The organism is Crocosphaera sp. XPORK-15E (assembly GCF_034931425.1).
GTDB lineage: Bacteria > Cyanobacteriota > Cyanobacteriia > Cyanobacteriales > Microcystaceae > UHCC-0190.
In genome coordinates this window covers 57672-113893 of record NZ_JAYGHQ010000007.1, presented here as the reverse complement: position 1 = coordinate 113893, position 56222 = coordinate 57672, and the positions used below count along the sequence as shown (strand labels likewise).

The 56222-nt window shown below is 38.8% G+C and carries 66 protein-coding genes and 1 pseudogene (2 of these 67 cut by a window edge); 39 read left to right on the top strand and 28 right to left on the bottom strand.

Translation table 11 applies throughout. The annotated features are described in order from the left end of the window. The 4 genes from mdh to serA all read right to left on the bottom strand — a co-directional run. Nucleotides 1-216 carry the start of a malate dehydrogenase gene (gene mdh / locus VB691_RS08965; RefSeq protein ID WP_323291143.1) on the bottom strand. Its footprint begins 759 nt before the window's first position, so the window shows 216 of its 975 coding nt (coding positions 1-216); it begins with the start codon at nt 214-216; its stop codon lies off the left edge, out of view. Nucleotides 217-235: 19 nt separating this feature from the next. Continuing rightward, complete coding sequence (locus VB691_RS08960; RefSeq protein ID WP_323291142.1) at nt 236-454, bottom strand: NAD(P)H-quinone oxidoreductase subunit O; 219 nt, start codon at nt 452-454, stop codon at nt 236-238. Between the two features lie 575 nt (nt 455-1029). After that, complete coding sequence (gene prmA, locus VB691_RS08955) at nt 1030-1926, bottom strand: 50S ribosomal protein L11 methyltransferase (protein ID WP_323291141.1); 897 nt, start codon at nt 1924-1926, stop codon at nt 1030-1032. A gap of 60 nt (nt 1927-1986) precedes the next feature. Then, a complete protein-coding gene (serA, locus tag VB691_RS08950; RefSeq protein ID WP_323291140.1) occupies nt 1987-3564 on the bottom strand; it encodes a phosphoglycerate dehydrogenase in 1578 nt (525 codons plus the stop codon). A 426-nt stretch (nt 3565-3990) separates the two neighbouring features. Between serA and VB691_RS08945 the strand changes: the two genes are divergently transcribed. Further along, the gene (locus VB691_RS08945; RefSeq protein WP_323291139.1) at nt 3991-5241 is read left to right on the top strand and encodes an Mbeg1-like protein; all 1251 of its coding nucleotides are present in this window, start codon (nt 3991-3993) and stop codon (nt 5239-5241) included. Between the two features lie 94 nt (nt 5242-5335). On the opposite strand, the pseudogene VB691_RS08940 reads toward VB691_RS08945, so the two are convergent. Then, nucleotides 5336-5602: pseudogene (locus VB691_RS08940) on the bottom strand (DUF5615 family PIN-like protein); the annotation flags it as partial. Nucleotides 5603-5696: 94 nt separating this feature from the next. Beyond that, nucleotides 5697-5882 carry a type II toxin-antitoxin system HicA family toxin gene (locus VB691_RS08935; protein ID WP_323291086.1) on the bottom strand — a complete coding sequence of 62 codons (186 nt, stop codon included), beginning with the start codon at nt 5880-5882 and terminating at the stop codon, nt 5697-5699. A gap of 250 nt (nt 5883-6132) precedes the next feature. On the opposite strand from VB691_RS08935, the gene VB691_RS08930 reads away from it, so the two are divergent. Further along, nucleotides 6133-6267, top strand: a complete 135-nt coding sequence (locus tag VB691_RS08930) for a hypothetical protein (RefSeq protein WP_323291138.1) — start codon at nt 6133-6135, stop codon at nt 6265-6267. Nucleotides 6268-6378: 111 nt separating this feature from the next. Here VB691_RS08930 and VB691_RS08925 read toward each other — a convergent pair whose 3' ends face one another. From VB691_RS08925 to VB691_RS08915, 3 genes are read right to left on the bottom strand one after another with little or no spacing between them, the layout of a single operon-like run. Beyond that, nucleotides 6379-6606, bottom strand: coding sequence for a hypothetical protein (locus tag VB691_RS08925; RefSeq protein WP_323291137.1), 228 nt, complete (start codon nt 6604-6606; stop codon nt 6379-6381). Continuing rightward, nucleotides 6593-6844, bottom strand: coding sequence for a hypothetical protein (locus VB691_RS08920; protein ID WP_323291136.1), 252 nt, complete (start codon nt 6842-6844; stop codon nt 6593-6595). The genes VB691_RS08925 and VB691_RS08920 overlap by 14 nt, the downstream gene beginning before the upstream one ends. Nucleotides 6845-6887: 43 nt before the next feature. Further along, nucleotides 6888-8351 (bottom strand): RecQ family ATP-dependent DNA helicase, encoded by a 1464-nt coding sequence (locus VB691_RS08915; RefSeq protein ID WP_323291135.1) that lies wholly within the window; start codon nt 8349-8351, stop codon nt 6888-6890. A 153-nt stretch (nt 8352-8504) separates the two neighbouring features. On the opposite strand from VB691_RS08915, the gene VB691_RS08910 reads away from it, so the two are divergent. Together VB691_RS08910 and VB691_RS08905 are read left to right on the top strand one after the other, a co-directional pair. Further along, nucleotides 8505-8690 carry a PCP reductase family protein gene (locus tag VB691_RS08910; protein ID WP_323291134.1) on the top strand — a complete coding sequence of 62 codons (186 nt, stop codon included), beginning with the start codon at nt 8505-8507 and terminating at the stop codon, nt 8688-8690. 334 nt (nt 8691-9024) lie between these two features. Beyond that, entirely contained in the window at nt 9025-9639 is a 615-nt protein-coding gene (locus tag VB691_RS08905; RefSeq protein WP_323291133.1) for a transposase, read from the top strand. Nucleotides 9640-9683: 44 nt separating this feature from the next. Here VB691_RS08905 and VB691_RS08900 read toward each other — a convergent pair whose 3' ends face one another. The 3 genes from VB691_RS08900 to yidD form a co-directional block, all read right to left on the bottom strand. Then, a complete protein-coding gene (locus VB691_RS08900) occupies nt 9684-11468 on the bottom strand; it encodes an iron uptake porin (protein ID WP_323291132.1) in 1785 nt (594 codons plus the stop codon). 209 nt (nt 11469-11677) lie between these two features. Further along, nucleotides 11678-12184, bottom strand: a complete 507-nt coding sequence (locus VB691_RS08895) for a hypothetical protein (protein ID WP_323291131.1) — start codon at nt 12182-12184, stop codon at nt 11678-11680. Between the two features lie 62 nt (nt 12185-12246). After that, nucleotides 12247-12504: a membrane protein insertion efficiency factor YidD gene (gene yidD / locus VB691_RS08890; protein ID WP_323291244.1), complete on the bottom strand. Its 258-nt coding sequence runs from the start codon at nt 12502-12504 to the stop codon at nt 12247-12249. Nucleotides 12505-12758: 254 nt separating this feature from the next. Here yidD and VB691_RS08885 point away from each other — a divergent pair, with 254 nt between their 5' ends. The 3 genes from VB691_RS08885 to ychF all read left to right on the top strand — a co-directional run bounded on the left by VB691_RS08885 (nt 12759) and on the right by ychF (nt 15947). Beyond that, on the top strand, nt 12759-13676 hold the full coding sequence (locus VB691_RS08885; protein ID WP_323291130.1) for an alpha/beta hydrolase: 918 nt from the start codon (nt 12759-12761) through the stop codon (nt 13674-13676). Between the two features lie 377 nt (nt 13677-14053). Then, the gene (locus VB691_RS08880; protein ID WP_323291129.1) at nt 14054-14674 is read left to right on the top strand and encodes a Uma2 family endonuclease; all 621 of its coding nucleotides are present in this window, start codon (nt 14054-14056) and stop codon (nt 14672-14674) included. Nucleotides 14675-14855: 181 nt separating this feature from the next. Continuing rightward, entirely contained in the window at nt 14856-15947 is a 1092-nt protein-coding gene (gene ychF / locus VB691_RS08875) for a redox-regulated ATPase YchF (protein WP_323291128.1), read from the top strand. A gap of 104 nt (nt 15948-16051) precedes the next feature. Here ychF and VB691_RS08870 read toward each other — a convergent pair whose 3' ends face one another. Beyond that, entirely contained in the window at nt 16052-16501 is a 450-nt protein-coding gene (locus VB691_RS08870) for a Bdr protein (RefSeq protein ID WP_323291127.1), read from the bottom strand. Between the two features lie 9 nt (nt 16502-16510). Next, nucleotides 16511-17185: a pentapeptide repeat-containing protein gene (locus VB691_RS08865; RefSeq protein WP_323291126.1), complete on the bottom strand. Its 675-nt coding sequence runs from the start codon at nt 17183-17185 to the stop codon at nt 16511-16513. A 253-nt stretch (nt 17186-17438) separates the two neighbouring features. Here VB691_RS08865 and btpA point away from each other — a divergent pair, with 253 nt between their 5' ends. From btpA to VB691_RS08850, 3 genes are all read left to right on the top strand, one after another. Beyond that, a complete protein-coding gene (btpA, locus tag VB691_RS08860; protein WP_323291125.1) occupies nt 17439-18287 on the top strand; it encodes a photosystem I biogenesis protein BtpA in 849 nt (282 codons plus the stop codon). Between the two features lie 49 nt (nt 18288-18336). After that, nucleotides 18337-19314 carry a vitamin K epoxide reductase family protein gene (locus tag VB691_RS08855; protein ID WP_323291124.1) on the top strand — a complete coding sequence of 326 codons (978 nt, stop codon included), beginning with the start codon at nt 18337-18339 and terminating at the stop codon, nt 19312-19314. 396 nt (nt 19315-19710) lie between these two features. Next, on the top strand, nt 19711-19944 hold the full coding sequence (locus VB691_RS08850) for a DUF2283 domain-containing protein (RefSeq protein WP_323291123.1): 234 nt from the start codon (nt 19711-19713) through the stop codon (nt 19942-19944). Nucleotides 19945-19984: 40 nt separating this feature from the next. Here VB691_RS08850 and VB691_RS08845 read toward each other — a convergent pair whose 3' ends face one another. Continuing rightward, a complete protein-coding gene (locus VB691_RS08845; protein ID WP_323291122.1) occupies nt 19985-21457 on the bottom strand; it encodes a leucyl aminopeptidase in 1473 nt (490 codons plus the stop codon). 195 nt (nt 21458-21652) lie between these two features. Between VB691_RS08845 and VB691_RS08840 the strand changes: the two genes are divergently transcribed. The 4 genes from VB691_RS08840 (at nt 21653) to VB691_RS08825 (ending at nt 30448) form a co-directional block, all read left to right on the top strand. Continuing rightward, complete coding sequence (locus tag VB691_RS08840; RefSeq protein ID WP_323291121.1) at nt 21653-26398, top strand: PAS domain S-box protein; 4746 nt, start codon at nt 21653-21655, stop codon at nt 26396-26398. Between the two features lie 2 nt (nt 26399-26400). After that, nucleotides 26401-27891 carry a diguanylate cyclase domain-containing protein gene (locus VB691_RS08835; protein WP_323291120.1) on the top strand — a complete coding sequence of 497 codons (1491 nt, stop codon included), beginning with the start codon at nt 26401-26403 and terminating at the stop codon, nt 27889-27891. A gap of 880 nt (nt 27892-28771) precedes the next feature. Further along, the gene (locus tag VB691_RS08830; protein ID WP_323291119.1) at nt 28772-29137 is read left to right on the top strand and encodes a hypothetical protein; all 366 of its coding nucleotides are present in this window, start codon (nt 28772-28774) and stop codon (nt 29135-29137) included. A gap of 105 nt (nt 29138-29242) precedes the next feature. Beyond that, on the top strand, nt 29243-30448 hold the full coding sequence (locus tag VB691_RS08825) for a glycosyltransferase family 4 protein (RefSeq protein ID WP_323291118.1): 1206 nt from the start codon (nt 29243-29245) through the stop codon (nt 30446-30448). Nucleotides 30449-30491: 43 nt separating this feature from the next. On the opposite strand, the gene msrB is transcribed toward VB691_RS08825, so the two are convergent. After that, on the bottom strand, nt 30492-30908 hold the full coding sequence (gene msrB / locus VB691_RS08820) for a peptide-methionine (R)-S-oxide reductase MsrB (RefSeq protein WP_323291117.1): 417 nt from the start codon (nt 30906-30908) through the stop codon (nt 30492-30494). A 142-nt stretch (nt 30909-31050) separates the two neighbouring features. Next, nucleotides 31051-31842, bottom strand: coding sequence for a glutathione S-transferase family protein (locus tag VB691_RS08815; protein WP_323291116.1), 792 nt, complete (start codon nt 31840-31842; stop codon nt 31051-31053). A gap of 237 nt (nt 31843-32079) precedes the next feature. Here VB691_RS08815 and VB691_RS08810 point away from each other — a divergent pair, with 237 nt between their 5' ends. The 6 genes from VB691_RS08810 (at nt 32080) to rplI (ending at nt 37456) form a co-directional block, all read left to right on the top strand. Further along, entirely contained in the window at nt 32080-33417 is a 1338-nt protein-coding gene (locus VB691_RS08810; RefSeq protein ID WP_323291115.1) for a cyclic 2,3-diphosphoglycerate synthase, read from the top strand. A gap of 111 nt (nt 33418-33528) precedes the next feature. Further along, a complete protein-coding gene (locus VB691_RS08805; protein ID WP_323291243.1) occupies nt 33529-34173 on the top strand; it encodes a methyltransferase domain-containing protein in 645 nt (214 codons plus the stop codon). 355 nt (nt 34174-34528) lie between these two features. Continuing rightward, entirely contained in the window at nt 34529-34840 is a 312-nt protein-coding gene (locus tag VB691_RS08800; RefSeq protein WP_323291114.1) for a DUF1816 domain-containing protein, read from the top strand. Nucleotides 34841-34880: 40 nt separating this feature from the next. Further along, a complete protein-coding gene (gene purB, locus VB691_RS08795; protein WP_323291242.1) occupies nt 34881-36176 on the top strand; it encodes an adenylosuccinate lyase in 1296 nt (431 codons plus the stop codon). 109 nt (nt 36177-36285) lie between these two features. Continuing rightward, nucleotides 36286-36930 (top strand): Uma2 family endonuclease, encoded by a 645-nt coding sequence (locus VB691_RS08790; protein ID WP_323291113.1) that lies wholly within the window; start codon nt 36286-36288, stop codon nt 36928-36930. A gap of 67 nt (nt 36931-36997) precedes the next feature. After that, the gene (gene rplI / locus VB691_RS08785) at nt 36998-37456 is read left to right on the top strand and encodes a 50S ribosomal protein L9 (RefSeq protein ID WP_323291112.1); all 459 of its coding nucleotides are present in this window, start codon (nt 36998-37000) and stop codon (nt 37454-37456) included. A 136-nt stretch (nt 37457-37592) separates the two neighbouring features. On the opposite strand, the gene VB691_RS08780 is transcribed toward rplI, so the two are convergent. The 8 genes from VB691_RS08780 to VB691_RS08745 all read right to left on the bottom strand — a co-directional run bounded on the left by VB691_RS08780 (nt 37593) and on the right by VB691_RS08745 (nt 41157). Then, complete coding sequence (locus tag VB691_RS08780; RefSeq protein WP_323291111.1) at nt 37593-38516, bottom strand: ion channel; 924 nt, start codon at nt 38514-38516, stop codon at nt 37593-37595. 54 nt (nt 38517-38570) lie between these two features. Further along, nucleotides 38571-38825, bottom strand: a complete 255-nt coding sequence (locus VB691_RS08775) for a type II toxin-antitoxin system mRNA interferase toxin, RelE/StbE family (protein ID WP_323291110.1) — start codon at nt 38823-38825, stop codon at nt 38571-38573. Next, nucleotides 38825-39088 (bottom strand): type II toxin-antitoxin system Phd/YefM family antitoxin, encoded by a 264-nt coding sequence (locus VB691_RS08770; RefSeq protein ID WP_323291109.1) that lies wholly within the window; start codon nt 39086-39088, stop codon nt 38825-38827. Before VB691_RS08770 ends, VB691_RS08775 begins: the two co-directional genes overlap by 1 nt. Before the next feature lie 8 nt (nt 39089-39096). Continuing rightward, nucleotides 39097-39228, bottom strand: a complete 132-nt coding sequence (locus VB691_RS08765) for a hypothetical protein (RefSeq protein ID WP_323291108.1) — start codon at nt 39226-39228, stop codon at nt 39097-39099. 26 nt (nt 39229-39254) lie between these two features. Continuing rightward, nucleotides 39255-39497, bottom strand: coding sequence for a type II toxin-antitoxin system HicA family toxin (locus tag VB691_RS08760; protein ID WP_323291107.1), 243 nt, complete (start codon nt 39495-39497; stop codon nt 39255-39257). After that, nucleotides 39490-39756 carry a type II toxin-antitoxin system HicB family antitoxin gene (locus VB691_RS08755; RefSeq protein ID WP_323291106.1) on the bottom strand — a complete coding sequence of 89 codons (267 nt, stop codon included), beginning with the start codon at nt 39754-39756 and terminating at the stop codon, nt 39490-39492. Before VB691_RS08755 ends, VB691_RS08760 begins: the two co-directional genes overlap by 8 nt. Before the next feature lie 256 nt (nt 39757-40012). Further along, on the bottom strand, nt 40013-40840 hold the full coding sequence (locus VB691_RS08750) for a Uma2 family endonuclease (protein ID WP_323291105.1): 828 nt from the start codon (nt 40838-40840) through the stop codon (nt 40013-40015). A 158-nt stretch (nt 40841-40998) separates the two neighbouring features. Beyond that, nucleotides 40999-41157 (bottom strand): hypothetical protein, encoded by a 159-nt coding sequence (locus tag VB691_RS08745; RefSeq protein ID WP_323291104.1) that lies wholly within the window; start codon nt 41155-41157, stop codon nt 40999-41001. Between the two features lie 101 nt (nt 41158-41258). On the opposite strand from VB691_RS08745, the gene VB691_RS08740 reads away from it, so the two are divergent. The 12 genes from VB691_RS08740 to VB691_RS08685 all read left to right on the top strand — a co-directional run bounded on the left by VB691_RS08740 (nt 41259) and on the right by VB691_RS08685 (nt 51263). Then, nucleotides 41259-42221 (top strand): M48 family metallopeptidase, encoded by a 963-nt coding sequence (locus VB691_RS08740; protein ID WP_323291103.1) that lies wholly within the window; start codon nt 41259-41261, stop codon nt 42219-42221. Nucleotides 42222-43252: 1031 nt separating this feature from the next. Then, nucleotides 43253-43960, top strand: coding sequence for a PEP-CTERM sorting domain-containing protein (locus VB691_RS08735; protein WP_323291102.1), 708 nt, complete (start codon nt 43253-43255; stop codon nt 43958-43960). A 273-nt stretch (nt 43961-44233) separates the two neighbouring features. Then, nucleotides 44234-44935 carry a PEP-CTERM sorting domain-containing protein gene (locus VB691_RS08730; RefSeq protein ID WP_323291101.1) on the top strand — a complete coding sequence of 234 codons (702 nt, stop codon included), beginning with the start codon at nt 44234-44236 and terminating at the stop codon, nt 44933-44935. Nucleotides 44936-45598: 663 nt separating this feature from the next. Continuing rightward, entirely contained in the window at nt 45599-47128 is a 1530-nt protein-coding gene (gene zwf, locus VB691_RS08725) for a glucose-6-phosphate dehydrogenase (RefSeq protein ID WP_323291100.1), read from the top strand. A gap of 81 nt (nt 47129-47209) precedes the next feature. Next, nucleotides 47210-48580, top strand: coding sequence for a glucose-6-phosphate dehydrogenase assembly protein OpcA (gene opcA, locus VB691_RS08720; protein WP_323291099.1), 1371 nt, complete (start codon nt 47210-47212; stop codon nt 48578-48580). A gap of 206 nt (nt 48581-48786) precedes the next feature. Further along, the gene (locus tag VB691_RS08715) at nt 48787-49221 is read left to right on the top strand and encodes a methyltransferase family protein (protein ID WP_323291098.1); all 435 of its coding nucleotides are present in this window, start codon (nt 48787-48789) and stop codon (nt 49219-49221) included. Nucleotides 49222-49293: 72 nt separating this feature from the next. After that, nucleotides 49294-49695 (top strand): hypothetical protein, encoded by a 402-nt coding sequence (locus VB691_RS08710; protein ID WP_323291097.1) that lies wholly within the window; start codon nt 49294-49296, stop codon nt 49693-49695. A gap of 326 nt (nt 49696-50021) precedes the next feature. Further along, nucleotides 50022-50222, top strand: coding sequence for a hypothetical protein (locus VB691_RS08705; protein ID WP_323291096.1), 201 nt, complete (start codon nt 50022-50024; stop codon nt 50220-50222). Beyond that, on the top strand, nt 50219-50470 hold the full coding sequence (locus VB691_RS08700; protein WP_015784918.1) for a hypothetical protein: 252 nt from the start codon (nt 50219-50221) through the stop codon (nt 50468-50470). Before VB691_RS08705 ends, VB691_RS08700 begins: the two co-directional genes overlap by 4 nt. A gap of 113 nt (nt 50471-50583) precedes the next feature. After that, the gene (locus VB691_RS08695) at nt 50584-50793 is read left to right on the top strand and encodes a type II toxin-antitoxin system HicB family antitoxin (protein ID WP_323291095.1); all 210 of its coding nucleotides are present in this window, start codon (nt 50584-50586) and stop codon (nt 50791-50793) included. Further along, complete coding sequence (locus VB691_RS08690) at nt 50790-51005, top strand: type II toxin-antitoxin system HicA family toxin (protein ID WP_323291094.1); 216 nt, start codon at nt 50790-50792, stop codon at nt 51003-51005. Before VB691_RS08695 ends, VB691_RS08690 begins: the two co-directional genes overlap by 4 nt. A gap of 120 nt (nt 51006-51125) precedes the next feature. After that, the gene (locus tag VB691_RS08685; RefSeq protein WP_323291093.1) at nt 51126-51263 is read left to right on the top strand and encodes a hypothetical protein; all 138 of its coding nucleotides are present in this window, start codon (nt 51126-51128) and stop codon (nt 51261-51263) included. 30 nt (nt 51264-51293) lie between these two features. Here VB691_RS08685 and VB691_RS08680 read toward each other — a convergent pair whose 3' ends face one another. The 3 genes from VB691_RS08680 to VB691_RS08670 all read right to left on the bottom strand — a co-directional run bounded on the left by VB691_RS08680 (nt 51294) and on the right by VB691_RS08670 (nt 52539). Next, nucleotides 51294-51836, bottom strand: coding sequence for an REP-associated tyrosine transposase (locus VB691_RS08680; RefSeq protein WP_323291092.1), 543 nt, complete (start codon nt 51834-51836; stop codon nt 51294-51296). A gap of 171 nt (nt 51837-52007) precedes the next feature. Then, nucleotides 52008-52277, bottom strand: coding sequence for a type II toxin-antitoxin system YafQ family toxin (locus VB691_RS08675; RefSeq protein ID WP_323291091.1), 270 nt, complete (start codon nt 52275-52277; stop codon nt 52008-52010). A gap of 1 nt (nt 52278) precedes the next feature. Continuing rightward, entirely contained in the window at nt 52279-52539 is a 261-nt protein-coding gene (locus VB691_RS08670; protein ID WP_323291090.1) for a type II toxin-antitoxin system RelB/DinJ family antitoxin, read from the bottom strand. A gap of 292 nt (nt 52540-52831) precedes the next feature. On the opposite strand from VB691_RS08670, the gene VB691_RS08665 reads away from it, so the two are divergent. The 7 genes from VB691_RS08665 to VB691_RS08635 form a co-directional block, all read left to right on the top strand. Then, nucleotides 52832-53044 carry a type II toxin-antitoxin system HicB family antitoxin gene (locus tag VB691_RS08665; RefSeq protein ID WP_323291089.1) on the top strand — a complete coding sequence of 71 codons (213 nt, stop codon included), beginning with the start codon at nt 52832-52834 and terminating at the stop codon, nt 53042-53044. Further along, nucleotides 53041-53226: a type II toxin-antitoxin system HicA family toxin gene (locus VB691_RS08660; protein WP_323291088.1), complete on the top strand. Its 186-nt coding sequence runs from the start codon at nt 53041-53043 to the stop codon at nt 53224-53226. Before VB691_RS08665 ends, VB691_RS08660 begins: the two co-directional genes overlap by 4 nt. Before the next feature lie 269 nt (nt 53227-53495). After that, nucleotides 53496-53684: a type II toxin-antitoxin system HicB family antitoxin gene (locus VB691_RS08655; protein WP_323291087.1), complete on the top strand. Its 189-nt coding sequence runs from the start codon at nt 53496-53498 to the stop codon at nt 53682-53684. Further along, nucleotides 53681-53866, top strand: coding sequence for a type II toxin-antitoxin system HicA family toxin (locus tag VB691_RS08650; protein ID WP_323291086.1), 186 nt, complete (start codon nt 53681-53683; stop codon nt 53864-53866). Before VB691_RS08655 ends, VB691_RS08650 begins: the two co-directional genes overlap by 4 nt. Then, nucleotides 53856-53996, top strand: a complete 141-nt coding sequence (locus VB691_RS08645; protein ID WP_323291085.1) for a hypothetical protein — start codon at nt 53856-53858, stop codon at nt 53994-53996. Before VB691_RS08650 ends, VB691_RS08645 begins: the two co-directional genes overlap by 11 nt. A 115-nt stretch (nt 53997-54111) precedes the next feature. Continuing rightward, entirely contained in the window at nt 54112-55044 is a 933-nt protein-coding gene (locus VB691_RS08640) for a UDP-glucuronic acid decarboxylase family protein (RefSeq protein WP_323291084.1), read from the top strand. A 37-nt stretch (nt 55045-55081) separates the two neighbouring features. Continuing rightward, nucleotides 55082-56222, top strand: partial view of a UDP-glucose/GDP-mannose dehydrogenase family protein gene (locus tag VB691_RS08635; RefSeq protein WP_323291083.1) — the 5' portion only. Its footprint extends 209 nt past the window's final position; 1141 of the gene's 1350 nt are visible here — the first part of the coding sequence; its start codon is at nt 55082-55084; its stop codon lies beyond the right edge, outside the window.

The window sequence follows — 56222 nt, the reverse complement described above, 5'->3', positions numbered from 1 at the left end:
GCCAATAACTTTGCTATTGTGTGACTCAATGCCTTGAGCCGCCATTAAATCAAGGGCAATGCCTTGGGGTAGGCCCTCAACAATATCCAATAACACCACATTGGCCAGATCTTTTTCGGCAATGCGTTGGGCTAAGGTGCGTCCGACATTTCCGGCACCAATGACGGAGACACAAAGGGATTGACAAGGAAGCATTGAGTCAGAGGAGACAGTCATGGTTATAGTAGATTTAGCCTTATTCTACAGGTTCGAGTTGGTCGATGCGTAGCCAAACGCTAGGGGTAGGGACTGAAAACCTAACTAGGGCGTATTCGTCAGTCAGTTCCAGAATTTCTCCCTTGGTTTCAAACATATAGGGAGGAAAACGGGTATCGCTTGCTTTGGCTTCGAGGCTATTATTTAGCTGTTCTCTTACAGCGCGAACTAATGCACCTTTTTTTATTTTAGCTGCCATGATGGTTAATTATCAGAATTTTCTGCACTAAATTTTGATTGTACACGGAATCTCTAGGCAAGCTTCCGTGACATACCCACGCATTCCGCGTAGCGACCTACGGGGCTTCCTCTTTCAACGGGATCAGCCTCCACAAAACAAGTTTTGTTTTGGTCTTACGTTCCCTCCGCAGGTCTTACTCACAAAAGTGGTACGCTCCTGGCGTACAGTTTTCACTGCACCGAGGCAGACTCCCTGTGTCCCAAGGAGTATAAATTGTTCTTCGACAAATCACTGTTTGGACTTACGCTATTGCTGCCGACTTTTTGATTCTGAGCGCGATTTCTTTTCCCGATCTGACAATGTTCCTGCGCCGAAAGTATTGCTACTTTGCTTTGATGTTAGGCTGTCTGTCAATCCAAAGTTCGGGTGGGTCGCAACCAGAAGACAGTATATCACAAAAGTGCTGCCTTGGCTATCATCCCTCGATTTTCGTTCCTCAATCGGGGATTTCTCGCCAAGAATTGGTTAAAAATTTGTGATTTTTTGATTCAGAATGGGAACTCTGATACTTATTGCATCATTAGAAACTTTAACTAACTTTGAGCTTTGCGAATTTGAATACAACACCATTCTTTACGTTTCCAGAGGGCAGCAACTACCCATCCATGTTGTTCTAGGGTATCAGCGATCGCGTGAGATTGTTCTAATAAAATCCCACTTAAAACCCCCCAACTTTGAGGTTTTGCCAGCTTAGAAAACTCAGGAATCAACTCAATAATAACTTCAGCTAAAATATTACAAACAATCCCATCTACCCCTTCAGGAACCAATTCTAATAATTTTTCAACACTCCCTTGAGTAATCACTAAGGAATCGGCAGAAATTTGATTAAGCTCACGGTTTTCGTTAGCTGCTTTAATGGTCAAAGGATCAGTATCTACAGCATAAACTTTCGTTGCGCCTAACAAGATCGCCCCAATGGAAAGAATACCAGATCCTGAGCCAAGATCAGCAATAACTAGATCATGTTTCGGGTTAGATAAACGCATTTCTAGGGACTCTAAACAAAGTTGTGTGGTGGCATGAGTTCCCGTCCCAAAGGCCACCCCAGGATCTAAACGGAGGATGATCCGGTCAGTTTTTTCTGGTGGGGTTAACCAGGCCGGATAAATCAGGAAGCGATCGCCAACTTCTGTCGGTTCCCAGTATTGTTTCCAACTGCTAGACCAGTCTTCATCTTCAATTGACTTCCAACGGGTTAGGGGTTGAGGCAATTCTAAAACTAAAGCATCCTGTTGTAACCAAAGGGACAAGGCCGAGATATCCAAAGATTGATAGGTAATTTGAGGAACATAGGCCCGAATAATATAGGATTTTCCCTTAATTTCCCTAGAGGTTCCCGAACAGCCAAACTTTTCTAACCGCCAAAAAATGGATTCTTCCAAATTGGGGTGACATAAAACACTAATTTCCCACCAGCTAGTTGACATGGAATTCTACAGTAAACATCACCAGAAACAGGGGCGAATGGCCATTCGCCCCCACAGTAGTTACAGCTTAACGGTATAAGCGTCCCGAATGCCGGCCACTTTAATAATTTCAGACAGCAGTCCTTCTGGTAAAGGATCATCCAAACTCACAGCCATAACAGCATCACCTCGGACAATTTTACGTCCCACTTGCATACTGGCGATATTAACGTTAAAACTGCCCAACAGAGAGCCAATTTTCCCAATAATACCTGGCATATCCCTGTGAACAGTAAATAACATATAGTTACTAGGAGGAACATTAATGGGAAAAGCATCCACATCAGTAATACGAATTTCTCCATCACTGAGTAGCGCACCAGTCACAGAATGTTCACCCATAGAACCTTGGGCCGAGAGATGGAGAGAACCAGAATAGTCTCGAATTGCAGCATCACGGGTTTCAATGATACGGATACCCCGTTCTTTTGCTTCAATAGCAGCATTGACATAATTTACCCGTTCCCGCAAAGCTTGGGATAATAACCCTTTAATGGAAGCAACAACTATCGGTTGACTGTTACTGGTGGCTAATTCCCCTTGTAAACGCACCGTTAAGCGTTCAATGCGTCCTCCGGCCAATTGTCCCACTAAATTGCCCAAGGTTTCTGCTAATTGTAAATAAGGGCGCATTTTTTCCATGACATCGGGGGTGAGTCCGGGAATATTAACCGCAGAACGGGCCGGCAACCCTAAGAGAACATCCCGAATTTGTTCGGCCACATCAATAGCCACATTTACCTGTGCTTCTGCCGTAGATGCGCCTAAATGGGGAGTCAAAATTATATTATCTAAGTCTCTGAGTTTGGACTCTCCTAGGGGTTCTTCTTCAAACACATCTAAAGCGGCCCCGGCAATTTGACCAGCGGCCAAAGCTTCAGCAAGAGCATCCTCATCAATAATACCGCCCCGCGCACAGTTAATAATGCGGGTAGTCGGTTTCATCTTGGCCAAAGCATCTTTGTTGATGAGATGATTAGTTTCGGTGGTTTTGGGAATATGTAGAGTAATATAATCCGATTCAGAAAAGAGTAAATCGAGATCGACCAAAGTACAGCCTAACTGTTCGGCCCGATCTTGGGAGATAAAAGGGTCATAGGCTAATAATTTCATGCCCATTGACTTAGCTACATTCGCCACATGGGAACCAATTTTGCCTAAACCTACTACGCCCAAGGTTTTTTTATAGACTTCGGCCCCCACAAATTTTTTGCGGTCCCATTTTTTATTCTTAACGGACTGGTTAGCATCAGGGATATGACGGGATAGGGATAACATCATGGCTAAGGCGTGTTCTGCAGCAGCGATCGTATTGCCTTCTGGGGAGTTAACCACCACAATACCCTGACGAGTAGCAGCAGGAACATCAATATTATCGACCCCTACGCCCGCCCTACCAATGATTTTGAGTTGAGTACCAGCTTCAATAATTTCTTTGGTGACACGGGTTCCAGAACGAAGCATGAGGGCATCGTATTCAGGGATAATCTTAACTAATTCTTCGGCGGGCAGTCCTGTTTTAACGTCTACTTGCGCCACTTGGGAGAGGATATCGATACCTACTTGGTCAATGGGGTCTGATACAAGAACTTTTGCCATAATTCGTTTCTGTAGGGGTGATCGGTTATTGTCTTAGTCTCATGGTTGCAGTAGCTTATTGTAGCGGTCTATGTGCGCTTTCCACCTAAATCGTTAAAAAGATTTCCAGTTTTGCTGTTTAAAGGTGAGCATAATTAAACTTAATAATGTCATTGCGAGTGCAGAGAAGCGGAACGAAGCAATCTCATGGGTTGGGTGCTATTTTATTGATGTTGTATAGTTACACTTAATTTATACTCACCTACTTATTAGGATTCTGGTTTGTTGGGTTTCGTGCCTCAACCCAACCTACAGTGGCGTTAATATTTACTTTACTTAGTGTTTTCTAATACACTTTAAATTTTTCTTATAAATCCTGGATAATTTTCAAGCTCTACTGTAGTATGAATACAAATTAATTCAACAAAATAATAAATCTTTAGTATCATGGCTCGGCTAAGATGGATAGGAGTTGCTATCATCAGTTTTTTGCTGATTTTAGGTGGGGGATGGTTCCGCAGGGCGATCGCGTTTTCCCTCTGTGGGTTATTGAGTTTTAATCAAGGGATTTGTCCTGGTAATTATCGGGTTTTGGCAACAGAAACTCCGACAAAAACGTTACAGGTTAATAATAAAGACACAAACTTTATCGCTCAAACGCAAGAAACGAATATCCCTTCTCCGCAAAACCGAGTTGTTATTATTGTATTTACTGGATTTGCCAGTCAAACCTTAAGTGAAATAACAGGAATGCGAAAACTTGTTGATGCTTTTCGCCAAGAAGCAAAACTTGATCGATTAGATTTGAAGATACCAATTTTTGCTTGGAATGAAAAAAAAGATGCTATCAATTATTTAAGTAGCTTGAGGCTAAATAATAATGATAAATTGATTGTGATTGGTCATAGTTATGGCGGTGATACAGCTATCCTCTTGGCAAATGAACTGAAAAAGCGTAATAGACGAGTAGACTTACTTGTTCAAGTTGATTCGGTAGGTAGTAGTGATGATGTTCTTCCCAGTAATGTTGCTAAAGGCATTAATTATTATCAAGCAAATGATGATCCCATATCTTTGGGACGATTCAAAGTACAACAACAGGTCATTAATTCCACTAATTTAGATGTAAATCGTGTCTTTAGAAATGAATTAATTAGGAACAAAAGTTATCCACTAAATCACGGTAGCATTGATGATTCTAATGTGGTTCATCAGGCAATTATTCAACAAGTTTTGAATGCAGTTGCGGTTAAAAATACTACTCCTCAAGCAAGCTGTCAAGCTACTGTTAATAAAGTCCTTCAAGAAATTCGTTCCAAGGGAGTTAGAAGGGTTGAATTTAGTGTTTATAAGGGAACGGCTAATAGTTATAGGACAGGAAATCCGACAAACAGAACTGATGTATTAGATATTATTTTAATCGATGATGTAGGTGCTACTACGAATAATGGAATTGCCATCAGTAATATTTTCGCATCACCAAAGGTTTTAAATAATTGGGCTAACCAAATCGTTAAAAGCTGTGGAAATACAGCTATAGTAAGTTTTGGGATATCGCAATCAGATATAGGTATATCTTATTATATTCAACAAGATGGTACAACTAAAAAAGAAAAATGTTTTCTTGAGCCTAATTGGGATATTTCTCAAGCTCAACCTTGGGGGATATCAGCAATCCCCGGATGTGTACCAGATTAACTAATAAGCTAGAAATCTTAGGTTGGATTGAGGAACGAAACCCAACACAACAAACGGTTACTTTTTTAACTAAAACAGTCCACTACAAGATGGCGATCTTTAAGGAAGTTGGGGTATTTTCTTCCCGTATTGTCTGTTCTAGAGAATCGTCTCCCTTCATATTCCGATTCGCTGTAATCAAAATCAACTGGTTGGTTTGGGCAAATTGCCAAACGACGCGATCACTACTATTCATGGGCAACCCAACTTCCTGAAAGGTGAAGAAGCGGATGCTTAATAGGTCAAGCCATCCTTCAGCCGAAAGAGTTCCCCAGAATAAAACAGCATCACCTGTTAAGTTGTAATCAATCAAGAAATTCATCATTCGGCTTCAATCCGGGCTTTCCATGCTTGAAGTTTTGCACGAAGGTTATAGATGGGAATTGACCGAAACAATTATGTTCAACAGACTTCCACTAAGTTTCATTATCGCTTAGCATTTTGATAATATGTTTTGCAAGCTGTTCTTTAATTTCTCTGTGTCTAGGAATAGGTTGAGAAACCTTTGTTTTTAGGTTTTGGTACCAATCATGTTTGCCACCATGACGAATAAATACACAGCCCATTGCCTCAAGCTGTTTGATTAAATATCTTCGCTTCACGATACTTCAAGTTCTGCTATTTTACGAATATTGCTTATTTACTCTCTATATTCTAATAAAAATTATAACCCAATAAATTAAGTGCGTTACATTTCATTAACGCACCCTACAAGATCCGCGATCGTACTGACACAGGGCGAAACTCGTTTAATTCTGTTTGAGATAATGGCAAACAATCTGAATCTGTTTTTGCTGCTTGTTCAATTTCTTCCTCGGTCATTGCTTTAACTTTGTCCCAATTTGTCTGACCATGACTAGTGCGATCGCTGATCTTGTAGGTTGGGTTGAGGAACGAAACCCAACCATTACCAACCTATTGAACTTAACGTCTAGTATGGATTCCTTGAAGCAAGCGATCGCCGCTTTCGTAGAGTGCGTTACTTAACGCGCCTTTTTGCTTTTAATTGTGACGAATTTGTCTATCGTATGGGTTACGCTGCGCTAATACATCCTACAGTTACTATTTCTGAAACACCAAAGCTCATGGTTTATAGGGTCAAGGATGATAAGCCGTAATAACCAGACTTCTATCGGGACTATAAATTGCCTCAACACGACGGAAACTAGCATGATTCCACCAAACTTTAATTCTATTTCCCTTGGCTGGAGCAGACCCAACAACGGTATAACCAGCATTGAACATCAATTGTTCAAAAACTTCTGCTGGCATTATTTTAGATGAAATAGGAGAAAGACCATCAATTTGATGCTTATCGAGGGTCATAACTCCCTTTATAGGTTGTAAAAATTTGATAACCAGGTAAAACTAAGCTGATACCAGCAAAACTATGTATTGTTCCCGGATAACTTTCTTCTGCATCACTACCCCCAAATCGCCAACAAAAAGAACCCAACCAAATATAAAACCCTGGAATCAGTGCGTCCATAGAATAGGCAATATCTTTTAACTGAGGGTTAACTCCGTTTGATGATCGCTTTTTTTCGGAAACTTTTATTTTCATTATTTTAAACTTATACTCATTTAAAAACCATACCATATTTTTGTTAGCATTGACGATGACAATTATCACAATGGCCACATTTAAACCCCCTAGCTTCTTGTTGAAATCCAAAGGCATTTAATAAATATTGCCAACGACATTGACGAGTGATTAAATATTGCTGCATTTGTTTAGAAGTTTGTTGAGATGTTTCCTTGATTTTAGCTAAATTAACAGACACAGAAGATGATTTGAGACGATAATTAAAAGGATCTAACCATTGTAATTGTCCCCAACTATGTAATAAGGATAAAATGATTTCCCCTTGAGGCATTTCTTGGGCGATCGCTTGGATATTTCCTTCTTGGGGAATCTTCTTAACATAATTTTTTGCTTGTTGATATTTTTTGTCTAATTGCTTTAAAAAATACTGTTGTCTTTGTTGATCAGTGGGATCAAGCCATCCTGTGGGTTCACTAATTAAAGTTAAATTGTCTGTCTTTTTCCCATCTCGTCCCCCTCTCCCTATTTCTTGTAAATATTCTGACAGTAAAAAAGGTGCTTGAAAATGAGCAACCCAGCGCACATTAGGTTTATTAATTCCTAACCCAAAAGCTGAAGTACACACTACAAATTGTAAGTTTTCTTCTAACCATTTTTGCTCAATTTCTCGTCTTTCTTGGGGACTTAAACCCGCATGATAAGCGGCAGTTTTATAGTTAAGAGAGGCTAACCATTGACTTAAGCTTTCACTCTCTCGACGGGAACGAATATAAATTAATCCACTTTGTTTTTGATGGGTTTGAATAAAATTTAATAATTGATGGTTCCGACAGCGAGGAGTCCAAGCTATTTTAACCTTTAAATTGAGATTAGCACGATAGGGACTGAGACAAAATTTTTGCGGGTTTTCTAATTGTAAAACCCGTTGAATAATTCCCTGAGATCTGGGATCTGCTGTGGCTGTAAACGCTGCGATCGCAATTTTTGTATCTGGGGGTTTATTTAATAATAATGTCTGTCTAACGGCCCCTAAACGTCGATAGGCAGGACGAAAGGTTTCTCCCCACTCAACTAAACAATGGGCTTCATCTAAAATCAGTCCATTAATTTTAAGTTCAGGACTTATTAATATTTCCCAAACAGGAGGACTTAATAAGGTTTCTGGGGATAAGTAAAGTAATCTTAATTGTTGTTTTTTAACACTGTCTAAAGTCTTTTTGCGTTGATTTTTGGGGATTTCATTATGTAATAAATCTGCGGGTAATTGCTTTTGTTTCAATTCATAAACCTGATTTTCCATCAAAGCAACTAAGGGGGAAATAACTAAAGTTAATCCTTGTTTTAATAAAGCAGGAAGTTGAAAACATAAGGATTTTCCTGCTCCTGTTGGTATCACAATTATGGCATCTTGAGCATTTAATAAACATTGAATAATTTCTCCTTGAGGAGATCTAAAATCTTCATAACCCCAAATCTTTTGGAAGGTTTGACGGATAATTGACCACTGTTCATCTTGATTATTCATAGACTCAATTGCTTCTCATCCTCTGTTTTAAGTGTTAGATTAACTTGATAAATGGGGATAGGACGATTTTTTTTACTATTTGTTAACGTCATATTTGTTCGACAACTGAGCATGATAAAATAAGGCTATAAGTTAGACAATACGGCGAAAATTATGAATAATTTTAATATTGAAGACAGTCCTCGTTGGACGGCAGACGCTCAAGCAAAACTCAAAAATATTCCTTTTTTTGTGCGTACCCAAGCTAGACAACGCATTGAAGAATTAGCTAGGGCCGCAGGTTCCGATGAGGTAACAGTTGATATGGTAGAACAAGCACGGTTAGAATTTGGGCAATAATTTTGAGTAATTCTTGAAATACGGAATACTCCTCTCGTAAGGGTAATTCATAAATTATCCCTACTTGTTCTATAACTAAAATTTATTAAAAAATGATTTATATTTTAAATATCTAATATAAGCTGAAAACCTTCATTTTACATTCTGGGAGACAAAATTGGCAAAAATGGCTTAACGAACTTGCGCCTTTTGAGGTACCTATGATAGACTAATGGAGCAAAGTCACAGGCTTGCTTTAACCAAAATTGATGTTAAGCCAGAATTGTTGATTTTTCTAACAGAAAAATTCCTTCACCTTTCCTGTTAGCTTCCCCACCAAGTTATAATAGCCAACATGAGACTAACATATATTTACCGATTGCGACCGACCAAAAATCAGCAAGCTATTATCGAAAATTGGCTTGGGCTTTTGAAGTGCCAATACAATTATCGCAAGTCTCAATCTCGATTAAGAACTATTCAAAAGCAAGTATCTCGAAGACAGAAAGGGAGTAATCGATGGAAAAAAGCAGTAGCCAAACTAGGAAAACAGCACAAAAAAGTTGTTGATAAACGTCAAGATTTTCATCATAAAACAGCTAATTATTTGTTAACTAAAGCCGAGGTAATAGCTCATGAAGACTTAAATATTAAAGGTTTGGCAAGAACTCGACTAGCAAAAAGCATCAATGATGCTGCTTGGGGAAATTTTCTTAATATATTAACATTCAAAGCTGAAAAAGCTGGTTTGTTAACAGTTAAAGTAAATCCTAGAGGCACGACAATTGATTGCTCTAGTTGTGGTCAAGCCATTCCTAAAACCCTTAAAGATCGCTGGCATTGCTGTTGTTATTGTGGGCTTTTGTTGCCCCGTGATTGGAATGCTGCGTTAAATATAAAGTATAAGGCGGTGGGTCATCTCGTCCTTAATAGCTCAGGAAATGTTCTGGCGTTGGCCGGGAGTCACTGAGAAGCCCGCGCTGTATGCTCTTAGCATACAGCGTCGGGAGTATGTCAGAAAGTGAAAGTTGTCCGAATTGCACCAACCCAAATACTATTGTTATTGTTGTTGCCATCGGGTTGCAGAATCACATAAACCCCAGGAGTAATCGAGATATTATCGTTGATGGGGTACTTATACTGGGTTTCCACAATATAGGGAGTATCTTGGTCAGGCACGGCTAAATCTCCCGTAAGAGCATCAATACGCCGCGTATTGGTAATAGAACCACCTGCAACACTAAAAACCGCCCCTTCCTTACCCAAATCAACTACAGAAAGGGCAGCACTCCAGACCCAAACATCAGCCCCAAACCCTTTACGACTATTGCCATCTGTATCCGAGCCTTGGGCCCTGGCCAACGCATAACCTCCCCAAGCAGAAAAGTTAAACGTCTCATTAATCCGCCAGTTTCCTGTAATGCCATAACTATCTCGAATAGTTGGGGCCCCTAAAAAGGGGTCTTTACCGATACCTTGACCCGTTTGGGAGGTTTGGTTATCAGGCTCAACATAACTACCCGTACTCGACGAAATATCCGACTCTCCATTGGCAAAATAGGTATGGAGGAAGGTTAGGGTAAAACTGAGAGCATCGTCAGGATAAATCCCTAATTGGGCCCCTGTACTGTAATTACCATTAAACATACCATTACCCAAAGAGGGATCATTCCCATTACTAGCAAGATAAAGACCTCTCAGGGTAAACACTTCATTAAATTTGTAGTTTAACCCGATACCTCGGCCTTCCGGCCCCCGAAACGTCAAGGGATTATAACGAATGAAGCGAGAGAGGGCCCCTGATTCTTCTGCAAAGAGGAAAGGGTTGCCCACATCAAAGATATCATCAATATCCAAAGAATTAGCCCCCACCCAAGTAGTTAAGTTACCAAGGGGAAAACGATAGTAGACATCATCAATAAACGTCGTGCTATCGCTTTGAGAATCATGACCAAGACGGGCCATTTCCGTTCCCGTGGGGTCTGACCAATCAACAATGGTTCCGCTTTCAAAACGGGTTTTTAGTAAATCTTCCCCCGTAAAGCTGGTATCAAAGTTATAGCGCGTCCGATGACCAATGACTCCGCGATCATCAATACGTCGTCTTTCCAGTAACCCTTGGTCGAATAAATCTTGTTCGCGGAAATCTAGGGCCCTTTCCCCCCAAGCATTAGAGAGACTAACAATCACTTCTCCATTTAACTTGGTGGTGGTGGAAAATTGATGATCTTCGAGATAAGAAACCCGTTGTTCTAGATTACCAACTCTGGCCCCCAAAGCTGCTAATTCTTGCTCAAATTCTTGGGCCAAACGCTTTAATTTCTCAATATCTTCCCGTAAAACAGCTACATTTTCTTGTAGGAGTCGTTCAATGGTATTGAGACAAGCATTTAACCCCGCAGCAAATTCCCAACGACTTAAGGCCCGGTTTCCGCGATAAGTGCGATCGGGATATCCCACAATACAACCATAGCGTTCTACTAAACTTCTTAATGCTTCATAAGCCCAGTCTGTTGGGGACACATCCTGTAATTCCGAGATACTGGTAACTTGGCCCATGGAAGGGGTAGTTCCTGAGTCCTCAAACTGTTTTGAGTGATCTCGGTTAAGAGGGGTTTGCAGTTGGGGACGGTTACGGATAATCCCTAATGCTTCATGAGGAGAGACTGTTTCTAAATGTTCCTCTTTCTCCTCAAAAATACTTTCTTGGTCAGGAGCAGCGATCGCTGATGGTGCTAAAAAACACAGAACACCCAGGACAGCAGGTGTTATTACTATTGAAGCAATTGACTTTGACATAATACAAATCCTCACACCTCGATTCAATTGGGAGTGATGCTAATCAATCCCCATAATCTTGCGTTTAATAAATAAACTCAAGATCAATAACCTACATCTTAATCTGAAAATGTGGGCATTTTGGGAAATAAGGAAAGATTTGTTACATATTTTGGCAACAAATGTTTACATTTCAATGAAAATTATTATTAATAAACTTAGGGACAAGACTATAAACATACAGCAGCGATCTCGGTTTTCAACGCTTCAATTTTTTGTTTTTCTTCTTCATTAAGGATGATATTGGGTTTAAAAATGATGTCTCCTTCATCTGAAATATCAGCAATTACTCTGTTTCTGAGGGTATCTCCTAATTGTTTACCTGCTTGTTTCCAAATAGATGTTTTAGGACTCTCCAAAATATCAAGGTTTTGGTTGAGAAATCTTTTTTGAGACTCCGAAGGTATCCAACCATTTTCCGAACGTAAGGCATTAATTAAAGTTTCTAACAATACTTCATTATTTGTTATTTCTCCCTGAGTTTTCAACCATAAAACCCAAGCACAAAAGGCGATTAATGTACTTTCTAAATTTTGCGAACAATAGACAATGGTTTCTAAGAGTTCTTGGGAAAAATCAACTCCTAAGCGTCTTAGTCCCCACTTATATTTATCAAAAATTTCTACAGTAACATCATCAACATATTCATAGTAAATGGCATTTCTTAAATTAATCATATACAGAAATAGGGAATAGGAAGGAAATTCATTATCAATTATCAATTATTCATTATTCATTATCAATTATCAATTGTTGAATTGTCCTGTTTTGTTTGATGATGATTAATAGGAGGGACAGGATCATAACCACCCTTATGAAAAGGATGACAACGCAAAATCCGTTTAATTCCTAACCAGCTTCCCTGGAAAGGGCCAAACCTTTCAATTGCTTCTAAGGTATACTGAGAACAGGTAGGTTGAAAACGACAACTCGGTGGAAATAAAGGCGAAATCAATTTTCGATACCCTTTGATCAGTACAATTAATAGTAACTTGATGAACATCATTATTTAAGTCCTTTGTCAAGATTTGATCGATAGTTCTTACCCTTTAGTTATTCTGTCCTTGAGCTAAAACTTTCCCTGAGTTTTTAGGCATTTGTTTAACCCTGAACCCTAGAAAATTTTACCCCTCATTAAAAGAAACTTACCAATTAAGGTTCTTTATAATTTATACTAGAAACAGGCCATTATTGTTGAGTTATTGTGACTGTTAACCTCATCATGACTTCCCCATAGGGTAGGATAAAAATATGCCGACCATTGATATCTTGGGAGTTCCACACGCTTACGAGCTAACTTCTCAGTCTCCCAAGCCTTCTGCACCTGTTTTAATCTTCATTCATGGCTGGTTATTAAGCCGTCAATATTGGTCACCCCTAATTGAACAGCTATCCCCCGATTATGCCTGTCTTACTTACGATCTTAGAGGATTTGGGGATTCTCAGCCACTTACTTTAAACCCCTACTCATCAGTAAATTCTCCCAATCAATCTGAAGACATTCCCCTAAACTGTCAAAATTTATCCCCCTATACTTTAGCAGCTTATGGGAAAGATTTAAACGTTTTATTGCAGAAATTAGAGATCGAACGAGCTTGGTTAATTGGTCATTCTTTAGGGGGAAGCATTGCCTTATGGGGTGCGGATATTTGTCCCGAAAGAGTCCAAGGAGTGATTTGTTTAAATGCCGGGGGTGGGATTTATTTAAAAGAAGAATTTGAACGGTTTCGTTCTGCTGGAAAACAGTTAATTAAATTTCGACCTAGTTGGTTATCTTATATTCCGTTAATTGATCTTCTCTTTTCGAGAATTATGGTAGCAAGTCCCCTAGAAAGACGTTGGGGACGACAACGAGTGTTAGATTTAATGAGAGCAAATACTGAAGCAGCATTAGGCTCTTTATTAGATTCTACTACAGAAACTGAAGTCCATTTATTACCCCAAATTGTTTCCCGTTTACAGCAACCTGTGTACTTTTTTGCAGGGGAACAAGATACAGTTATGGAACCAAAATATGTACAGTATTTAGCCAGTTTTCATGAGCTTTTTAATTATCAAGGAAATAATGTGATTGAACTCCCTAGTTGTGGTCATATGTCCATGATTGAACAACCAGAACTTTTAGGGGAAAAAATACTGAAAATTTTAATGACCCATGAGTTAAATTAGAGGGAAAATTGCCTAAGATATCTTAAAACATCCTTTTGTATATATTTTGCTTATCATATAAATTTTATCGTTTTGAATAATTTATATGTATTCAACAAGTCCAAAAGAGGCCTGTCGAGGCAAAAATCAGAAAAATTGAGCAACGAGGTTGCAACCGTTGAGGCACTTATGATAGACTAATGAATGATAATCCCAGGACTGTTTATGCCAAAAATTCAGATTTAGGGCAAAACCACCCATTTTGTGGGGTTACAGACTGAAAGATAGTGAGGGGAATTTTTTCAGAGATGCGATCGCCACAACCTAAATTTTGGTTCTGAAAATTTTCCCCTTATCATGATTGAATCATCAAGAATAATTTTTAACAGAAAACAAGTATGAAAGTTACCTTAGATATTGCGACATCGGATCTAGAAAAACTCCTCAATCCGATTATAGCAGAACCCCGTATTCAGTTAAGCAATATGACTTGGGAAGAATACGAAAATCTTGTACAAACTCTCAATCATAAACCATTAGTGCGTTTAAGTTATCTGGAAGGAAATCTTGAAATCATGACCAATTCTCCAGAACATGAAATGATCAAAACGCTGATTGGACGTTTAATTGAAATTTATGCCCTAGAAAAAGAGATTGATTTATATAGTTGTGGTTCAGCCACTTACAAAAAAGAAGCACAAAGGAGAGGGTTAGAACCTGATGAAAGTTATTGTATTGGAAAACGTAAAGAGATTCCTGATTTAGCGATCGAAGTGATTATTACCAGTGGTAGTATTGAGAAGCTAAAAATTTATCAAGGATTAGAAATCCCTGAAGTATTATTTTGGCAAGGGGGAAAATTCACCCTTTATCAATTGATTAATGCTGTAGAAGGATATCAAGAAACGTCTCGAAGTCAATACTTACCTGGACTTGATTTTAAGCAGTTAGAACAGTATATTAATCCTGCCGAAGAACCGCAAATGGTTCGGAAGTATCGTAAAACAATCAATTCGTAAGATGTCTGTAGAGGCAAGGCATCAAAAAATAATGTTTACTTATCCGAAATATTCCTATTGCCTTGCCCAAGATAATGAAAAAAAATAATAGATCTAAAATTACATTATCAAAGATTAATTGATTATTTTGCCTGGATCATTGATAATAAATGAGGACTCATCGATCATGAATAAGCGATAAATGCTAAAAGCTGGAATAGTTGGACTGCCTAATGTCGGTAAATCGACCCTATTTAACGCCCTAGTTGCCAATGCCAAGGCAGAGGCCGCTAACTTCCCCTTTTGTACCATAGAACCGAATGTGGGGGTTGTCGCTGTTCCTGACGAAAGATTAACCATCCTAGCAGAACTTTCAAAATCAGAGAAAATTGTCCCTACCCGCATGGAATTTGTGGATATTGCCGGATTAGTTAAAGGCGCAAGTCAAGGAGAAGGTTTAGGCAACCAATTCTTAGCTAATATACGGGAAGTAGATGCTATTGTTCACGTCGTGCGCTGTTTCGATGATGATGATATTATCCATGTATCCGGTTCCGTTGACCCTACTAGAGATATCGAAGTCATCAATTTAGAGCTTGCCTTAGCTGACCTATATCAAGCCGAAAAACGCCTAGAACGGGTGAGAAAGCAGGTTAAGGGCAAAAAAGAAGGACAAGAAGAAATACCCGCCTTAGAGAAGATTGTCGCTGCGCTGAATGAAGGAATTGGGGCCCGTCATGTTGAGTTAACAGAAGAAGAAGACGAATTAATTAAACCCTTGGAACTTCTCACCCGTAAACCGATTATTTATGCTGCTAATGTGTCAGAAGATGACTTAGCGACAGGTAATGACTGGGTAGAGGAAGTCAAAAAAATTGCCGCTACTGATAAGGCAAAAGTTGTGATCGTTTCTGCTCAAGTAGAATCAGAATTAGTGGAAATTCCCGATGAAGAAAAAGCCGACTATTTAGAAGCTTTAGGGGTGAAAGAAGGGGGTTTAAAATCCTTAATTAGAGCAACTTATGAGTTATTAGGTTTAAGAACTTATTTAACCACTGGCCCCCAAGAAACTCGCGCTTGGACTATTCATGCAGGGATGAAAGCACCCCAAGCAGCAGGAGTTATTCATACTGACTTTGAAAGGGGGTTTATTCGCGCTGAAACCGTCGCTTATGATGATTTAGTTGCTTGTAAAACCATGACGGTTGCGAAGGAAAAAGGCTTAGTGCGTAGTGAGGGTAAAGAATATGTAGTTAAAGAAGGAGACGTGATGTTATTTAGGTTTAATGTTTAAGCAAAGTAGAGAAATAAACATGATAGGATTTAACAGTGTTAAATCCCTAGAAAAAACTGTAAAGGCATAATACCATTATGCCCACAAATTACACTGGTTCATAATCATCGATTAGGGAAATTTGGGAAAAATAACTTAATTATTCCGGTCGTAATTCCTAAGACAAAACCAACGACAACAGAACGATTAATAAATTCTTGAGTATCTAACCGTTTACCAATACCGTTAACTTCTGTCGAAAGGGTTTTGATTTCCCCCTTAAGTTCAATTTCGAGTTTTTCAATTTTTCCATTGAGATCGGTTTCAAGTTTTTCAATTTTTCCATTGAGATTGGTTTCAAGTTTTTCAATTTTTCCATTAAGATCGGTTTCAAGTTTCTCAATTTTTCCTTCAAGTCGAGTTTGCCCTATCTTAATCTCCGTAATCTCTTTTTCAAGACTGTTAAACCTATCGTCAATTTTGTCAAACCTATCATCAATTTTGTCTAATTTCTGATTAATTTGACCTAAAATTTCTTCTAAGGAGTAAGTCACATTGATGGGTGTTTGAGTCATCAGTTAAACCTATCTAAAATTTTGCCAGGGTACTGAATTTATGATCATTTTAACCTTAGTAGAGTAAGCTAAATTAGCTTTTGATAAATTTACTGAAGATAAATCTGCTGTACGCAAATCAGCTTTTTCTAACAGCGATTCATTAAGTTTAGCATTATTTAATCTTGCGCCGCGTAAATCTGCATTATTCAAATTAGCTTTAATTAAATTAGTTCCTCGAAGATCAGCACCAATTAAAATAGCATTACTCAAATCAATTGAGCTAAGATCAGAATTACGAAGATCAGCACCACTTAAATCTGCTCCTTTTAAACTAGCATAACTCAGATTAACTTGCTTTAAATTGGCTCCTCTGAGATTACTTTGATCTAAAATAGCATTAGATAAGAAGGAATTACTTAAATCGATAATACTTAAATTGGCTGATTTTAAAACCCCATTAGTCAGATCAACTCCGCTAAAATCTCTCTCACCAATTCCATATAAATGCAAGATTTCTTGAGCATCAATGGGTTGAGTATCAATAGTGTTATTGTTTTTTGGTCGCCAGGCTTTTAATACCTCATTAATTGTCGTATAACTTCCCCGTCCAAGATAAGCTCTTATCTTAGCTTGGGTTGGGTTTTGTCCTTTGGAGGTAATTGCTTCTATGGCATTCTGTATTTCATCAGTTGTCAAGCTCATTGATTTTACCTTAATTAAGATATGTAACCCTAATTGCAAATGACCTTGACAAACTAAAGAGGGGATGAAGTTTAAACCGCAATGATTAGAGATGTGATCACTGTGGAAATTTTTTAAACTATATCTCCTCACCTCATCACCCCCTCACCTCATCACCTCATCACCTCATCACCCCGTCCCCCAATAGGATACAATTTGTAGTTGGTTCTCAATTCAGACGGCATCAACCGTAGTCGACCATTAGGTAGATTCAGTGGACTTGACTCAAACATTCAACACGACAAACCCAATTATTGGTGTCGTTCACCTCTTACCCCTGCCCACTTCTGCCCGTTGGGGAGGCAGTTTAACCGCAGTCATTGAACGGGCCGAACAAGAAGCCACCGCCCTGGCCGCAGGGGGGGTAAATGGTATTATTGTCGAAAACTTCTTTGATGCCCCCTTTACCAAAGATCGGGTAGATCCGGCCGTAATTAGTGCCATGACATTAATTGTCGATCGCCTCAAAAACCTGGTGGTGGTTCCCGTCGGCATTAACTTACTGAGAAATGACGCATTAGGGGCGATGGCGATCGCTTCGACCATAAATGCCCAATTTATCCGTGTCAACGTCTTAACGGGCATTATGGCCACAGATCAAGGGTTAATTGAAGGGCGGGCCCATGAATTACTAAAGTATCGCCGCGAATTAGCTGCCGACGTGGCCATTTTAGCGGATGTTTTAGTCAAACACGCCCGACCATTAGGAACCCCAAATTTGACCACAGCAGTTCAAGATACCATTGAACGAGGACTTGCTGATGGGGTAATTCTGTCAGGGTGGGCCACAGGTAGTCCCCCCAGTCTCGAAGACTTAGAATTAGCCGTGGCCGCTGCTAAAGGAACCCCTGTATTTATTGGGAGTGGGGCTAATTGGGATAATATTGAACAATTAATGACCGCAGCAGATGGGGTAATTGTGGCCAGTTCCCTGAAACGTCATGGCAAAATCAGCGAACCCATTGATCCCATTCGGGTGGCCCAATTTGTAGAAGCGGCCCAACAAGTGACTGCATCTAAAGAAAAATCAAAATCTCAGCAACCTCTCAAACTGACAACCTAAGACCTTGCTAAAATCAGCAGTAATGATGATTTGCTAAATAGTAACTATTATGAGTCGTAGACGTTCTGTTCCTTGGATTTACCGTTGGTCCCGTCCGATCATCGGTGCGATCGCCATTGCGGGGGCTATTCTAACCGCCTATCTTACCATTACCAAACTGAGTGGGGGAGAAGTGGCCTGTGGGGCCGGAGACGCAAAAAACTTCGTCTCTGGATGTAAAAGTGTGCTTGATAGTCCCTATGCCCTGGTTTTTGGCTTACCCTTAAGTTTGTTTGGGTGTCTCGCTTATAGCAGCATGGCCACTGCTGCTTTGGGGCCTTTATTAGTTAAACCAGAAAGTAATAAAAGTTTCAGAAAACAATTAGATGAATGGACATGGTTATTCCTCTTAGCAGGGGGAACTTCTATGGCAGTTTTTAGTGGTTATTTAATGTATATTTTAGCCACTGAATTACAGTCTGTTTGTTATTATTGCATGGGGTCTGCTGCTTTTTCTTTGAGTTTAATGGGATTAAGTATTTTTGGTCGAGAATGGGAAGAAGTTGGTCAACTGTTTTTTATTCCCATTGTTGTCGCTATGATTACCTTAGTAGGAACTTTGGGAATTTATGCCAATATTGACGGGCCAACGGCTGAAGGACGTTTACCCATTGAAACAACCACTACTGCCCCTCAGCCTCCTGATGGTTGGAAAATTACTACAGAGTCAGGGGAAGCAGAAATTGCTTTAGCCCAAAATCTCACTAAGGTTGGAGGCAAAATGTATGGGGCCTTTTGGTGTCCCCACTGTTATGAACAAAAACAGTTATTAGGAGAAGCAGCAGTCGAAGAAATAACGTATATTGAATGTGATCCCAGAGGGAAAAATCCTCAGCCTGATGCTTGTGCTGCGGCTAAAATTGAATCTTTTCCTACTTGGGATATTAAAGGGGAAAGACTATCAGGGGCCCAACTCCCTGAAAAATTAGCCAAGGTTTCTGGTTATACGGGGCCAACGAACTTTAAATACACCATGCCTGGCCGTTAATTATTGTAGGGTGGGCATTGCCCACCTCAATTAAATAATTATCAATTTGTTATTGCTGAGACTTTAAGAAATCCTGATCAAATTCGTTGTATTTCTCGCTTAAGTAATGCTCGTTTATCAATGGACAATTGACAATTGGTTAATTTGGTTTAAAACCTCCTCTTTTAAGGGGAGAAATTAAAAAATTTTTCCTTATTTTCAATCCTCTACCTTTTAGGTAGAGGTAATTGTCAATTGTCCATTGTTCATTGTCAATTGTTGAATTACCCGTTGGTTTGATTCAATTCGAGATGGTAAATATATCATAGTTGTGGTTGTAACGGATATCGATCAACCCCTAAGACACTGGATTATAACTGCTTATATGGCTCGTAAATTAACCGGAGGAACAATCGAATGGCAGAAAATTTAACCTTTAAATATGATCCAATTGGGGATATTTTATATATTAATAAATGTCATCCCTATCCCGAACAAGAATCAGAAGAATTAGGTGATGATATTATTATTCGTCTCAATTCCCGAACCGGAGAAATCGAAAATCTTGAAATTCTCTTTTTTTCTCAACGAATGAATGAACAACAGGAACTAAAACTTCCTGTTATTGCTAATCTTCGCCTAGGGGTTTAAAAACCTTAAAAGAGGTGGGCAACGCCCACCCTACCATGTATTAACTTAACACCCAATTAACCAGGGTACGCACCGGAAAACCCGTCGCCCCTGCATTATTAACCCCATTTTCCTTATCACCCCAAACTGGCCCGGCTACATCTAAATGGGCCCAAGGTGTTTCCTTAATAAACTGCTTTAAAAATAACGCAGCCGTAATCGAACCTCCGGCCCTTGGCCCCGTATTCTTCATATCTGCAATGGGAGATTTTAACCCCTCAAAATACTTATCTTCTAAGGGCATTTCCCAGAACTTTTCCCCGGCTGCTTCAGAGGCGGCTTTAATTTCTCCCGCTAAATTATCATCTGTACTCCATAACCCAGAAATATTGTCCCCTAAAGCAACAATACAGGCCCCGGTAAGAGTAGCTAAATCTACGATCGCATCGACTTCTAATTTTTCGGCAAATACCAAAGCATCAGCCAACGTTAACCGTCCCTCAGCGTCAGTATTATTAACTTCGATAGTTTTGCCATTAGAAGCGGTTAAAACATCCCCAGGGTGCAGGGCCCGCCCACTGATCATATTTTCCGTAGCGGCACAAACAAAATGCACCTCTACATCGGGCTTTAATTGGGCGATCGCTTGGGCGGCCCCCAAAGTCGCGGCCCCTCCTCCCATATCCATTTTCATGGTTTCAATGCCACTTCCCGAAACTTTCAGGTTTAAACCGCCAGAGTCAAAGGTTAAACTTTTACCGACAATAGCGACTTTGCGTTTGGGGGTTGCTGCTGGTTTATAGGTTAAATGAATGAATTTAGGCGGTAAATCAGAGGCTTTGGCTACTCCTAAAAATGCCCCCATGCCTAACTTTTCACACTCATCTTGTTCTAAAATTTCGATTCCTAACCCGTAGTCTGTAGCGATTTTTTGGGCAGTTTCGGCAAAGGTAACAGGAGTTACGCTATTAGCAGGGGCCGCTACTAATTCTCTCGCTAAAATGACCCCAGAACAAACAATTTGGGCCCGTTTAATGGTTTCCCCTTGTTCCCCTATGCCTAAAATGTCTACGGTTTCTAGTTTCAGAGGTTTGTCTTCGGGTTCGGACTTGAAGCGGTTATCTTGATGCAAGGATAAGATTAACCCTTCTGCGATCGCAGCAGTAGTAGTTACTGGATCATCATTAACTAAAGGAAAATGAATGGCTAGGGTTTTGACATTCTCTTTTTTGGCTAAACGGGCGATCGCTGCTGCCCCTAAGCGAATATTGTTTGATTTTAGCTCCTCAGCCTTGCCTAAACCCACTAAAATGATTTTACGCACGGAACTCTGGCCACCCACGCGAGTAACTGCGCTAGTTCCAGATTTTCCCTCAAATTCGGCTTCGGTGATTAATTCCTGTAGGGTTCCCCCTAGTTTCTCATCTAACTGGCTTAATTCTCCCGTTATCTCTGTGGCATTTTCAAATAAACCAAGGGCGAGTGCATCTCCACTCCAGTCTAATAAGGGGGTATCTGTCCCACGAATATCCATGTATATTCTCAAGTGTCTCGTTACAATGTCCGTCTCTCATTTTAACCGAGATCTTGCACCCCTACAGGCAAGATGCCTATGCTACTTGCGTTTTCTCAAAAATCAAATAGAATCGCTATATTAATTAATTTATAATGAAAATGATGGGATTCTCAACAACTTTAGCGACACAAGATCCTATTCACTATAACAACAATGAATATGCCATGTAACAACTATATAGAGCGTGATGTCTTGATTGTTTCGCCCGATACTTTCATGTTAGAGGCGATCAACTTATTGAGTCAAACAAATCTCTCTTTTAAAAAAAACAGTTGTGTTTTAGTTACGGAAAATAATCGCTTAGTGGGTTTATTGACAGAAAGAGATATTGTTAAGCTTACAGCATGGGAATTAGACTTAGAACAGCGCAAAGTCTCAGAATTTATGACAAAAGAGCTAATTACCTGTCAAGAATCAGAAATTAGCCAGATTTATGACCTTGTTCGCCTTCTCTCTCAACATAAAATCCGTCATTTACCTGTTATTAATCATCGTCAAGAGATACAAGGTTTAATTACCAACGAAACCCTAAGAAATGCCTTAACACCTGCGGATCTCCTTAAATATCGTCATGTTAAGGAGATTATGAGTCAAAATGTTATTCATGCCCTACCCGAAACAGATGTATTAACCTTAACCCAATTAATGGCCAAACATCGGGTGAGTTGTGTAGTAATTGGCAGAAAAATGAGCAATGGAGGGGTTTTACCGATTGGTATTGTTACAGAGAGAGATATTGTTAAATTTAAAAGCTTAAAGCTCGATTTTAAAGCATTAAAAGCTCAATCTGTGATGAGTTGTCCCTTAGTCAAGATTAAACTCAATGACAGTCTGTGGTGGGTTAATCAACAGATGCAGCGACAAAAAATCCGTCGTTTAGTGGTAGTGGGGGAACAAGGAGAATTAAGGGGTATTTTGACTCAAAGCAGTCTTTTACAAGCTATTGATCCCTATGAACTCCATCAAGTGATTGATCTGTTGCAAACCCAACTGCAAAAGTTAGAAACGGAAAACCAGCAACTGTTAGAAAGGGTAAATCAAGGCTTAAAAGAAGAAATAAAAAAGCAAAAAGGAACAATACATCGTTTAAATCGTCAGGAGCAAGCTTTATCGCAGATTTTACTCAAGATTCGCGCATCTTTAGACCTAGAAACGATTTTACACACAGCAGTCAAAGAAGTCCATCACTTGTTAAACTGCGATCGCGTCATGATTTATCGTTGTCAAGAGCAAGATGCAGGAAAAGTGATCATTGAGTCGGTTTCTGAGCCTAAATCGTCAATTTTAGGGCAAATGATTGAAAGTGGCTGTTTTACTTGTCGTTGGATTAAGCAATATAACCAACATCAAACAAAAGTCATTGATGATATTTATAATGCTGATTTAGACGAATGTTATATCCAATTTTTGGAAAAGTGGCAAGTTCGGGCAAAATTCATCCTCCCACTCTTTATTAATGATAATCTTTGGGGATTACTCAGTCTGCATGATTGTAGCGCACCTCGTCACTGGTTGCCTGAAGAAGTAGAATTTTTGGAAAATTTAGGCATTCATCTAGAAATTGCCATCCAACAAGCCATTTTAGTCGAAAAACTACAGGAAAAGTTAACCTCCCAAGTCTATCAAAAACATATTGAATTACAGGAAACCCAAAGCGCGTTAAGTGAAAGTGAACAACGTTTTCGCATTATGGCGGATCATGCACCTGTTTTGATTTGGGTGGCTGGTACGGATACCCTTTGCTATTATTTTAATAAAACTTGGTTAGACTTTACAGGACGTACTTTAGAGCAGGAATTTGGCAATGGTTGGGCAGAAGGAGTCCATCCTGACGATTTTGAAGGTTGTTTGCAGATGTATGTCAGTTCTTTTGAAGCCCGTCAACCCTTTCAGATGGAATATCGTCTGCGTCGTTTTGATGGGGAATATCGCTGGTTATTAGATCATGGAGTTCCTCGCTATGACGAAAATAACCAGTTTTTAGGCTATATTGGCTCTTGTATGGATATTACTGAGGGTAAAGCGGTTGAATATGCTTTAAGGGAAAGCGAATTACGATTTCAATCCTTTATGAATTATACCCCGATTATTGCTTGGATAAATAGCGAAGACGGTAAGTTAATTTATGGCAATCAATCTATGCTAAACCTGATACAAAAATCAGTCCAAGAAGCATTTAATCATGATCTAACTGAGTTATTTCCGGTTGAGATTGCTCAAGGGTATATAGAAGGGAATCAAGCTGTTATTGAAGCGGGAAAAGTTCTAGAAACCATAGAAATAGCACCACAATCTGATGGCAGTTATCACAATTATTTAGTACATAAATTTCCCATTTCTCACAATCCTTTAAATCGTTGGGTGGGAGGAATAGCTATTGATATTACGGAAAAACAACAAACCTTAGAAGCCTTAGAACAGAGTGAAAAACAATATCGTTCTTTAATTGATAATTTACACTCAGGGGTAGTAGTTCATGCCCCTGATACTAGCATTATTCTCTGTAATCAAACGGCTTGTGATTTATTGGGATTAACGACAGATCAAATGTTAGGAAAAACCGCTATTGATCCTGATTGGTATTTCTTAACAGAAGATGGACAAAGGATGAGAATTAAAGATTATCCTGTTAATCAAATTATCAGAAGCAAAAAACATATAGAAAATTATGTTACAGGGATTCATCATCCCATCAATAAATTAATAATTTGGGTTTTAGTCGATGGATTCCCTATATTTGATAATGAGAATAACCTGCAACAAATTGTCATTACTTTTATTGATATTACCTCGCGCAAGCAAATCGAAGATGATTTACAACAACAACTAAAAAATGCTTTACTATTAAGAACAATTAGCGACCAAATCCGTCAAAGTTTAGATCCGAAACTGATTCTACAAACAGCAGCTAATGAAATTGGCAAAGCATTTAAGGTTAATCAAGTATTAATTTTTACTTGGGAACAATTAGAAAACCAAGAAAATAATGAACAAATCAAAGTAACCTGTGTGGCTGAATATATTAAGGGGAATTATAATTCTTTATTAGGTGTAGAAATTCCGGTGGAGGGTAATCCTTATCTGCAAACATTACTAAGGAAAGAAGGGGCAATTCCTGCTGATGATATCTTTAATTTTCCTTTACTCACTCCTGTTCGTCCTTTATTAGAGATAATGCAGCTTAAATCTTTGATGTCAGGCGGCACATTTTATCAGGGAAAAGGTAATGGACAAATTGGGTTGCATCACTGTGATTCTTATCATCATTGGACACAGGATGAGGTAGACTTATTAGATTCATTAGCAGGACAATTAGGTATTGCGATCGCCCATTCTCAGTTACTACAAGAAGAACAAAAAAGACGCAGGGAATTAATGTCTAAAAATACCGAACTTTATGAAGCTAAAAAAGCAGCAGAAGCTGCTAATAAAGCTAAAAGTGAATTTTTAGCTAACATGAGTCATGAAATTCGTACACCCCTCAATGCTGTCTTAGGATTTACTGATTTATTAGAGCGTTTAATTACCGAATCACAAGCCAAAGAATATTTACAAGCGATTCATAGCAGTGGACACACTTTATTAACTCTTATTAATGATATTCTGGATTTATCAAAAATTGAAGCAGGTAAAATTGACTTAAATTTTGAACCAGTTAATTTGCGTCAATTATTATCTGATATAAAGCAAGTTTTCCGTTATAAAGTTGCAGAAAAAGGATTAGAATTTTTCGTTGAAATTGATGCCCAACTTCCTGAGCAAATTATCGTAGATGAAGTCCGTTTGCGTCAAATCTTATTAAATCTTGTCGGTAATGCTCTTAAATTTACTAAGCAAGGCTATGTTAAAATAAAGGTGAAATCAGAACCCTGTCAAACCGTTCAAGATAGTATTAATCTAACCATTAGTATTGAAGATACAGGAATTGGTATTGCTGAAAAAGATCAAGACAAAATCTTTAATGCCTTTACTCAAAGTGAAGGACAAAGCAACCGTAAATATGGGGGAACAGGGTTAGGATTAACCATTACACAACGATTAGTTAAAATCATGAAAGGTGAGGTTATTTTACAAACTAAACTAGGAGAAGGAAGCACCTTTATTCTACAATTTACAGAGATTAAAATGGATAATTCACCAAGAATTATCCCCGAATTGCTCTCTTTAGATGATGATCTCAACCAATTTGCACCGGTCAAAATTTTAGTGGTTGATGATATTGCTTCTAACCGTCAATTAATTGCCGGGTATTTTGCAGAAACTGCTCATCAATTGTTCTTTGCTAAGGATGGAAATCAAGCCTTACAACAGGTTAACAAATATTCTCCAGACTTGATTTTACTAGATTTAAAAATGCCTAACCTAGATGGATGGGAAGTAACTAAATTGTTGAAAGAAAACCCAACCACTCAAAATATTCCTATCATCATCTTAACAGCTTCTTGTAATATCCAAGAAAGTGAAGAATTAAGGCCTTTTGTTAAAAATATTCTACCAAAACCCGTTAGTCAGTCTCAATTATTCTTAGCGTTAAAGTCAATTTTAGCATCTCAAAAATCTCCATCTCCCATGATTAATTTATCTGAATTAGATGCCTTAGAATCATCTTTATTAGAACAACCCGGTGATTCATCTCTTAGTTTATCAGAACTTATCCAAGAACTTACGGTAGAAATTGAGCAAAATCTACCAACAATCAAGCAAAAAATGACCGTAGGAGACTTAGAAGGATTTGCTCAAAGACTGATGAGTTTAGGCCATCAATATCAGTGTACAATACTCTTAAATTATGCCCAACACCTACAACAACAACTTGACGATTTCAACTGGGAAAATATGCCCAGTACCATCAACAGTTTCAGTCAAATTTACCAAGACATTATTGAGCAAAGTAATTGATTATGAATACCATCATTGACCCCAGTAACTTCCTTCTCTTAATTGTGGATGATGTATCTGCTAATTTAAAAGTTTTACATGGAATTTTATCTTTAGAAGGCTATCAAATAAGTTTTGCCAACAATGGGAAACAAGCATTAGAAAGAGTTGAAAACATTGAGCCAGATCTCATTCTCTTGGATTTAATGATGCCTGAAATAGATGGATTTGAAGTAGCTGAGATTCTGGCTAAAAATCCCAAGTATCAGGATATTCCGATTATTTTTCTCACTGCTAGTCAGGAAAAAGAACACCTAACCCAAGCCTTTGAAAAAGGCGCAGTTGATTACATTACTAAACCTTTTAATAAACAAGAATTATTAGCTCGCATTAAAACTCATCTACAACTTAAGCATTATCGAGATTGTTTATCTTATCAAATACAACAAGAAAAATTAATCTCTCAAATTACCCTGGATATTTTAGGAGAGTTTAGTTTAGAAAATATTCTTAACAATACCGTCTTAGGGATGCAAAAACTTTTCCAAGCAAACCGAGTTATTATTGAGACTTGTCAAGGGGGAAAATATTGCCAAAAAGTTGCCGAAGTTATTCAAGATGGTTATGCTTCTTTATCCACTGAAATACTGAAAGATTGGGTCGAATTTGAGCCGATAAAAGCCCAGTCAATTCAAGTTCTTGATAGTCATCCCTCAGACAATCTTAACCCGCTACAAAAGAAACGCCTAACCCATTGGAATGTGAAAACGGAACTGATTGCATCTCTGATGATTCAAGATAAATTTTGCGGTGTTTTAATGATACATCATTGTGCTAATTCCTATCAATGGTCAGACTCATCCTTAAAATCTCTGCAGCAAATTATTCAACAAACTCAGATCGCAATTCAACAAGCAAAACTTTATCAAGAATTAGAAACAGTTAATCAACAATTAGAAAAACTTTATAAACAATCAGAAAAATTTTATAAACAATTAAAAAGTTTAGACTATTATGATGAACTAGCTCAAATTCCAAATCGTCGTCAATTTAATCTTTCTATTGAACAAGAATGGCTACGATTAAGAAGAGATCAACAGCCTTTATCTCTGATTATGTGTGATATTGACTTTTTTAAACAATATAATGATATTTATGGGCATCTACAGGCAGATGATTGTTTATACCAAATAGCGCAAACCCTCAAAAATACCATTAAAAGACCATCTGACATGGTTTGTCGTTATGGGGGAGAGGAATTTGCGGTTATTTTGCCTAATACCAATCAAAATGGTGCGCTCGAAGTCGCTAACTCAATTCAGACAGCTATTACTCAACATCAGATTGCTCATTCTCATTCTCCCATCGGATACATTACCCTGAGTATGGGATTAGCAACGATGATTCCTTCCATAGATACTAAATTTGAACAGTTAGTTCAAAACGCAGATGATGCTTTATTTCTGGCCAAAAAGCAAGGGCGTAATCAAATTGCTAACCTCAGTTCGATATAGGGTTATCAACGGTTTAGAGGAATGCTGCTAGGGCTTAATAGCGATCGCCATTAAAGATCACAGACAACGTAGGGGCATGGCAATACTGCTCGGTTAAGTCACAAACCCCAGTTATAGTGGGGGTTAGGGGTTGGGTGTTAGGGGTTGGGGATTAGGTTTGATTTTCCCTATCCCCTATCCCCTATCCCCTATCCCCAGTCGAGCCAGATAATTTTTGTTAACCGAGTAGTATTGAGGGGCATGGCATCGATAACATTTTGGAGTTAACAGATAATATTGCGATCGCCATGCCCTGATGTTTATAAATTTTAAATCTTTCCATGCGATCGCCAATATTATTGATGGAAGGAAACAATCAAGGCATGGCGTAGTTGACATCCTTGATACAATCACAAATATTACTGATGCCATGCCCCTACAGCAAGAATTAATCCATGAGTCGCACCTATCAAACCACAGGCCTCATATTAAAAGGAATGCCTTTTCAAGAAGCCGATCATTACTGTTAGTTATTAAGTTTTGTGTATTTTACTAACTAAAATAAATTAATTTGTTTTACCATGTTAGTTAGCGGTAAAGCGCCAAGTCGAAGGGAGTCGAGGTGTTGAAGTTTGAAAACACGGGCCAACAAACAAACAAATAGAATTTAGATCCGTTTGCGGTCGGTGCGCCCGTTAACGTTAAACAAACAGCCCAGTAATGGCGTTCTGGCGGGGACTATTACAGTCTAGTTAAGAGTCTATATGGGAATCCACTCGCATGAAAGGCAGTGGAGGTTCAAGTTAAGAAGAAAAGAATCTGAAGTCAGGATATTTCTTGACAAAAGATTGACTCTATTTGCATGAATTTTTAGCCAACTTTTTTAGGAGATTTTTAGGAAATGTTCAACAAATTACTAGGTCGTGGGAAGAAAGAGGAATTTTTCTTAGAATTAGATGAAGCCAAAGGTGTTCCCCCTGCGGAAGTAGCTGTTACTGAATCCAAGTCTGAAGCAGTTCAAGAAGAAACTTCTGAACCAGAAGGCGAGAAAAAAAGTAAGAAAACATCAGTTAAAAAAGCAGCAAAAAAAGAAGCCCCCAAAGCCGAAGTTGTTGCCCCAACTCCAGTTGTTGTTAAAAAACCAGAACCCACAGAAGTCGAATTTGCCACTAAATTTTTCATGGTTCCCACTTCTCGTCGTCTTCCCGGCCCTAGTTTAAATACGTTTAAAACAATGGCACGGGAAGTCAAAACCCGCCGAGGTTAATCTTGAGATACAAAGTTTAATTAACTGTTAAGTTTCGTTTTGCTTGTAGTCTAGAACCCCAGTTCTAGGCTATTTTTTATATGTTTAGTTTTTCCTTGATTATTTATGCAAATTCTTTTTTTACATCCCAATTTTCCCGCCCAATTTCGTCATCTGGCTACTGAGTTGGCTAAAAATCAGAAAAATAAGGTTGTCTTTGGCACCAAGCGCAAGGAAGGGCAGATTCAAGGGGTTGTAAAAGCTATCTATACCCCTTCCCGTGAAGCCCGTGCCGAAACTCATCATTATGTGCGACCCTTAGAAAATGCGGTATTACAGGGCCAGGCCGTTTATCGTATGGCGGAAGAATTGAGGGATCAAGGATTTGTCCCTGATGTCGTCTATGGCCATTCAGGATGGGGGCCTACCCTTTTCATCAAAGATATTTTTCCCAAAGCTGAATTATTATGCTTCTTTGAATGGTTTTATCACGCCCATGGAACGGATGCAGATTTTGATCCCACAGACCCCTTAAATCTTGACGATGAACCGCGAATTCGCATTAAAAATAGTCCTATTTTAACAGATTTATATAGTTGCGATCGCGGGTTATCTCCTACTTATTGGCAACGAGAACAATTCCCTCCAGAATTCCATTCTAAAATTACGGTGCGTCATGATGGGGTTGATACAGATTATTTTAAACCCATACCTGGGGCAAAATTAGTCTTAAAAGAGAACAAACTTGACTTATCGGAAATAGAAGAAATTGTCACTTATGTTGGGCGAGGAATGGAACCTTATCGGGGGTTTCCTCAGTTTATGGAAGCGGTTTCTATTTTATTAAAAAGACGACCAAATTGTCATGTGGTGATAGTAGGAGAAGATCGGGTGGCTTATGGGCGATCGCTACCGGATGGTAAAACTTATAAACAGTTGATGTTAGAAACATTTTCCTATGATTTATCCCGTCTTCATTTTACGGGATCTTTGCCCTATTCTGAATATTTAAAAGTGATACAAGCTTCTTCCGTTCATGTTTATTTAACCCGTCCTTTTGTCTTATCTTGGTCCATGTTAGAAGCCATGTCTACAGGTTGTATAATTCTGGGTTCAAATACGCCTCCGGTTCAGGAAGTGATCGAAGATGGGGTCAATGGTTTATTAGTAGATTTCTTTGCCGTTGATAGAATTGTTGAGCGTATTGAGGAAGTTTTAGATCATCCTGATAAAATGGCAGATTTACGAGTAAAAGCGAGGGAAACCGTGCAAGAAAGATATGCTTTAGCTAAGTTATTACCTGAGCATATTCAATGGATTTATAATCGTTAAACTAATCGGGATTGGTAAAATAACCAATCCCTAAAACAATGCCTTAACCTTCAGTTTTTGGTTGAAACTTTAAGGAAACCCCATTCATACAATACCGTTTTCCAGTTGGTTTAGGGCCATCACTAAAAACGTGACCCAAATGACCACCACAACGGCTACAATGAACTTCAGTTCTGGTCATAAAGAAAGAGCGATCTACTGTTGTTTCAATTGCTCCTTCAATGGGGTTAAAAAAGCTAGGCCAACCCGTTCCACTATCATATTTTGTATCAGAAGTAAACACAGGTTGTCCACATCCAGCACATTCATAAACCCCTTCACCATACTGTTTATCAAGGGGACTGGCTCCAGCCCTTTCTGTACCATGTTTACGCAAAACATTAAACTGTTCTGGGTCAAGAATTTCTTTCCATTCTTGTTCTGTTTTTGAAACTTCAAATTGTTTGTCTGAGGTTTTCATGACTGTTACTTTCCTGAAGTATATACGAATTTAAGCCTGTCAAAAATGATAGGTTTAACCCTATTAAGATTAGCGGGTTTAACGGTGTTAAACCCCGACAAAACACCTCTATCTTTCTTGTTCACAATTAACCAGGTTTTCCCTATTCTATATCAATTGTAGTAGGAGGAGCTTCCCCTTGACCCTTACTAGAAAGAGGTTTTCTGTAGTCCATATAAAAGCGATCGCGCCACAGGAAAAAGGTATCATAAGCGGTATTATCTGCTAACCCAGGAATGCCCTTACCTTTCAGAGCATCAGGAATGTCTAAATAGTCACCTCCAGGTTGTTTCAAAATAACACTTAATCCCGCAACCGCTAAATCAGCTAAAGTCGGTTCATCTCCCACCAAATAGGGACGATTTTGTAAAATAAGACTGAGGGCTTCTAAATCTTGTTTAAGGGCTTTTGTGGCTTCCTTAACAGCATCTGGGCCGAACCCTGCACCAGTTCCCAACATACTCAATAAATCCCCAGGGACTGCCCCTACTAAGGTTTTAAGAAAGTCAGGAACTTCTTTCGGTAACATAGAAGTACGGAAATTAGGGTTTTGATTTAATGCCCCAATAAAAGCAATTCTTCCCTTAATTCCGATAGATTCATCGGCCCATTCTTCAATCAATAAACATTGACCTCGTAATAAAGGATCAGTAGGAATAATGGGTTTTTCAGGATATTTTCTGTCTAAATAAAAGGCGATTTCCGTTGAATCAGTAACGATGGTATCTCCATCTTTTAAAACCGGAACTTGTCTTTGACCCGACATTTTATAAAGTTCTAGCTGTCCAATGCCTGGAGTAACTTCGATTTTGCGATACTCTAATCCTTTATAATCGAGAATCAATCGGACTTTCTCAGAATATTGAGAGACTTCAAATTGATATAATTCCAGCATCGGGCTTTCTCTCCTCAAGAAGAATAATAATCACTTTTTACTGTAACGTTTTTTAATGATTTTGCCACTAATTATTTTAAATCGAGAATCTTTGTAGAAAAATATGTTATAATACCAAAATAGATAAAATAAATAGCAATCAATCGTTTAAGAATCGGCAAGTTTTAAACCAAAATTTAGACTTTCCCTGTTCTGTCTAGTTCCCTAACTTCCCTAACATCATTGGAGGGCAAAAGGATGACAAAAGAGCGATCGCGGCGAAGAATCATTATTATGGGAGCAGCAGGCCGAGACTTTCATAATTTTAACCAAGTTTATCGTCAAAATCCAGAAGTAGAAGTCATTGCCTTTACTGCTGCCCAAATATCAGGCATTGCTAACCGTTCCTATCCTCCCATTTTAGCGGGTTCTCTCTATCCCCAGGGCATTCCTATTGTCGATGAAACCCAATTAGAAACCCTCTGTCAAGAAGAAAACATCGATCAAGTCATCTTTGCTTACAGTGATGTCACCCATAGTCAAGTGATGCACATTGCCTCTCGCGCTTTAGTGGCCGGGGCTGACTTTTTATTATTAGGGCCCGAACATACCATGTTAACCGCTAAAGTTCCGGTGATCGCCGTTTCTGCGGTGCGAACAGGTTGCGGGAAATCTCAAACCACTCGCTGGTTATCTAAATTATTGCGACAAAAAGGCCTAAAAGTCGCTATTATCCGTCATCCTATGCCCTACGGTGACTTAGAAAAACAAAGGGTGCAACGCTTCACCACCTTAGAAGACTTAACCCAGGCGAATTGTACCATTGAAGAACGGGAAGAATACGAACCCCATTTGGTTGTTGGTAACATCGTCTATGCCGGGGTAGACTATGAACTGATCGTTAAACAAGCCCAAGAGGAAGCTGATATCATTGTTTGGGATGGAGGAAATAACGATTTTCCCTTCATTCGTCCTGATTTACACATTGTTTTAGTTGACCCCTTGCGGCCTGGAAACGAAACCACTCATCATCCAGGGGAAGTGGTGTTACGCATGGCTGATGTTGTGATTATTGCCAAAGTAGACGCGGCCGCTGATGCTGATATTCAACAGGTAAGGGAAACGGTACAACGGGTTAACCCCAAAGCCCTAATTATTCGGGGTAAATCGCCCATTACCTTAGAAAATCCCGAATTAGTACGCGATCGCCGAGTTTTAGTGGTAGAAGATGGCCCCACTACTACCCATGGGGGAATGGCCTACGGGGCCGGTTATATTGCAGCAACTCGGGCCCATGCAGCAGAAATTGTTGATCCTCGTCCCTATGCAGTGGCTGAAATTGCGAAAATTTATGAAAAATACCCGCACATTGGGGCAGTATTACCTGCTATGGGCTATTTTCCCGCCCAATTAAAAGCTTTAGAGGATACCATTAATCGTGCAGAGGTTGATGTCGTTATTGCTGCTACACCCAGTAATTTAGGGGCATTAATTCAAGTCAATAAACCGATCATTCGGGCCCGTTATGAATTTGCTGAGGCCGAAACCCCAGGGTTAGGCGATCGCATTGAACAATTTTTGACTGAGTATAAATAACTATTGCGAGTCTGGTATGGTTTTTGGGAAAACGGCGATCGCCCAAAAACCAATTCTCTGTAACAAATTGTAAAATTGAAAGGTAAATTTAGAGAAAGTGTCTCTCAAGCTATGTTATTACGGCCTGAACAACGAGAAAAACTCGATCCCACCAATGATCAAGATTTTTATGCCTTTCCCCGTTTTGTCACTCATGTTGATGAAGGGTTTATTGACCAATTAACGAGTCTTTATCGGGAACGTTTGCAACCCCAAACCCGTATTTTAGACTTAATGAGTAGTTGGGTGTCTCATCTTCCTGATGACATAGAATTTTCCCATATAGAAGGCCATGGAATGAATCAACAAGAGTTGGACAAAAATCCTCGTCTCGATCATTATTTTGTCCAAGATCTCAATGATAATCCTAAATTACCTTTAAATAATGCTGATTTTGATGCCGTATTAATTGCAGTTTCTGTCCAATATTTACAGTATCCTGAAGCCATTTTTACAGAAATTCATCGCATTCTTAAGCCTGGTGGTATTGTAATTATTAGTTTTTCTAATCGGATGTTTTATCAAAAGGCGATTACTATTTGGCGTGATGGCACTGATTTGAGTAGAATTCAATTAATTAAAGGGTATTTTCAAGCGGTTTCAGGATTTAATAAACCAGAAGTCATTAGTAATACGTCTCCCCTACCCAGTTTTTTACAAATATTAGGAATAATGGGGGCAGATCCCTTTTATGCTTTGATTAGCAGCAAACAATAATCAAAATCAGATCAAGATAAAACTCAATTTGAAATATTTCTATACAACCCAGTATTGAGGCATTTATGAGAATTAAAAGTTTATTTTTGTTTCTTTTTGGGAATTATCTTGATTTTGACTAAATAGTAAACTCTCAAAAAATTTTAAGTTTTATAACGTTCCTTGATTAAACCCTCAAACAACGTTATATATTAGATCAAGAATAGATAAATATAGTGATTAAGATTTGGTTAAAAAAACAACGGATTTAGAGATTAATGCGCGATAACAAATGAAAGAGAGTAATTAAAGTGATTTCGAGATAATTTTCCAGTTTTCCGTGGCTTTACCTATCAAATTAGTGGAGAAATCTTAGATGAGTAGTCAAACCCTGATTCCAAACTTCCCTTTATCCTATATTTCTATTTCCTCACAAGTCATTGATGAAATTAAAAAAGAACCAATGAGAGACATAAATTTGTTAAATAAGATACAAATTCCTTGGTGGATTATGATTCATACAAATGTTCCTGAATGTACTTATTATTTTGGCCCTTTTGACAACTTAGAAGAAGCAAATCATGCTCAATTGGGCTATATTGAAGACTTACGCCAAGAAAATGCTCAAGATCTACAAGTTGTTATCAAACAGTGTCAACCCACAAATTTAACTATCATGAACGAATAAATCATGTAGAATAAAAAGGTTGTATTCGGTAACACAGGCAGTGATTGAACGTTATACCCTGCCCGAAATGGGCCAACTCTGGACAGATAGTTATAAGTTGAAAACCTGGCTACAAGTAGAAATTGCTGTCTGTGAAGCACAAGCCGAATTAGGATATATTCCCAAAGACGCGGTAGAAGAAATCAAAGCCAAAGCTAATTTTGACCCCCAACGGGTACTAGAAATTGAAGCGGAAGTGCGTCATGATGTAATTGCTTTCCTGACCAATGTTAACGAATATGTGGGAGATGCTGGCCGTTACATTCATTTGGGTTTAACCAGTTCGGATGTTCTAGATACAGCCCTAGCTTTGCAGATGGTGGCTAGTCTCAATCTGATTTTAGAACAGCTAGAAGACCTGATCAAAGCCATCCGTTATCAGGCGCAACAACATCGTAACACGGTAATGGTGGGGCGATCGCATGGTATCCATGCGGAACCGATCACCTTTGGCTTTAAATTGGCCGGATGGTTAGCGGAAGTCTTGCGGAACCGTGAACGGTTAGTTAATTTACGGCAGTCGATCTCTGTGGGCAAAATATCAGGGGCCGTGGGAACCTATGCTAATGTTGACCCCAGAGTAGAAGTTTTGTCCTGTCAGTATTTAGGCCTTGAACCAGATCTTGCTTCAACTCAAGTTATTTCCCGCGATCGCCATGCAGAATTTGTGCAACAATTAGCCTTATTAGCTGCATCTTTAGAACGGTTTGCCGTAGAAATTCGTAATTTACAACGGACGGATGTTTTAGAGGTCGAAGAATACTTTTCTAAGGGACAAAAAGGGTCTTCTGCGATGCCTCATAAACGTAACCCGATTCGTTCTGAAAGGTTAACAGGCATAGCGCGTATTATTAGAGGATATACGGTAGGGGCTTTAGAAAACGTTGCTTTGTGGCATGAAAGAGACATTTCTCATAGTTCTGTAGAAAGGGTGATGTTACCAGATACTTGCATTTTGACCCATTTTATGTTAAAAGAAACCACCGATTTAATTAAAAATTTATTGGTGTATCCTGAAAACATGAAACGGAATATGAATGTTTATGGTGGGGTCATATTTAGTCAACGGGTGTTATTATCTTTAGTGGAGAAAGGCATGAGTCGAGAAGAAGCTTATCGGGTGGTGCAAAAATGCGCCCATGAAGCTTGGAATAAAGATGATGGTAATTTTCATGATTTAATTAGGAAAGATGCCCAAGTGACTCAATATTTGTCATCTGAAGATATTGAAAAATGTTTTGATCCTCAACATCATTTACAAAATTTAGATAACATTTATCAACGGTTAGGAATTTAATAAATGCGGCTCTCCCGACATCATGGGGAAAAATGTTTGTCTATGTTACATTAGGGGCGCAAGCGTTGCGCCCCTACAGTGGGATAAATTTCGTTTTTGTAGGGGCTTTATGTTATTAACATTAAACCAATTAAAAATACCGCCTGGCGATCGCTTATTATTAACCTCTTTAAATTGGCAAGATTATGAACAAATCTTAGAAGAATTAGGAGAACATAGAGCAATTCGTTTATGTTATAGCCAGGGAACTTTAGAAGTCATGACTCCTCTTTTTATTCATGAAAACACTAAGGTTTTAATAGGAGATTTAGTTAAAGTTCTTCTTGATGAATTAGACTTAGATTATGAAGCCGCAGGGTCAACAACTTTTAAGCATAAAAGAATGGAGCAAGGAGTCGAACCGGATGAATCTTTTTATATTGATAATTGTAGCAAAATCAGAGGAAAAACACGCATTGATTTAGAAATTGATCCACCCCCAGATTTAGCAATTGAAATTGATATAACTAATCGGACTTTATTTAATAACTATGAAGCTTTAGGGGTTCCTGAATTATGGCGATATAATGGAAAGAGATTGCAAATTAATATTTTGCAAGGAAAGAAATATATTACTAGCAATGAAAGCTCAATATTTCCTCAATTTAATCTCGTTGAAAAAATTCCAGAAACCTTACAATCTGCCCAAAAAATAGGGAGTGCCAAAGCATTAAAACAGTTTAGGATCTGGGTTCAACAAATAATTAATCACTAAATCGGTAATTTATTGTAAAATAGGAGATCGTGATTAAAAGTATAATTAAGTCTAAGGAGTAGGAACAATGCCCAAACGAGTTCAAGTCGTATTGAATCAACCCATCAATAAATTAGGGAAAATTGGCGATCTTGTGGAAGTAGCCCCAGGATATGCGAGAAATTACCTCATTCCCCAAAAATTAGGGGTTATGGCGACAGCAGGTATTCTCAAACAGGTTGAACAACGCAGAGCAAAAGAAAGAGAGCGTCTCTTAGCCGAAAAACAAGAAGCACAATCACGGAAAACCGCACTGGAAACCATTGGACGCTTCATCATTCGCAAGCAAGTTGGGGAAGGGGAATCCATTTTTGGTACTGTTACCCACCAAGATGTAGCTGATGCGATTCAAACAGCGACTAACCAAGAAGTAGATCGTCGTGGCATTATCTTACCCGAAATTAGTCAAACTGGGTTCTATAAAGCTACCATTAAACTTCATCCTGAAGTGACTGCTCAAGTGGAAATTCAAGTTGCACCTCTCTAGAATATTGAGGATTTTTGATTGTGCATACTTAAGCTAAAGCGCATTTAAAATGCGTTTTAGCCAGGCCAAAAGCACTTAAAAAGAAATATTATCTCCTTTGATTAGATCATTGATATTAACAAGCAAGATGCTTGTGTTACCGATAAAAAGGAACAACATCATGAAAACGGCTAATATCAATGTAATACTTACCGTCAGGCGATCGCTTGAAAATATCAACCAATTTCTGATCCCATAAAATTTGTTGATGACCATAAAAATAACGGGCATGAATAGTTTGAGAAAAGGTTTCATCAAGTCCCGTTAATGTCACCCAAAGTTCTGTTTCTTCTTCTGCTAATAACTCAGAAGATGTCCCAAATAACGGACTATTTTCATCAATGGGGTGCATTATTTGCCAACTTAATCCAAAAATTGGAGTCTGCGATCGCAACAATTCAAGGTCATAAAAACGACGCATATAATGACCTTCACTACTGATTTCATTACGAACTAAACTAACGCGAATTTGCGCCTCTAAAATTTTATTTTCTCGTTGGTTAGCTGCACGAAATATCAGAGTAGGAACCCCATTAAAAGGACAAATAACTGCCACTTGACTAAACAAAACCCTAGCAGTGGGACGAGAAAACCTGGCAAACATTAACCCTGTTAAAATAGTTAATAATAATAGTCCTGTCCATACTTCTAAGGTAACTACCATTTGAGCATAGAGGGTTTCAGGATACATTGAACCATAACCCACAGTAGATAGGGTTTGAATGCTAAAGAAAAAAGCATCTTTAAATGAGCCTGGTTTCGCGTTAACAATACCTTCTCCTGTGGTTAAATAAGCACAAGCAAAGATAATATTAATCACTAAATAAAAAATAGTAGTTAATAGCAAAAATCTTGGCCAAGAAAGGGCTAATAACCAATGATATAAATCACTTCTTGCTGGATGAAGCAAATCGACTTGTTGTAGCGGGTTTTTCCGTTTTATTGGTTTTAAAGAAGGTTTGTTTCGGGAAAAACGGGGATCTCCTCGAAATAAGAATTTTTGGGGTTTAAAGTTTTTCATTATACTGTTTCTTTGATAGGATTTGAGTAAAGAAAATTTGGATTATTCGCTGAACTATTCTCCATAATGGGTTTTGGCACGATGAATATATATTAACCTCTGTTTGTCATCAATTGTATAAAGAACTCTATCTTTATAATTTAAACGAATTGAATAGAAACCAGCTAAATCTCCTACTAACTTTTTACCGTCATAGGGGTTAACACTAATCATCTCTTGAATTATTTTCTTGAGTTTTTTCTTGAGTTTGATTGTCAGTTTGTCTACATCTTTTTTTGCCTCTTTAGTAAAGCGAACTTCATACACCATCAATCAATATCTCCCAATACTTCATCTAGGGAATAGGTGTCATTTTTGGCAATTTGTTGTAAGGATCTTTGTAAGCTTTCTCTTAAGTCTGGAATAGAAAGTAATTCGATGGTTTCTTGGAGACTTTCATAACTTTTTTGAGAAATGAGAATTGCAGAATCTTGTTGACTTTCTATTTCATATACTTTATTTTCTTCGATAACAGATTTGACGAGGTTCATCAAATCTTCTGAGAGATGGGTAATTTTTAGCTTTTCCATCATGTAAAGTGCTACTGCTGGTTAAATGTATCCAATAACATCATATCGTTTTGTGGTTCATCACTCCAAAATTCTCCTTGAGGAAAGATTATCTCCTCTTTGGGGGATGTATTGGTAGAGGATGGGGTTCGAGTAATAGTCATAGTTATCTCCTATGAGTAATAGCAATTTAACTATCATAGAAATAGGAATAAAGCTCTGATTCAGGAATATATTGAGTAGCTTGTTTAAAAATACTATAGCAAGTTCCTGTGTCAAGTTGTCTATGATTCGGAATAGTTAGGGTTTCTTTTCTCTCTGTTGTCAGACGGCGTAATTTAATATGACTTCCCTTTTGACTATAAATCTCAAAACCAAATTTGGCTAAAATTTTAATTACATCTGAACCTGATAATCGTTTTAATTTAGGCATAGTCAGGTTCTAACTCAAAAATAATTGATAAAGCTGGTTTTTCCACTAATCCAAATTGTTTAGGATCTTCATCTTCTAAATGTAATAATACTGCTTCTTGGAGATGATTAACCACTTCATCTAAAGTTTCTCCCTGGGTTACTACGGCAATTTCAACGCATTCTGCTACATAACCCGATTCATTACCTACACGAATTTTAGCAGTAATTTTAGGATTGAGAGGGACAACCGCAGAAGATGGGGTTTGAGTCAGGGTCATAGTTGTTTTTTATGATTATTAATTATTGATATTTAATTATATCAACTAAACAGAGGTTGACTCTTAACCCCTTATTGACTGTATTTTCTGATATTTCCGTATAATCGCTTAAATTATATTAATTTTCCAGAAAATACTTGACTTTCCCCCCGTGTTACATTCGGTTGCAGATCATTATTTATGATTATTTTCGATAATTAAATTTGTAGGGGTTAACGGTGTTAACCCTTTTTTAACTTGATTAAACTTAGTAAATTTAGTCGGAATTAATGCCTAATTCTCTCAATTTTGCTGTTAATTCCTCTATCTTTTTCAAGGCTAATTCTTTTTGTTGACGTTCATATTCTTGTTGTTGTAAGGCTAATTCTTTTTGTTGACGTTCATATTCTTGTTGTTGTAAGGCTAACTCTTTTTGTTGACGTTCATATTCTTGTTGTTGTAAAGCTAACTCTTTTTGTTGTCTTTCCTGTAAATTGGCTTCTTCAGGTGTTGGTATTAATTCCCCATTAGGACTAAAATAACGTAATTTATCCTCATAGATTCCTAAATATAATCCTAATTGTTCACTCCATAAACAGCCATTTTCATTGGGTTTAATCTCTTGATATTTTCCACTAATTAAAGTAAAACCTTGAAATTCTAAACTATAAGGATCAAACCAAAAATAATCAGGAGTCCGAAAAGTATCTTGATAGATTTCTTTTTTTTCTTCCCTATCAGTTTTAGCGGTACTATCAGAGAGAATTTCAATAATTACATTAGGATATTTACCATCTTCTTGCCAGACTACCCAACTTTTACGGTTTTGGTTGCGGGTTGTTCCTAATACTACAAAAAAATCAGGGCCTCGGAAAAATTCTGATTTCTTCTGATTGGGACTATAATAAATCGTTAAATTCCCTGTGGCAAAGTAATCTTTTCTATCTTGCCATAGCCATTCTAAACATTTAATCAATAAAATAATCTGAGTCAGATGTAAATTGCTTTCCAATGGGGGTTCATCACTCCAAAACTCGCCTTGAGGGAAGATTATCTCATGTTTGGGTGGGGTATTAGTAGGGGATACGGTTTGAGTTATACTCATGGCTTTCTGCTGTGATTATCAATATTCTAATTCTGCAAGAGAATCTAGAAGACGTTGAGCATTTTTAGGACTCTTGAGTAAATAATTAGATTCTCATTTTTGTATTTCAAGTTTATACCCTTTTTGTATTTTTGGTAATTGTATCCAAAGAGAAATCATTAAAGTGGCCATAAGAGATGATTATTTTGCCAATAATAACCCGCGATCGCTAAGGGTAAAAATCCTAAAATAAATGCCATTAAAACCCCATTTCCCAAAATTGCGCCTTCTTTTAAACCAATGAAATAGCCTTCTAACATAAAAGCGGAAATAACCACACCGTATATTGAATCGAAGCATTACGTGAATCAAATGCGCTAAAATTACATTATATTCTAAATCTACTGTCAATTCTCAAGAAATAAATTAGAGGAAAAAAATGCCTAGTTATCCTGGACTTTCAAGTGAAGCATTTCGTCACCCCCTTGATAAACAAGCAGAACAAACTTTAAGAAGTGTTCCTGGTTTTGATCTCGTTGCTACTAGCTTCATGGAATATCTGTATGAACGACCTCAACAAATTTCTTTAATGGGTAATAGTATTAAAGTAGGGCCGCGGCAATATTCAACACTCTATGGCATTTTTCGAGAGACAGTTCATGACTTAGATATTAGTCCTGAACCCTTAATTTATGTCAGTCAAAATCCTGTAGCTAATGCTTATTCTTTGGGAAAACAACAACCTTATATTGTCTTAAATGCGGGATTATTAGACTTATCTGATGAAATCGAATTAAGAACCGTTGTTGCCCATGAATTAGGTCATATTAAATGTGAACATAGTGTTTTAATTCAGATGGCAATTTGGGCAATGGGGGCAGCATCTTTACTGGGAGAATTAACTTTAGGTTTGGGAAATATTATTACTACAGGATTAATTTTTGCTTTTTATGAATGGCGTAGAAAAGCCGAATTATCAGCAGATCGCGCCGCTTTATTAGTGATAGATGATCCTGAACCTATTTTTAGAATGATGATGAAAATGGCAGGAGGTAGTCATAAATATGCCCATGAATGTCATTTAGATGAGTTTTTAAAACAGGCAGAAAAATACAGAGAATTAGATGAAGATGATCTCAATCAACTCTATAAATTTTTGATTTATAATGGAGGAAATGGGGTCTTTTTATCCCATCCTTTCCCGGTTGATCGAGTTCATTATTTGCAAAATTGGGCTACTTCTAGAGAATATCAAGATATTCGCCAAGGCAATTATAAAAGGTCTGAAAAAAGCGGTTCTGTTAATGTTGATACGAATAGCGAAGCTGACAATTTACGCCGACAAATAGAACAACTTCAACAAGAAATTGAGAACTTAAAATCTCAAGATAATCAAACCTAAGTAATGCTCTTTTACCCTGCTTTAACTAAACATTGTCCAAGTTTTATCAATTATCAATTGGTGAATGTTCGAGAAACCACTCTTTGAGTGGAAACTGGCGATCGCGGGCCATGGCAAAACTCCCTCGCTCACACTTGTATATTCTGTCCAAAATTGTCTAATATTGTATAAGTTTGAGTCGGAGAGAAATTACCCATTGAGTTCAAACTGGCGATCGCAGGAAGGTCTAAAACTCCCTTTGAAAAAAGTCATTAGCTAAAAATACCTAAACTTTTTTCCTGAAGTCCCATACTTAAGCATTTTTTTATGTACCTTAAGAAAATGCTGTGTTTTTGGTGCAAATAATTTTGCTAGATTTATATTGGATTCCAAGAAGGCGGTTAATTTTTTGAAGTGGATAACAAAACCGTTCAAACCAATGACCAAATAGTAATCCTAACTTGTTTGGCCATGGTAAAACCCCTTCTACTCATGTTCACTTAATGTTCTTCAGGACTGTTTAAGATGTTAAACACTAACAAGCTTATAAATAGGCTCGGTTTAGCTGCCCAGAGAAGAAATCTAAAGTAAAGGTTAACAATGTCTGGTAAACATTGATAACTGTTTGGTTGATTATTTATTTTTTTGTTCCCAATTTGCTCTTCAATATAGCGTTTCTCTGAGTCATGAGATTCGGGTTCATTAGTTTCAACGCCTTATCTAACAAGGGTTGTACTTCTGGCTTCCGCTATAGTCTCTCTCAACCTATTTGGAGAGCAAGCCAAAAATTAGAGGCGAAGTTCCCCAATTAAACTTGCTTAGAGTTAGGGGTTCCAACTTCAACAACAGACTTAAGCTAAGACGCATTTTAAATGCTGTTTCTTAGCAAGGCACTCGTGCAAAAACACTCATGTTCACTGAGAGCATCCCAATTTTGCACGTCAACTATTTTAGTGTGCCTGAAACCATTGTCTGTCATGGCATTGGCTTATGTTTTGACAAAAATGGGATGCTCCTTAGTTCACTAAACTTCATTCAGGACTTTATTTCAGATGTTAAACGCCAACAAATTGACACAAACTTCTCTCGTTATCGGAGTAAGCGCCCTTGCTTCCTTAGTTAGTTCCATCGCCATTGCTCCCTCAGCACAAGCCGCCACTTTTCAGGGAAGAGTAAACCCAGGCGGTCTGTCCCTTGATGATCTTGGAACAGTTCCAGTTGAGATGATTACTTCGGTTATGCTTGATCGCGTCATATACGATAACTTTAATTTCGAGGCTGTATTCGTCGGTGATTCAGTTCTCATTAGTGATGCTGGAGGCGGACAAAGCTTCTTGAGGCTTTCACCGGATGGTGGTCAAGGCATGAGAGATGGCCAGTATTCCTATGATGTTGCAACTAAGTCTTTTGATGGTATTTTTGATGTCTTTACGGCAGTGGAACTTGACTCTGATGTCGTAGGGATTGGAACCGAATACAGTGTTATCAAAGCTGTTAACCCTAACAATGGCCTCCCGGAAAACCTAAGTTCAATTGATGGCGATCCTGATGGGCTTGGCTACGCAGAGAGTTTGAATGTTACTAAAATCAAGATCACCGATATCCTTTCCAGTAATAGTGATACACTTCTGTCCGTAAACAACGCTTTCACGCAAGTACCTGGGCAGGAGGAGAGGTCAGTCCCCGAACCTGGAACCGTCCTCGGACTCCTCGTTATGGGTGGACTAGGTTTAGTTGCTAAGAGAAAAAAGCAAAAGTAAAAGCTATCAATGCCTGGTAAACATTGATAACTGTTTGGTTGATTATATCTTTATTGCTTCAACGTTGCTCCTCAATGGTCTCTCTCGACCTATTTGGGGAGCAACTCACAAAAACTTACTGGCGAAGTTCCCCAACTAAACTAGCTTGATAAAAAACCCCTAGTCAAATACTTGGTCAAATAATGACATTCTCTGAAATCTATTTTTTTTTAGCATTTTTACGAAAAATGGGATGCTCCCTGTTCACTTAACTTCATTCAGGACTTTATTCAGATGTTAAACACCAATAAATTGACACAAACTTCTCTCATTGTCGGAGTAAGCGCCATTGCTTCCTTAGTTAGTTCCATCGCCATTGCACCCTTAGCACAAGCCGCCACTTTTTCGGGAACTGTCAAGAACGCGACCACCATTACTGTGGGTGGAATTGACTATACTTCGATTATGCTCGACCGCGCCGTCTACGATAACTTTGGTTTCCAGAATATCTTCTTTGGTGATTCAGTTCTCATTAGTGATATTGGAGGTGAGGCACACTTCTTGAGGCTTTCACCTGCGGGTGGTGTGGGCGTGAGAAATGGCAATTATTCCTATGATGTTGCAACTAAGTTTGGTGATGTCTTCACCTCAGTCGCACTTGACGCTGATGTCACAGGGACTGGTGCCTACAAGGTTACTAAAGGTATTGACGATCTGGTGCCTAACAACACCGCCTCTTTGAACCTAGTATCAAATAATGGCAGTCCGACTGAGACTGGCCTCCCAGTGGGATCGAATATTACAAAATTCCACATCATCGATACCCTTGATAATAATGGTGATACACTTTTCTCCGTAAGCAACACTTTCACGCAGGTTCCCAGAACGACTACAGAGCAAGTCCCCGTCCCCGAACTCCCCGAACCTGGAACCCTCCTCGGACTCCTCGTTATGGGTGGACTTGGTTTAGCTGCTAAGAGAAAAAAGCGAAAGTAAAAGCTATCAACGTCTGGTAAACATTGATAACTGTTTGGTTGATTATATCTTTATAGCTTCAACGTTGCTCCTCAATAGACTCTCTCGACCTATTTGGGGAGCAACTCACAAAAACCTACTCGCGAAGTCCCCCAACTAAACCTGCTTATAGTTGGGGCTTCCAACTTCAACAAAAGACTTAGCATGGTCTTATTAGTCTTTGGAGTTCCCCGTTTGATGTCACTTGGCCTCTACTAGAAGAATTTAGTCTTGGTCTTGTACGGACATTTAAAGCAATAATCCCTTTACGCCCAATTAAGGGGGGTATAGCTGCTTTGTGTCCCACTAACTTCTTGTTTTTATGCCGAGACAGACGATATGGGGTTTTTTACACGCCGTTAACACTATAACACAAAGGTAGCATTAAGGAAAGATCTGTTCTCATTTTAAGATTTCATGACATTAAACCCCTTGCTCTGCAAGAGGGTAGGGGCAATTCATGAATTGCCCCTACAACATTAACTGTCCTTTTCTTTCCTCAAAATAACAGGATTTCTTCCTTCGGCTTTTGCTTGTTGAATTTCCTAGTCTCTATTAGCAAAGCTTAATTTTGTGTAATAACTTACCTCCTCTCAAAAAAGTTGTCGTTAAACTAGAGACTATCGAAGGAGCCAAGTAAAGCCTATGGTAACGCTGCTAGAAAATCCCTTTCGCGTTGGATTACGCCAAGAAAGAACCCCAGAACCCTTAATACTCGTTATTTTTGGGGCATCTGGCGACCTCACACAACGCAAACTCGTTCCTGCCCTCTACAAAATGAAACAGGAACGACGACTACCCCCCGAATTAACCGTCGTTGGGGTAGCCCGTCGAGATTGGAGTCATGACTATTTTAGAGAACAAATGCGTCAGGGAATCGAAGAATTTTCTGACGGCATTGGTAACGAAGAAATCTGGGCAGACTTTGCCGAGGGACTATACTACTGCTCCGGTAACATGGATGAAGCCGAGAGCTATCAAAAATTAAAAGTCTTTTTAGAAGAATTAGACGGTAAACGAGGAACCAGAGGCAACCGCGTCTTTTATCTTTCCGTTGCCCCTAATTTCTTCCCCCCTGGTATCAAACAACTAGGGGCCGCCGGGATGTTAAGCGATCCCCTGAAACATCGTATTGTCATTGAAAAACCCTTTGGAAAAGACCTCAGTTCCGCCCAGGTACTCAACCGTATTGTTCAAAAAGTTTGCAAAGAAGAACAAGTCTATCGCATTGACCACTATTTAGGTAAAGAAACTGTTCAAAACCTCTTAGTGTTCCGCTTTGCCAATGCTATTTTTGAACCCCTGTGGAACCGTCAATTTGTCGATCATGTGCAAATAACCGTTGCTGAAACCGTCGGGGTAGAAGATCGGGCCGGTTATTATGATCATTCTGGGGCCCTGCGGGATATGCTGCAAAACCACTTAATGCAGATATTCTGTTTAACTGCAATGGATGCTCCCAACGCCCTCAATGCTGATAGTATCCGTAATGAAAAAGTCAAGGTACTGCAAGCTACCCATTTAGCCGATATTCATAACTTGGAAAAATCAGCCATTCGGGGACAATATAAAGCAGGGTGGATGAAAGGCAAACCCGTCGCAGGTTATCTCGAAGAACCGGGGGTAGATCCCAACTCAAGCACTCCCACTTATGTGGCCATGAAATTGATGATCGATAACTGGCGATGGACAGGGGTTCCCTTCTATCTGAGAACAGGAAAACGCTTACCCAAAAAAGTTAGCGAGATCACCATTCAATTCAAAGATGTCCCCTTACACATTTTCCAATCAGCGGCCCATCAAAGCAGTCCGAATATCTTAAGTATGCGGATACAACCGAACGAAGGTATCGCGCTACGGTTTGAAGCCAAAATGCCAGGGTCAGAACTCCGCACCCGTACTGTAGAGATGGACTTTAATTATGGTTCCTCCTTTGGCATGACCAGTGCTGATGCTTATCATCGTCTGCTATTAGATGCCATGTTAGGGGATCAAACCCTGTTTACCCGTGCTGATGAGGTAGAAGAAGCTTGGCGCGTTGTAACCCCTGTTCTCTCCGCTTGGGATGGCCCGGCAGAACCCAATAGTGTTCCCCAATATGAAGCCGGAACTTGGGAACCCACAGAAGCCGAATTCTTGATTAACCGTGATGGTCGTCGTTGGCGACGTTTATAGATTCTGTAGGGGCTTAATAATATTAAGCCCCTACGGTGAAAAATCTGCACCGACAAATCCCAGTAACTCCCCCAAACAGCTATGACCACTCAAACTCCCCCTCTCGTTTCCTTACAAGACCCCAAAGATGTCTCTATTGATGTCATTGAGGCAGAATTACGCAGTATTTGGCAAAACTACAGCAATAATGAAGATGGTATTATCGCAACCCGCGCCACCACCTTCACCTTTATTGTTTATGAACCCGAACCCACTCAATATCTCTTAGCGGTTTTAGGCTTTTATACCGGCCCTATTGATGGTATTGCCGGGCCCCGTACCACCGCCGCTATTAAATCGGCTCAAAAAGCCTACGGACTGGAAATTACGGGCAAATCTAATCAAGCATTTATTGAAAAATTACAAGCAGAATTTGAGAAAGTCAAAGCAGAAGGTGAATTAAGCGATGCTCAACAAATGGTCGCTAAGGCATATTCTCCTGACTTAGAAGGAACAGGTGTTACGGATAGTATTGCTGCTTCTAACCCCTGCCGTATTATTACCCTTTGTCCCACTGTTGGCGAAGATGATGGGGTCAAAGTTCAGGTGTCCGCCTACTGTCCCATTAATAAGCGCAGTCAAAATACCCTAATCTGTTGTGAATATATTACCCTACGGGGAACTGCTGCCGCTTTAGAAAGAATTGGCGGTATTATCTCAGAATTGACCATTAGTGGACTGCCTACCTTTGTTTGGTGGAAAGCGAGTCCTCAACCCGAATATGGACTATTTAAACGCTTAGCCTCTCAAGGGGATACAGTTATTGTTGACTCTAGTACCTTTAGTAGTCCCGAAGAAAACCTTTTAGAAATTGGCCAAATGTTGGAACAGAATATTCCCCTGGCTGATTTAAACTGGGGAAGAATTGCCCCCTGGCAAGAGTTAACGGCGGCGGCTTTTGATCCTCCAGAACGTCGTGGTGCTGTTTTAGAGGTTGACCGCGTTACTATTGATTATGAACGGGGAAATGCTTCTCAAGCCTTGATGTATTTGGGATGGGTGGCCAGTCGTTTACAATGGCGGCCTGTTGCCTATGAATATGAAGGAGGGGACTATGATATTCGTCGCATTAAATTCCTCAACAATGAACAGAATACCATTGAGGCAGAATTAGCAGGTGTTCCTTTGGTAGACTGGGGAGACGTTTTAGGGGACTTAATTAGTCTTAAATTGAGTTCTACTAACCTACAAGCTGACTGTTGTACCGTGTTGTGTTCCGGGACTACCGGATGTATGCGTATGGAAGCATCTGGTGGGGCCCAAGCTTGTCGTATTGAACAAGTGACCTCTTTAGCGGATCAAAATACGGAACACCTATTAGGAAGACAACTGCAACGGTGGGGAACTGATCCTCTCTATGAGGAAAGTTTAAAAGTTACGATGGCTATCCTTAAATTAGCTAATAATAACTAATTAATTGTGATGATTTTAAGGGCGGGTTTTAAGGGTAAAATTACTTTTAAAACTCGTCTCTTTTGTTAATCATCAAGGGGACTTTTTAGCATATTTTTAGTTGAATAGTACGCCGAACTTGATTAAGGAAAGGAGATTCAGATGGAGAGTAAGAAAGTATTGACATTGATCTGTGATTTGGGGTAAACTCAGGACTGAAAATTAAGTTGCACATCGCGTTATTTATGGATACGGGAGCCGCTTTTGTCACCTATGTCCCAGCAGTATTTATTCCAATACTTTTGCTGACTTTCGCCTGGTCTCCCTGGGATAGATGGCGATTGATCGGTGCCGTGTTAGTCATCGTTTTCTTGGTTCTCCTTACAGTCGCTCGCTTACAACTGGGGAATTCGTTTTCCGTGACTGCTCAGGCCAAGAAACTTGTTACTACAGGGGTTTATTCACGAATCCGCCATCCCATTTACGTATTTTCCTCTGTAATTATCTTAGGTTTCGCTTTCTACTTTAAAGCTCCTTTGATCGCAGCCATCCTGATCATTATTCTTCCAATGCAGTTCTTTCGGGCTTGTCAAGAAGAAAGGGTTTTAATTCAGTCCTTTGGCGAAATCTATCTGGTTTATCGAAAGACAACTTGGTTCTAAAAGGTATTTTCTCTTTTCAAGGCTATCAACCAACCCAAAAGCATAAATACTGAAACATAGACGAGACGAAATATGTCAAACTACTCTCCAAAGCCAGATCCCGAACACTATAAAGATCGTGACGAATATCTTGGTGCTAAACGAAAATGGGATAAAAAAGAGCTAGAAGCAGAACTAGAAAGGGTTCAATCAGCTAGAGAAGTTGCTGCTAGTCCTTGGTTTCAGAAATTCAGTCTTTTTCTGGCTCATGTAGTTTTTTTTGCGATGCTTTCCGTACTCATATTTAGCGAAGAGCATCGTAGCGATTTTTTCAAAACTATCGCAGATCCAAATCCATTATGGAGTGTTGCAAAGGCGATAGGATATATTTTATTATTATACATCATGTGTCTACTTATTTCACCTATTCTAGTTTGGCTTATTATTGGTGGAATAATGATAGGGATTTTAATGTTGTTTCTTGGGATGTTATAGTGCGATCGCCGATCTTGTAGTGCGATCGCGGATCTTGTAGGTTGGGTTGAGGAACGAAACCCAACGAGCATAACCGAATAAATAGGCGATCGCCATCAGATGAGATTTTTGTTAAACTGTTATAGTGCGATCGCGGATCTTGTAGTGCGATCGCCGATCTTGTAGGTTGGGTTGAGGAACGAAACCCAACCAATAACCCATTATGTGACTATTCTATTATTAGTGCGATCGCCGATCTTGTAGGGTGCGTTAACTGAAAGTACGGCACCTAATTTATTGAGTTATAATTGTTGTTAGTATGTTCAGCGATCTTATAGAGAATATTTATGAAACAAGTAGAGTTACTAAAACAGCACATTGTGGAACTTGATGATGATTCCTTTTCAAAACTGCGAGACTGGTTGATCGAATTTGACCAAACCAGATGGGATAAAAAGCTCGAAGCTGACTCTAACTCAGGTAAACTCGATTTCTTGATTAACGAGGCACTAGCTGAACATAAAGCAGGAAAGACGAAAGACCTTTGAAACACAAAACTGCTTCAAGTTTCTGGACTTGCTACCAACGTCTTCCCTTAGAAATCCGTAATCTCGCTGACAAAAACTTTAAACTGTTAAAAACCGATCCTTCTCACCCATCATTACAATTCAAGAAAGTTGGCAAAGTTTGGTCTGTCCGTGTCGGTTCTCATTACCGCGCGGTCGCTACACCAATTGAAGGTGGTTTTCTTTGGATTTGGATTGGTACTCATGCACAATATGACAAGCTTTTGTGATAAGTGCGATCGCCGATCTTGTCGGAGATTTTAATTAAATGTAACGCACCTAATTGATTGAGTTATAATTGTCGTTAAAATGTGGGAATTAAAAGCTTATTAAAAGTAATATTATGAATTATACAATTGAAGTTGAACAAGAAGAAGACGGACGCTGGATTGCGGAAGTAGTAGATTTACCAGGTGTCATGGTTTATGGTCAAACCGTTGAAGAAGCAATAACACAAGTTCAAGCACTAGCATTACGAATCTTAGCAGATAATCTAGAAAATGGAAAAAATGTCTCATCAGAGTTAATTAACGTATCTTTTCAACCAGCATGAGTCAATGGAGATCAACAAAAGCTAAGCAATTATTAGCCGCATTACTGCAAATTGGTTGGAAGATTAAACGAGAAACAAAAGGATCTCATCGTATTCTTTCCCATCCTGACTGGCCAGACTTCGTTTTTGCCTTTCATGATAGAGAGGAGATAGGCCCCAAGATGCTGTCCCGTATTGCTAAAAAAACAGGTTTGCAACCTAAAGATCTGTAGTGCGGTCTGCTTCGCAGTGCCTTCGGCAACGCTGATCATGTCGGGTGCGTTAATGAAATGTAACGCACTTAATTTATTGGGTTCTAATTTTTATTAGAATATAGAAATTAAAATAATATCATGAACATCTCAGCTACATTGAATGAAATTAACGCTTTGAATCTTGAAGATAGTGCGATCGCCGATCTTGTAGGTTGGGTTGAGGAACGAAACCCAACAAATAACCCATTCTGTGACTATTATATGATTAGGCGTTGAGTTTTACTTTATATCACCCAATCTAAGTTTCTATTCTCCGCCGATATTAGCATCAAATATGAGCCGTTCCGAAGCACCCCACATCAAATCATAAACTCCCGCTTCAACATAACGGTGAAAACTGGAATACTGCCAATCTTTTGGCGCAAAGACTAATCCGTGATGAACAGGATTATAATGAATATATTCCAAATGATTAATAAAATCTTGATCATCTCTAATTTGATGCTCCCAAAAACGACGTTGCCAAATCGCTTTTTCTCCCTTTTGTTGTCGAGATAAAGTCATTTTACCTTGATGAGAAGCATGACAGTGACGGCTAAAATAACTTTTAATTAACCGCCAGCGAGTTGAAAAATCCGCATCATTGTCGGGCAATGTCCAAATAGAATGGAGATGATCTGGTAAAATGACAATCCCATCAATTTTAAAAGGATGTTGTTTAATGACGTATCGAAAAGCTTCCCTAAGTAAATCTATATTTTCAGATTCACGCAAAATAGGGCGACGATGGTGGATAACAACGGTAAAAAAATAGGTGGCTCCAGGTGTTTTTGCCCGTCGATATTGCATAATTTTAAGAAAAAAATTGATCAAATTTGTGTTTGGTGTTGGGTTTCGTCCCCTTCGACTACCGCTCAGGACAACGCCTCAACCCAACCTACATTTATATTATTAGGATCTTGTAGATTTTGTAGGGTGCGTTAATGAAATGTAACGAACCTTAATTTATGGGTATTTATTTTAATCAAATAGATCACTATGACTGCCTGTTCTAATTAAAATCAATTCAGTTTGTGTTCGGTGATAAATTAATAACCAATCTGGCTCAATATGACATTCGCAATAAGGAAACCAATTTCCTGTTAACTGATGATTACGATAACTCATCTCAAGATTATTACCCGATTGTAAAATATTAACAACTGCTTCAAGTTTATCTATATTTTTACCTCTTTTACTAGCTCGTTTTAAATCTTTTTTAAACTGATTTGTTGTAACAATCTTAAGCAATTTATACCTCTAAATCTTGACGAAGTTCAGCAAAATTATTATAAGTTTTTAAATTATCCTTCTCATTAATTTCTTCTATTGCCTTAATCGTTTCCTCGTTTAAACTTCTTTGAATAAAAGGAATGTCTTTTGTCATAGCAACTTGACGATAAAATAGTTCTATAGCCTCATTTTTTGTCATACCAAACTGCTCAAAAATAGCCTCAGCTATTGTTTTTATATCTGATTCAATGGAAATATTAATAGATTCTTGTTCTCGCATAATCTTAAGATGATGGTCATCCAACTAAAAACTAACTATAGCATGATTTTAGTGCGATCGCCGCTCTTGTAGGTTGGGTTGAGGAACGAAACCCAACAAATAACCCATTCTGAGACTATTATATGATTAGTGCGATCGCGGATCTTGTAGTGCGATCGCAGATCTTGTAGGTTGGGTTGAGGAACGAAACCCAACGAGCATAACCGAACAAATAGGCGATCGCCATCACATGAGATTTTTGTTAAACTGTTATAGTAAGTAATTCAAACCTTAGTATGAGATCAAATTATTTATGGATACTCCATTTACAGCAATTATTAAAAAAGATGGGGATTGGTGGATTGGATGGATCGAAGAAGTAAAGGGAGTCAACGCTCAGGAATCTACAAAAGAAGAACTTATTGAAAGTCTAAAAGAAGCCCTAAAAGACATTTTAGAGCTAAATCGAGAAGAAGCTCGCCAAGAAGCATCTGAAAATTACGAAGAAATTCTAATTACTCCATGAAGCGAAGTGATTTGATTCGACATCTTGAACAACATGGATGTGAGTTGCTCCGTGAAGGATCTCGACATTCTATCTGGTGGAAACCAGCAACAAAAGATAAAACCGCCATTCCTCGTCATAGAGAAATAAAAGAGTTTTTAGCCAAGAAAATTTGTAAAGATCTCGATATTCCATCACTATAACCAATGTGAGCGCCGACGAGCAAAATAGGACGACGATGGTGGATAACAACGGTAAAAAAATAGGTGGCTCCAGGTGTTTTTGCCCGTCGATATTGCATAATTGTAAGAAAAAAATTGATCAGATTTGCGTTCGGTGTTGGGTTTCGTCCCTCAACCCAACCTACATTTATATTATTAGGAGCTTGTAGATCTTGTAAGGTGTGTTAATGAAATGTAACGCACCTAATTTATTGGGTTATAATTTTTATTAAAATATAGAGAGTAAATAAATGAAAAAAAAATATGTTTACTGGCAAAATGATGATATGTGGTTAGGTTATCTTGAAGAATATCCTGATTACTGGACTCAAGGGGAAACCGAGGAGGAGTTAAGAGAAAACCTGCTCGATATTTATCATGAGTTAACTAATGGCACTATAAGCAATATTCGTAAAATAGCAGAACTTGAAGTATCGTGAAGCGAAGATATTTAATCAAACAGCTTGAGGCAATGGGCTGTGTATTTATTCGTCATGGTGGCAAACATGATTGGTACCAAAACCTAAAAACAAAGGTTTCTCAACCTATTCCTAGACACAGAGAAATTAAAGAACAGCTTGCAAAACATATTATCAAAATGCTAAGCGATAATGAAACTTAGTGCGGTCTGCTCCGCAGTGCGATCGGCAACGCCGACGAGTGTAGATTGGGTGATCGGAACTCAACCCAACGAGCATAACCGAACAAATCGGCGATCGCCTTTCATCAGGGTTGATGAGGAAGCAAGATAGTACAAAAAAACGTTATATAAGATATATTTGTACTGATTGATTGGGGATTGGCCAAAAAACTAACCGAAAGTAAGTTAATGTTAATATTAATTTCAAAATTTAATTTGTAGACTGCATGAGAATCTTAGTAACGGGCGGTGCTGGTTTCATCGGTTCCCACCTAATTGACCGATTAATGGAACAGAAACACGATGTTCTCTGTTTAGATAACTTCTACACTGGTCATAAGCGAAATCTTCTCAAGTGGATGGGAAATCCTTACTTTGAGTTGATTCGCCATGACATCACCGAACCGATTCGCTTAGAAGTAGATCAGATTTATCATCTGGCCTGTCCCGCTTCTCCCGTACATTATCAATTTAATCCCGTTAAAACGATTAAAACCAATGTTTTAGGGACATTGTATATGTTGGGATTAGCGAAACGGGTCAATGCGAGATTACTTTTAGCCTCTACTTCGGAAGTTTATGGTGATCCCGATGTCCATCCCCAACCCGAAGAATATCGAGGTAATGTGAACTGTACAGGGTTACGGGCCTGTTATGACGAAGGTAAACGGGTGGCTGAAACCTTAGCCTTTGAATATCATCGAGAACACAAAGTCGATATTCGTGTTGCTCGAATTTTTAATACTTATGGGCCACGAATGTTAGAAAATGACGGTCGTGTGGTGAGTAATTTTATTGTTCAAGCCTTGCAAGGAAAACCCTTAACCATTTACGGGGATGGTTCTCAAACTAGAAGTTTCTGCTATGTTTCTGACTTAGTAGAAGGATTAATGCGGCTCATGAATGGGGATTATATTGGGCCTGTGAACTTGGGAAATCCAGGAGAATATACTATTTTAGAGTTGGCTCAAATTATTCAAGGAATGATCAATCCTGATGCAGAATTAATTTTTAAACCCTTACCTGAAGATGATCCCAAACAAAGACAACCTGATATCACCAAAGCCAAAACCTATTTAGATTGGGAACCAACAATTCCTTTAAAAGAAGGGTTAGAATTGGCGATTAGTGATTTTCGAGAACGGGTATCATCAATCTAACTGTCGTGTTTTAATATTAACAAGAGGATAAAAAAATATGCGCGTTTGTGTCATTGGAACTGGTTATGTAGGCTTGGTTACGGGGGTTTGCTTAGCCCACATTGGTCATCATGTGATTTGTGTGGATAACAATGAAGAAAAAGTCAAATTAATGAAATCAGGTCAGTCCCCGATTTATGAACCTGGACTGTCAGAATTAATGCACAGTTCCACTGAATCGGGTAAATTAGAGTTTACATCTGATGTAGCCGCGGGGGTAGAACATGGAGAAATTCTCTTTATTGCCGTAGGGACTCCTGCCTTACCCACAGGGGAAAGTGATACCCGTTACGTTGAAGCTGTCGCCCGTGGTATCGGCGAGAATTTGCGTGGGGGTTACAAAGTTATTGTCAATAAATCAACCGTTCCCATTGGCTCTGGGGACTGGGTAAGAATGATTGTTCTTGACGGCTTAGCGAAACGTCAGGAAGCTAATTCAAGCGCAGAGTTTGATGTGGTGAGTAACCCAGAATTTTTACGGGAAGGCTCGGCAGTTTATGATACTTTTAACCCCGATCGCATTGTGTTAGGGAGTAATAGTGACAAAGCGATCGCCATGATGCAGCAACTCTATGCGCCTTTGGTAGAGCGTAAATTTGCTGAAAATATGACCCTTCCCCCTGTTCCCGTGGTGGTAACAGATTTAAACTCAGCCGAAATGATTAAATATGCGGCGAATGCTTTCTTAGCCACTAAGATTAGTTTTATTAACGAAGTTGCCAATGTTTGCGATCGCGTGGGTGCTGATGTTACCCAAGTCGCCAGAGGAATTGGGTTAGACTCCCGTATTGGCAATAAATTCCTGCAAGCGGGTATTGGTTGGGGGGGTTCTTGTTTTCCCAAAGATGTTTTAGCCTTAATTCATACAGCCAATGATTATGGTTATGAAACTGAGTTGTTGAATGCAGCAGTTCAAGTCAATCAACGGCAACGGTTAATTGCGGTAGAAAAGCTACAAAAAGAACTAAAAATTCTCAAAGGGAAAACAATTGGTTTGCTAGGGTTAACCTTTAAGCCTGATACAGATGATATGCGTGATGCACCCGCATTAATTATCATTGAACAACTAAATCGTTTAGGAGCAAAAGTTAAAGCTTATGACCCCATTGTCTCTCAATCAGGATTAAGTCATGGCTTAT

Excerpts from the sequence above, each read along its gene's own strand:
- VB691_RS08910 (WP_323291134.1), top strand. The coding sequence starts at position 8,505 with ATGAATAATTTTAATATTGAAGACAGTCCTCGTTGGACGGCAGACGCT.
- VB691_RS08645 (WP_323291085.1), top strand. The coding sequence starts at position 53,856 with ATGAAACTTAGTGCGGTCTGCTCCGCAGTGCGATCGGCAACGCCGACG.
- prmA (WP_323291141.1), bottom strand. The coding sequence starts at position 1,926 with ATGTCAACTAGCTGGTGGGAAATTAGTGTTTTATGTCACCCCAATTTG.
- VB691_RS08815 (WP_323291116.1), bottom strand. The coding sequence starts at position 31,842 with ATGCTGGAATTATATCAATTTGAAGTCTCTCAATATTCTGAGAAAGTC.
- VB691_RS08905 (WP_323291133.1), top strand. The coding sequence starts at position 9,025 with ATGAGACTAACATATATTTACCGATTGCGACCGACCAAAAATCAGCAA.
- VB691_RS08735 (WP_323291102.1), top strand. The coding sequence starts at position 43,253 with ATGTTAAACGCCAACAAATTGACACAAACTTCTCTCGTTATCGGAGTA.
- VB691_RS08925 (WP_323291137.1), bottom strand. The coding sequence starts at position 6,606 with ATGACCCTCGATAAGCATCAAATTGATGGTCTTTCTCCTATTTCATCT.
- msrB (WP_323291117.1), bottom strand. The coding sequence starts at position 30,908 with ATGAAAACCTCAGACAAACAATTTGAAGTTTCAAAAACAGAACAAGAA.
- VB691_RS08900 (WP_323291132.1), bottom strand. The coding sequence starts at position 11,468 with ATGTCAAAGTCAATTGCTTCAATAGTAATAACACCTGCTGTCCTGGGT.
- VB691_RS08930 (WP_323291138.1), top strand. The coding sequence starts at position 6,133 with ATGACTAGTGCGATCGCTGATCTTGTAGGTTGGGTTGAGGAACGAAAC.
- VB691_RS08655 (WP_323291087.1), top strand. The coding sequence starts at position 53,496 with ATGAAAAAAAAATATGTTTACTGGCAAAATGATGATATGTGGTTAGGT.
- VB691_RS08830 (WP_323291119.1), top strand. The coding sequence starts at position 28,772 with ATGTTCAACAAATTACTAGGTCGTGGGAAGAAAGAGGAATTTTTCTTA.
- VB691_RS08895 (WP_323291131.1), bottom strand. The coding sequence starts at position 12,184 with ATGATTAATTTAAGAAATGCCATTTACTATGAATATGTTGATGATGTT.
- zwf (WP_323291100.1), top strand. The coding sequence starts at position 45,599 with ATGGTAACGCTGCTAGAAAATCCCTTTCGCGTTGGATTACGCCAAGAA.
- VB691_RS08640 (WP_323291084.1), top strand. The coding sequence starts at position 54,112 with ATGAGAATCTTAGTAACGGGCGGTGCTGGTTTCATCGGTTCCCACCTA.
- VB691_RS08775 (WP_323291110.1), bottom strand. The coding sequence starts at position 38,825 with ATGGTGTATGAAGTTCGCTTTACTAAAGAGGCAAAAAAAGATGTAGAC.
- VB691_RS08730 (WP_323291101.1), top strand. The coding sequence starts at position 44,234 with ATGTTAAACACCAATAAATTGACACAAACTTCTCTCATTGTCGGAGTA.
- opcA (WP_323291099.1), top strand. The coding sequence starts at position 47,210 with ATGACCACTCAAACTCCCCCTCTCGTTTCCTTACAAGACCCCAAAGAT.
- VB691_RS08825 (WP_323291118.1), top strand. The coding sequence starts at position 29,243 with ATGCAAATTCTTTTTTTACATCCCAATTTTCCCGCCCAATTTCGTCAT.
- serA (WP_323291140.1), bottom strand. The coding sequence starts at position 3,564 with ATGGCAAAAGTTCTTGTATCAGACCCCATTGACCAAGTAGGTATCGAT.
- VB691_RS08960 (WP_323291142.1), bottom strand. The coding sequence starts at position 454 with ATGGCAGCTAAAATAAAAAAAGGTGCATTAGTTCGCGCTGTAAGAGAA.
- VB691_RS08680 (WP_323291092.1), bottom strand. The coding sequence starts at position 51,836 with ATGCAATATCGACGGGCAAAAACACCTGGAGCCACCTATTTTTTTACC.
- VB691_RS08915 (WP_323291135.1), bottom strand. The coding sequence starts at position 8,351 with ATGAATAATCAAGATGAACAGTGGTCAATTATCCGTCAAACCTTCCAA.
- VB691_RS08790 (WP_323291113.1), top strand. The coding sequence starts at position 36,286 with ATGTTATTAACATTAAACCAATTAAAAATACCGCCTGGCGATCGCTTA.
- VB691_RS08770 (WP_323291109.1), bottom strand. The coding sequence starts at position 39,088 with ATGATGGAAAAGCTAAAAATTACCCATCTCTCAGAAGATTTGATGAAC.
- VB691_RS08835 (WP_323291120.1), top strand. The coding sequence starts at position 26,401 with ATGAATACCATCATTGACCCCAGTAACTTCCTTCTCTTAATTGTGGAT.
- VB691_RS08865 (WP_323291126.1), bottom strand. The coding sequence starts at position 17,185 with ATGAGCTTGACAACTGATGAAATACAGAATGCCATAGAAGCAATTACC.
- VB691_RS08705 (WP_323291096.1), top strand. The coding sequence starts at position 50,022 with ATGAAACAAGTAGAGTTACTAAAACAGCACATTGTGGAACTTGATGAT.
- VB691_RS08755 (WP_323291106.1), bottom strand. The coding sequence starts at position 39,756 with ATGACCCTGACTCAAACCCCATCTTCTGCGGTTGTCCCTCTCAATCCT.
- ychF (WP_323291128.1), top strand. The coding sequence starts at position 14,856 with ATGCTAAAAGCTGGAATAGTTGGACTGCCTAATGTCGGTAAATCGACC.
- VB691_RS08805 (WP_323291243.1), top strand. The coding sequence starts at position 33,529 with ATGTTATTACGGCCTGAACAACGAGAAAAACTCGATCCCACCAATGAT.
- VB691_RS08810 (WP_323291115.1), top strand. The coding sequence starts at position 32,080 with ATGACAAAAGAGCGATCGCGGCGAAGAATCATTATTATGGGAGCAGCA.
- VB691_RS08945 (WP_323291139.1), top strand. The coding sequence starts at position 3,991 with ATGGCTCGGCTAAGATGGATAGGAGTTGCTATCATCAGTTTTTTGCTG.
- VB691_RS08870 (WP_323291127.1), bottom strand. The coding sequence starts at position 16,501 with ATGACTCAAACACCCATCAATGTGACTTACTCCTTAGAAGAAATTTTA.
- VB691_RS08800 (WP_323291114.1), top strand. The coding sequence starts at position 34,529 with ATGAGTAGTCAAACCCTGATTCCAAACTTCCCTTTATCCTATATTTCT.
- VB691_RS08920 (WP_323291136.1), bottom strand. The coding sequence starts at position 6,844 with ATGAAAATAAAAGTTTCCGAAAAAAAGCGATCATCAAACGGAGTTAAC.
- VB691_RS08665 (WP_323291089.1), top strand. The coding sequence starts at position 52,832 with ATGGATACTCCATTTACAGCAATTATTAAAAAAGATGGGGATTGGTGG.
- VB691_RS08760 (WP_323291107.1), bottom strand. The coding sequence starts at position 39,497 with ATGCCTAAATTAAAACGATTATCAGGTTCAGATGTAATTAAAATTTTA.
- VB691_RS08750 (WP_323291105.1), bottom strand. The coding sequence starts at position 40,840 with ATGAGTATAACTCAAACCGTATCCCCTACTAATACCCCACCCAAACAT.
- VB691_RS08840 (WP_323291121.1), top strand. The coding sequence starts at position 21,653 with ATGAATATGCCATGTAACAACTATATAGAGCGTGATGTCTTGATTGTT.
- VB691_RS08845 (WP_323291122.1), bottom strand. The coding sequence starts at position 21,457 with ATGGATATTCGTGGGACAGATACCCCCTTATTAGACTGGAGTGGAGAT.
- VB691_RS08850 (WP_323291123.1), top strand. The coding sequence starts at position 19,711 with ATGGCAGAAAATTTAACCTTTAAATATGATCCAATTGGGGATATTTTA.
- VB691_RS08685 (WP_323291093.1), top strand. The coding sequence starts at position 51,126 with ATGAACATCTCAGCTACATTGAATGAAATTAACGCTTTGAATCTTGAA.
- VB691_RS08855 (WP_323291124.1), top strand. The coding sequence starts at position 18,337 with ATGAGTCGTAGACGTTCTGTTCCTTGGATTTACCGTTGGTCCCGTCCG.
- VB691_RS08765 (WP_323291108.1), bottom strand. The coding sequence starts at position 39,228 with ATGACTATTACTCGAACCCCATCCTCTACCAATACATCCCCCAAAGAG.
- VB691_RS08660 (WP_323291088.1), top strand. The coding sequence starts at position 53,041 with ATGAAGCGAAGTGATTTGATTCGACATCTTGAACAACATGGATGTGAG.
- VB691_RS08690 (WP_323291094.1), top strand. The coding sequence starts at position 50,790 with ATGAGTCAATGGAGATCAACAAAAGCTAAGCAATTATTAGCCGCATTA.
- VB691_RS08710 (WP_323291097.1), top strand. The coding sequence starts at position 49,294 with ATGTCAAACTACTCTCCAAAGCCAGATCCCGAACACTATAAAGATCGT.
- rplI (WP_323291112.1), top strand. The coding sequence starts at position 36,998 with ATGCCCAAACGAGTTCAAGTCGTATTGAATCAACCCATCAATAAATTA.
- VB691_RS08880 (WP_323291129.1), top strand. The coding sequence starts at position 14,054 with ATGAAAGTTACCTTAGATATTGCGACATCGGATCTAGAAAAACTCCTC.
- VB691_RS08740 (WP_323291103.1), top strand. The coding sequence starts at position 41,259 with ATGCCTAGTTATCCTGGACTTTCAAGTGAAGCATTTCGTCACCCCCTT.
- VB691_RS08695 (WP_323291095.1), top strand. The coding sequence starts at position 50,584 with ATGAATTATACAATTGAAGTTGAACAAGAAGAAGACGGACGCTGGATT.
- VB691_RS08780 (WP_323291111.1), bottom strand. The coding sequence starts at position 38,516 with ATGAAAAACTTTAAACCCCAAAAATTCTTATTTCGAGGAGATCCCCGT.
- VB691_RS08670 (WP_323291090.1), bottom strand. The coding sequence starts at position 52,539 with ATGCGAGAACAAGAATCTATTAATATTTCCATTGAATCAGATATAAAA.
- VB691_RS08885 (WP_323291130.1), top strand. The coding sequence starts at position 12,759 with ATGCCGACCATTGATATCTTGGGAGTTCCACACGCTTACGAGCTAACT.